Source organism: Aeromicrobium sp. SP1, from assembly GCF_055663785.1.
Window position 1 is genome coordinate 169,533 of record NZ_JBQVVK010000001.1, and the last position, 55,038, is coordinate 224,570.

Below are 55,038 nucleotides of genomic sequence, written 5' to 3' on the forward strand. Positions count from 1 at the left end.
CTCGCCGAGCTGGTCGTCGACCGGGCCACGTTCATCACCGAGCGGCCGCAGGCGCGCGCGGGCGCGATGCACTACGAGCGGGGCTCGGGCGAGCTCGGTCCCGTCGGCAACGAGGACTACGTCAACGCGCTCGTGCGCTTCGCCGACGGGTCCCGCGGGATCCTCGAGTCGAGCCGGGTCGCGGTCGGCGAGCAGAACAACTACGGCATCGAGGTGCACGGCACGACCGGCGCGGTCGCGTGGAACTTCCAGCGACTCGGCGAGCTGCGCACGTGCTTCGCCGAGGACTACCAGGACGCGCCGTGGCGGACGGAGTTCGTCACGCCCGCGTCCGGCGAGCTGGGCGCGTTCCAGCCCGGGGCCGCCAACCCGATGGGCTTCGACGACCTCAAGGTCATCGAGGCGCACCGGCTGGTGCAGACGATCGCCCTGCAGGACGAGGGCGGGGGCAAGCCGGTGGGCGCGACGATCCATGACGCCGTCGCGGCGGCACGAACACTCGACGCGATGGTCGCGTCGACCGAGAGCAGGGGATGGGTGACGTTGTGAGCAGGCTCAGGGTGGGTGTGGTCGGTGCCGGGGCGATGGGCGCCTCGCACGTCGGAACACTGGGGACCACGGTCCCGGCGGCCGAGTTGGTGTCGGTCTTCGACATGGACACCGAACGGGCGAAGTCCGTCGCGGCGCAGTTCGGTGCGACCGCCGCGGACTCGCCGGAGGCGCTGATCGCCGAGGTCGACGCGCTCGTCGTCGCCTCGCCGGACTTCACGCACGCCGACCTCGCGGTGGCGGCGATCGAGGCCGGCAAGCACGTCCTGTGCGAGAAGCCGCTCGCGGTCACGGCCGAGGACGCGCGCCGCGTCGTCGACGCCGAGGTGGCGGCCGGTCGCCGGTTCGTGCAGGTCGGGTTCAACCGCCGGTTCGACCCGGGCTTCCGCTCGCTCAAGGGCTCCATCGACGACGGGACGCTGGGTGACGTGCGCCTCGTGCACGGGATCCACCGCAACGCCTCGAACGCCACGAGCACCGACGATGCGGGGCTCGTGACCGGTTCGATGATCCACGAGTTCGACACGTTCCGGTGGCTGCTCGAGGACGACATCGTCGGCATCCGGGTTGAGTCGCCGATCACCGAGGGCTTCCGCGATCCGCAGCTCGCCACGATCTGGATGCGCGGCGGCCAGCTGATCACGGCCGAGGTGTTCGTCAACGCGGGCTACGGCTACGACGTGCGCGTCGAGGTCGTCGGCAGCGGCGGGTCCGCGTCGCTCGAGCCGCGCAACCCCGTGGTGGCTCGGGTCAACGGTGCCGCCGCGTCGTCGGTGGGCTCGGACTTCGTCGCCCACTTCATCGAGTCCTACCGGCTCGAGCTGTCGGCGTGGGCCGACGCCGCCCTGCGCGGCGAGGTCGTCGGAGCGAGCGCGTGGGACGGCTACGTCGCCAACCTCGTCGCCGAGGCCGGCGTCCGCGCTCTGCGCTCCGGTGAGCGGCAGTCGATCGACGTCCCCGACCGCCCCGACCTCTACGCCTGACCCGCGCGCGCCACTCGCGGGACGGTGTGCGCCACTCGCCGAAAGGAATCGCATGACCTTCACACTGGCCGTCTGCTCGGAGATGGTGTTCCTTGACGAGACACACCTCGACCGGGTCCGACGCATCCACGACGCCGGGTTCGCCAACGAGATCTGGGACTGGACCACGAAGGACGCCCGCGCGCTCAAGGCCACCGGCGCGACCTTCACCTCGATGACGGGCTACGTCACCGGCGACCTGATCACTCCCGAGGGCGCCGACGACCTGCTGCGCACCGCCGAGGAGTCGATTCCGTTCGCGCAGGCGATCGCGTGTCCGTCGCTCAACATCCACGGCACGGGCCTGGGGGAGGGCGGCCTGCCGGTGAAGCCGGTCGAGCACGTCACGGGCGGCATGTGGCTCGCCGCGCTGCGCACCCTCGAGCGTGTCGCCGACCTGGCCGAGCGCCACGGCGTCACGTACGTGATCGAGAACCTCAACACCGCGGTCGACCACCCCGGCACGCCGTTCGCCCGGGCCGAGGACACCCTCGCCCTCGTCCGCGCGGTCGGCAGTCCGCACCTGAAGCTGAACCTCGACCTCTACCACGCCCAGATCGGCGAGGGGAACCTCGTCGAGCTCATCCGGGCGTGCGCGCCGTACCTGGGCGAGGTCCAGGTCGCGGACGTCCCCGGCCGCTGCGAGCCCGGCACCGGCGAGGTCAACTGGCCCTTCGTCGCCCGCGCGCTGGCCGACGCCGGCTACGACGGAGTCGTGGCGATGGAGGCGTGGGCCAGCGGTGACAGCGACGTCGCACTCGAGCGCTTCCGCGAGGCCTTCACGGTCTGAACGAGCTCGGCTGGTTGTAGGGCGTGACGACCTGGACGTGCGAGGGCACGGTGCTCGGTACGCCCGGCAGGGCACGGTGCGCCTGCAGCACGAGACGGCACGCCCGGCGGGCGTCGGCGCGCAGGTCGTGGTGCAGGACCCAGCCGATCCGTCGCGTCCGCAACAGCACGGTGTTGTCGTCGTCGAGGTCGTGGGCGACGAACACGCGCGGTGTCGAGCCGGCGCGTCGGAACGCGTCCAGCGTCGCGACGTTCCCGCCGCCGACGGAGTAGACGGCGTCCACGTCGGGGCGAGTCGTCAGGGCGTCGGAGACCAGCTCGAACGTCGTCGCGTCGAGACCGTCGGTGCCCGTCAGGTCGACCACCGGGCGCCCCGGCTCCATCACCGCGAGCGCCTCGACGAACCCGGTCACCCGCTGCTCCTCGCCACGGAACTCGCGCCGGCTGAGGGTCACGAGGACCGGCGCCGTCGATCCCGGCGAGCCCTGCGAGACGAGGTACGCGGCCGTCGCGCCGGCGGCCCGGTTGTCGATGCCGACGTACGCGCGGCGAGCGCTCTCCGGCAGGTCGGTCACGAGGGTGATCACGGGGATCCCGGCCGCCGCGAGCGCCGCGACCTCGGCGACGACGTCGGGATGGTCGGGCGCCTTCAGCAGCACGCCGTGCGATCCCTTGGCGCGCACCCGCCTCAACGCGGTGACCATCGCGGCCGGATCGGCCTCCTCCCGGACGTGGAAGCGCACGCGCACCGCGGCGGGCCGCAGCCCCGGCAGCTCCGCCTCGACGGCGGCGCGGACGGCATCGCTGAACCGGTGCGGGGCCTGCATCACGAGGTCGATCAGGAAGGTCCGTCCGACGAGCCGCAACTGGGTGGACTGTCGGTCGAGCTCGGCGATGGCCCGCTCGACCTCGGCGACGGTGGCGGCCCGGACGCCGGGGCGCTCGTGCAGCACGCGGTCGACCGTGGCCTCGCTGAGCCCGCTCTGCTGGGCGATCTCGCGAACCTTGTGGCGGTGCGGCATCCGGACCTCCGGCGGCAGGTGACGCGGGTCACGATGAGGTGTTTTTGAGGGGTTCTGCCCCATCCGATCGTCTCATGGCGCTCCTAGCGTGGAGGTACGGAACCACCCACCCCGCAGGAGCACTCCCATGAGCCTCACCGCCACCACCCGACCGGGCCGCCTCACGCCCGAGGACGTCCGCCTGGCCGACTTCGTCGAGGTCGTCTCGACGGCGACCGACCCCGACGACTACCGCTACGCCGACCGCATCGAGCAGGGCGTCGTCGTCTACGACTCCGCCGAGCTGCGGGGCGCCACGTCCACGCCCGACGGCCTCGACGCGGTGCGGACCGAACTCGTCCACGCCCTCACCGAGGGCCCGGGCATCGTCGTCCTGAAGGGGGCATGGACCGACCCCACCGTCGTCGACCGCGCGTCGGCGACGTTCGAGCAGATCATCGCCGAGGAGAAGGCCGCCGGCGGCCAGCACGGCGACCACTTCGCGAAGCCCGGCGCCAACGACCGGATCTGGAACGCGCTCGAGAAGCTCGCCGTCGCCGATCCGCAGACGTTCGTCGACTACTACGCCAACGACATGCTCGAGCTCGTCTCGACCGCGTGGCTGGGCCCCGGCTACCAGGTCACGTCGCAGGTGAACGTGGTCCGTCCCGGCGGCGTCGCCCAGGACCCGCACCGCGACTACCACCTCGGATTCCTGTCCGACGAGGTCACCGCGCGGTACCCGGCGCACGTGCACGTGCTGTCGCCCGTGCTGACGCTGCAGGGCGCCGTCGCGCACGCCGACATGCCCGTCGAGAGCGGACCGACGCTCTACCTGCCGCACTCGCAGAAGTACGTCCCCGGCTACCTCGCGTGGCGCCGGCCGGAGTTCCGCGAGTACTTCGCCGAGCACCACGTCCAGCTGCCGCTGGCGAAGGGGGACGCCGTCTTCTTCAACCCTGCCCTGTTCCACGGCGCCGGGACCAACGTGTCGGCCGACATCCAGCGCGTCGCCAACCTGCTGCAGGTCTCCTCGGCGTTCGGTCGCGCCATGGAGGCCGTGGACCGTGCCCGCACGGCGTCGGTCGTCTATCCGGTCCTGCTGGAGCGCCAGGCGGCCGGCTGGTCCGATGCCGACCTGCACCGCGTCATCGCGGCGGCGGCGGAGGGCTATCCGTTCCCGACGAACCTCGACCTCGACCAGCCGGTCGACGGCCTCACGCCGCTCGCGCAGACCGAGCTGCTCACGCAGGCGCTCGCCGACCGCCTGACCCCCGACGAGGTCGCCTCGGCGTTGACGGACTACGCCGACCGGCGTCGGACGGAGTCCTGACGTGGCGCTGCTCGACGACCGAGTCGTCCTCGTCTCCGGTGGCACCCAGGGCGTCGGCCTGGCCATCGCCCGCGCTGCTCTCGCCGAGGGCGCGCGGGTGGTGGTCACGGGCCGGCGGTCCGACGTCGGCGAGCGTGCTGCCCGTGAGTTGTCCGCCGGCGGTGGCGACGCGCGCTTCGTCGCGTGCGACGTGGCCGACGTGGCGGCCTGCCGGACCGCCGTCGACACGACCGTGGCCGTGCACGGTCGGGTCGACGGCCTCGTCAACGCCGCCGGGTTCACGGAGCGGGGCTCGATGCTCGACACGACGCCGGAGATGTTCGAACGCCACGTCGCGGTCAACCTGCGTGGCCCGTTCTTCCTCATGCAGGGCGTGATCGCGGACCTGGTGGATCGCGGAGCGCCGGGCTCGATCGTCAACATCATCACGATGAGCTCGCACGGCGGCCAGCCCCACCTCGCGCCCTACGCGGCGACGAAGGCCGGGCTGGCGGGGCTCACGCGCAACGCCGCGCATGCGCATCGGTTCGACCGCATCCGGGTCAACGGCGTCAACATCGGCTGGACCGACTCCGCGGGGGAGGACGAGATCCAGCGTCGCTTCCACGCCGCCGGGGACGACTGGCGCGAGCGGGCGGCCGAGACGCTTCCCGCGGGCCGGCTCGCCACCCCGGAGGACGTCACGAGCCTGGTCGTGCTGCTGCTGAGCGACGCCAGCGGCGTCGTCACGGGCTCGGTGATCGACTGGGACCAGACCGTCCCGGGCGCCCACGACTGAGCGCCGGCCGGACACACGAAGGGCCCGGATCCGAGAGGATCCGGGCCTTCGCGTCACCCAGGAGGGAGGGAGGGTGATGTCAGAGGAGGCTCGTGAGGAACTCGAGCGAGGCGCGCACGTCGGCCTTCGGGCCCTCGCCGGTCGGCTGGGCCGCCAGCTTGAGGTCCTGCTCGAGGACGTACCAGCCGGCGTAGTCGGCGGCCTCCATGAGGCCGACGAGCTCGGCGATCGGGACATCGCCCTGGCCGAGCGGGCGGAACATCCCGGCGGCGACCGCGTCGCCGAACGGTCGGACGCCCGCGAGCACCTCGCCCGCCAGCGTCGCGTCGACGTCCTTGAGGTGCGCGTGGACGATGCGGTCCGGGTGGGCGCGCACGATCGCGACCGGGTCGGCGCCGCCGACCATGAGGTGTCCGGTGTCGACGCACAGGCCGATCGTCGACTCGGCGAGCACGCGCTCGACCTCGGCGGCGGTCTGCACCATCGTGCCGACGTGCGGATGGATCGAGGCGGTGACGCCGCGTGAGGCCGCGTGCTCGCCCAGCATGCTGAGGTGGTCGAGCATCGTCTTCCACTGGACCTCGTCGAGCGTGGGGCGCGTGTCATAGCCGTCGGAGCCGGTGGCGGCCGCGAGGACGACCGAGTCGCCGCCCGACGCGAGCAGGGCGTCGATGAAGCGATCGACCTCGGGTCGCGGATCGTGTGCCGGGTCGTGGAGCACGACGGGCAGGAAGCCGCCGACGGCACCCAGGTCGAAGGAGGCGAGCGTGTCGGCCTTGCCCTCGGGCGTGTCCGGGAGGAATCCGTCGGGGCCGAACTCCGTGGCCTGCACGCCGAGGTCGCGCATGTCGGCGAGGACCTGCTCGGGGGTGAGCTGGAATCCCCAGCCGGGGACCTCGCTGACCCCCCACGAGATCGGGGCGGCGGCGATGCGGGCGTGCGACATGGAGACCTCCGGTAGCTGTGACGTGCGTCTCCAGTGTCGCCAGCGGTTGACCTATTGTCAAGACATACGGACGAAGAGCTCCGACGGTCTACATCCCGCGGATCTGCACCCGCACGTCCTGGGTGCGGTACTCGCCCTGGACGCCGACGATGCGATCGAGGAGGACGGGGTAGTACGGCTGAAGCTCCTCGCGGAACCAGTCGCTGGGCCGGAGTTCGAATCGGCCGGAGCGCAGCCGGTCCACGGTGTAGCCGGCGGATATGGACGTGTAGGGATCGTAGAAGGAGGAATCGTCGAATCGGTCCAGGTACGTGATGCCCGGGAAGTCGTTCCAGACCGGTGCGTCGAGGCCCTGCGGCGTGACCAGTCGACCACGGGTGACGCCGCCGACTGGACCGAGCGTCGCGGACAGCGTCCGGTTCGAGGTGCCCATCCGTACGACCGTCGTCGCGGCCAGTCGGCCGTCTGGCCCGAGTGTGCGGAGGGTGTAGTCGCCGCTCGCGAGTTCGGTGAAGACTGCCTCGGTGACGCCGTCGTACGTGAAGCCCCGCAGGTCGAGGGCGCCGGAGGCGTTCCCCAGCCTGATCTCCGTGCCCGGCGGAGCCTTCACGGTGAGCCGCGCGTACCCGGCACGAGGGCTCAGCCGGCGGACCTTCCGCACGACGCCCTTGCGAACTTTCACCACGACCGTGTCCGTGCGGACCCGCTCGTAGTCCACGCCGCGTCGTTGCGCGGTGAGGCGGTACGTCCCGGGCTTCAGACCGGTCAGCCGGTAGCGCCCGGCCTTGTCCGGAACGACGCTCGCCATCGTCCGCCCGTCGCGCTTGAGGACGACGTGCACGAGCTTTGACCATCCGGCGACCCGCCGAAGATCGACCGATCCCGTGATGCCGCCGCGTTGGGCGGGACGCAGGGTGAAGCCGACCTTCACCGCTGCCGTCTCCGACGTGATCCGCACCCGCTTGGTCGTGATCGGCAGGTTCTGCACGCGGTTCGACAGACCTGTCGTGAGGACGTACGAGCGGTCGCGGGGGAGCCGAGCGAACGAGTATCTGCCCTTGCTGTCCGTCCTGGCATGACGCTCCTGCGTGGCGGACGAGTCCGTTCCCGGCTCCGTGAGGCGGACGGCCACGCCACCACGCGGTCGGCCGCCCTGGCGCACCACGCCGGACACGGAGTTGGCGCGGGCTGCCAGCGCCACGCGCGTCGTCGCTCCTGCCGAGACGCGCACGACGCGGGTCGACCATCCCCCGGTGAGTCGGTAGACCCCCGGCGCCAGGCCGCCGACGGTGAACCGGCCGTTCGTCACGGCGATCCGCGCGAGCAGCCCGGGGTCGATCCGTCGAGGGTCGTCGAGCGGCCTGGAGTCACTCAGGGTGACGCTACGCACGAGTGGCGCTGTCCCGCTGATCCGCCCCGGCGCGGCGAGTTTCACTTCGCCCAGGTCACGAGGTTCCCCGATGTCGGTGAAGGCGCGGGGTTGTTGGATCAGTCCGAAGGACGGGCCCGTGGGCCCCACGTACATCTTCAGCAGGCTCGCCGACGAGGCAGCACGGCAACGGCCGCCCGACTGTTGGCACAACTGGACCAGTCGCGGTCCGGAGGAATCCGGAACCGGAAGTGAGAAGCGACCGTCCGCGAGTGTGGTGGTCTGCGCGACGGTGGTGGGACGGCGCGATCCGTCGCTCAGGTCCAGCGCCGTGACCAGGAGCCCGGCCACCGGGCGGCCGTCGGGACCGAGAGCCCGCCCGTGAAACGACGTGTCGGACGCGAATGCCGGCGCGGTCAGGTTCGTGAGGAGGACGGCGACCGTCGCGAGAACAGCGCTACTGAGGGCCCCGAGACGTGACATGGCGAGAGCCTATCCGGCGCCGTGGCCCGTGTACGCCGATGGCGAACACGGGGCACTGTCACGTGTCTGCGTCCGATCCGCGGTCTATGGTCGGGGACGTGAACTCACCCATGAGCATGGCGGTCGAGGCGGGGCCCTCCGATCTCGACGGCCACATCTACAACCGCCTGCTGAAGGAACGCATCGTCTTCCTCGGCTCCGAGGTCCGCGACCAGAACGCGAACGCGATCTGCGCGCAGCTGCTGCTGCTCAACGCCGAGGACCCCGATGCCGACGTCTACTTCTACATCAACAGCCCCGGCGGTTCCGTCGACGCGGGCATGGCGATGTACGACACGATGCAGTTCATCTCCAACGATGTCGTCACCGTCGGCATGGGACTGGCCGCCTCGATGGGCCAGTTCCTGCTCGCCGCGGGCACGGCCGGCAAGCGCTTCGCGCTGCCGCACACCCGGATCATGATGCACCAGCCCTCGGGCGGCATCGGCGGCTCCGCCTCCGACGTCAAGATCCAGGCCGAGCAGTCCATCCTGCTGAAGCGGCAGCTCAACCAGCTGCAGGCCCAGCACACCGGTCAGAGCGTCGAGCAGATCGAGGCCGACGCCGATCGCGACCGCTGGTTCACCCCCGCTCAGGCCAAGGAATACGGACTGATCGACGAGATCGTCAAGTCGGCAGGAGACGTGCGATGAGCTACTACATTCCCCAGTGGGAAGAGCGGACCTCCTACGGCTTCCGTCGGATCGATCCCTACGCCAAGCTCTTCGAGGACCGGATCATCTTCCTCGGCACCCCGATCAGCGACGACGTCGCGAACGCGGTCACGGCCCAGCTGCTGTGCCTGCAGTCGATGGATCCCGATCGCGACATCAGCATCTACATCAACAGCCCCGGTGGCTCGTTCACGGCGCTGACCGCGATCTACGACACGATGCGCTACGTGAAGCCGGACGTGCAGACGTTCTGCCTCGGCCAGGCCGCCTCGGCCGCCGCGGTGCTGCTGGCCGCCGGCACGCCGGGCAAGCGCTTCGCCCTGCCGAACAGCCGGATCCTCATCCACCAGCCCTACACCGAGGGCACGGGCGGCCAGATCTCCGACCTGGAGATCCAGGCCAACGAGATCATCCGCATGCGTGAGCTGCTCGAGAAGATGATCGCCGAGGCGTCGAACAAGACGGCCGAGGAGGTCAGCCGCGACGTGGAGCGCGACAAGATCCTGACCGCCCCCGCGGCGGTCGAGTACGGGATCATCGACCAGGTCCTCGAGACGCTCAAGACTCCTCGCTGAGTCCGATTCGGGGCGACACGCCCGGAATCCACCCGGCATTCCCGGTCCCCCACGGTGCCCGATTGTGGCATCGTGGGGGAACCGCACGTAACGACAGGAACTCCGCATGGCACGCATTGGTGAGACCGCCGACCTGCTGAAGTGCTCCTTCTGTGGCAAGAGCCAGAAGCAGGTCAAGAAGTTGATCGCCGGACCCGGCGTCTACATCTGCGACGAGTGCATCGACCTGTGCAACGAGATCATCGAGGAGGAGCTCGCCGAGGGCGCCGAGGTCAGCCTCGGCGAACTGCCCAAGCCGGCCGAGATCTACGAGTTCCTCAACACGTACGTCGTGGGTCAGGAGGGCGCCAAGAAGTCGCTCGCCGTCGCGGTCTACAACCACTACAAGCGCGTGCAGGCGCAGGCCTCCGGCCGCATCAACAAGGAGGACACCGTCGAGCTGGCGAAGTCCAACATCCTGATGGTGGGCCCGACCGGCTGCGGCAAGACCTACCTGGCGCAGACCCTCGCGCGGATGCTGAACGTCCCGTTCGCGATCGCCGACGCGACGGCGCTGACCGAGGCCGGCTACGTCGGCGAGGACGTCGAGAACATCCTGCTCAAGCTCATCCAGGCCGCCGACTACGACGTCAAGAAGGCCGAGACGGGCATCATCTACATCGACGAGATCGACAAGATCAGTCGCAAGAGCGAGAACCCGTCGATCACTCGCGACGTCTCCGGTGAGGGCGTCCAGCAGGCGCTGCTGAAGATCCTCGAGGGCACCACCGCGTCGGTGCCGCCGCAGGGCGGTCGCAAGCACCCGCACCAGGAGTTCATCCAGATCGACACGACGAACGTGCTGTTCATCGTGGGCGGCGCCTTCGCCGGGCTCGACCAGATCATCGAGCAGCGCAGCGGCAAGAAGACGCTCGGCTTCAACTCCGACCTCGCGCCGCTCACCGACGAGGAGACCGCGCAGCACCTCTCGAAGGTCGTGCCGACCGATCTGCTCAAGTTCGGCCTGATCCCCGAGTTCATCGGGCGCCTGCCGGTCATCGCGGCGGTCAACAAGCTCGACAAGCGGGCCCTCGTGTCGATCCTCACCGAGCCCCGCAACGCCCTGACCAAGCAGTACATCCGGCTCTTCGCGATCGACGACGTCGAGCTGGAGTTCACCGACGACGCGTGCGAGGCGATGGCCGACCTGGCCCTCGAGCGCGACACCGGCGCCCGCGGCCTGCGCTCGATCGTCGAGGACGCGCTGCAGGACATCATGTACGAGATCCCCAGCCGCGACGACATCGCCAAGGTGGTTGTCACCGCCGATGCGGTCCGTGGCCAGTCGGGCCCGCGTCTGCTCACGCACGACGAGGTCAACCAGAAGGCCAGCTGACGGCCCTCCTGTCCGCTGTCACGCCGCTCGCGGGTAACGTCGTTCCATGGTCGACATCACGCTCTTCGGCGCCACCGGATTCACCGGCGGACTGACCGCCGACTATCTCGCCGTGCACCTGCCCGCGGACGCCACGTGGGCGATCGCCGGTCGGTCCCGCGCCCGGCTCGAGAAGGTGGCCGAGCGGATCGCCTCGACGGGCCGCACGGCTCCCGAGATCGTGCTCGCCGACCACACCGACGCCGCCTCGATGGCCGCGATGGCCGAGGACACGCGCGTCCTGATCAGCACCGTCGGGCCGTACCTCGAGTACGGCGAGCCCGCGGTCAGGGCGGCCACGGATGCCGGCATCGCCTACGTCGACCTCACCGGCGAGCCGCAGTTCGTCGACCAGATGTGGCTCAAGTACCACGAGGCGGCCGTCGCCTCGGGGGCTCGGCTCGTCCATGCCTGCGGCTTCGACTCCATCCCGTACGACCTCGGCGCGCTCTACACCGTCGACCAGCTGCCCGACGACGTGCCGATCAGCCTCAAGGGCTACATCCGCGCGAAGGCGAGCTTCTCCGGCGGCACGTACCACTCCGCGATCCAGCAGATGTCGCAGTTCCGGGCCTCGCAGGCCGCAGCGAAGCAGCGTCGCGCGAAGGAGGCCCGGCCGACGGGCCGCCGCGTGCGCGGGGGCGGCAAGATCGGGCGCGCCGTGCCTCCCGTGAAGGGATTCGGCGTGCCGCTGCCGACGATCGACCCGCAGATCGTGCTGCGCTCGGCGCGTGCCCTCGACGTCTACGGTCCGGACTTCACGTACGAGCACTTCGCCCACTTCAAGACCCGCCGCATGGTCGCGCTCGCCGCGCCGGTGCTGACCGCCGTCGCCGTCGGTGCCCAGTTGCCGCCGCTGAAGTCGCTGCTGCTCAAGATCAAGGACCCGGGGGAGGGGCCGTCCGAGGAGGAGCGCGCCTCGTCGTGGTTCACGCTGACGATGGTGGGTGAGGCCGCCGGCGAGCGCATCGTCACGACGGTCCGCGGCGGCGACCCGGGCTACACCGAGACGGCCAAGATGCTCGCGGAGTCGGCGATGAGCCTGGCCTTCGACGACCTGCCCGACGTCGCGGGTCAGACCACGACCGCCGTCGCGATGGGCTCGGCGCTGATCAACCGGCTGCAGAACTCCGGGATCGACTTTGCGACCCGAGCGGAGTGAGGGTCGCAGGTCGCGTAGCGGCGAGCGCAGCGAGACGCGTATCGAGACACCGGTCGGCTGATCGGTGCCGTCGCCCAGACGCGTCAGGCGATGACGACGTCGACGCCGGCCTCGGCGAGCATGTCCCGGTCTGCGGCGGTGATGCCGTCGTCGGTCACGACGGCGTCGATGTCCTTGAGGTCGGCGAACGAGAACACCTGGTGGGGACCGAACTTCGCCGAGTCCGCCAGCACGACGGCCGAGCGCGCCGATTCGATGAGGGCGCGCTTCACGGCGGCCTCCTCCGAGTCGGGCGTGCTGAAGCCGTGGTCGCGCGTGATGCCGTTCGTGCCGACGAAGGCGACGTCGACGCGGGTCGTGCGCAGGGCCTCGATCGTCGCCTGACCGACGGCGACGCCGGTCACCTCGCGGACGCGGCCGCCGATCGTGTGCAGGTCGATCTCGTGATGCTCCAGCAACTGACTGGCGATCGCGACGCTGTGCGTGAGCACCGTGAGGCGCCGGTCGGCCGGAAGCGTGTCGACGAGGTGGGCGACCGTGCTGCCGCCGTCGAGGATGATGCTGCCGCCGGTGTCCGGCAGGAAGCGGTGGGCGGCCGCCGCGATCCGCGCCTTGAGTTCGGGCCGCTCGCCGGTGCGCTGCGACAGGCTCGCCTCGATCCGCGAGAAGGCCGAGGAGACGACGGCGCCGCCGTGCACGCGCCGGGCGGTGCCGGCCCGCTCGAGGACCGCGAGGTCGCGCCGGATCGTCTCGGTGGAGACCGCGAGTTCGTCGGCCACCTCGTTCACGGCGATGCGCCCGTCGCGGACGAGGCGTTCGGTGAGCAACAACTGGCGCTCTGCGGCGTACACGTGACCTCCTGACGGCTCGCCTGTGGAACCGTGTGGTTTTACGTGGGAAAGTGTACGCCTGTCACGCCTCGGCGAGGGTCGCTTCGACGATCAACCCGTCCTGGTCGCCCGCGGAGGTGACGACGTCGCCGGTCACCCGGCCGGCGGCGCGCACGTCGGGGATCGCCCCGGCGAGCAGGTCGAGCGAGGCCTGCGGACCGGTGACCGACACGTGCGTGACCTCGGTCCGCTGGCTCACCTTGGCGGTCGACTTCGCGCCACGGATGCCGGCCAGGGCCTGCCCGGCGAGCGCGAGCAGCCCGGCATCGTGGGCCTGCGCCGCGAGGTCGTCGGCGGTGGGCCACGCCGCGTGGTGGATCGAACCCTCCTGCCACCACGACCAGACCTCCTCGGTCACGTAGGGCAGGAACGGCGCGAGCAGCCGCAGCTGGGCCGAGAGCGCGAGCACGAACGTCGCGCGGGCCGAGGTGGCGGCGGCGTCCTCACCGCGCGCGCGGTCCTTGACCAGCTCGAGGTAGTCGTCGCAGAAGTCCCAGAAGAACTTCTCCGTGACCTCGAGCGCCGAGGCGTAGTCGTAGGCCTCGAGGTGCGCGGTGGCCGTCTCGACGACGGCACGCAGCCCCGTGAGCAGGGCCCGGTCGAGCGGCTCGGTGACGAGCGAGCCGTCGAGCAGCGAGGCGTCGGCGCCCAGGCCGTACTGGTCGGCGGGGGCCAGCACGAACTTGCTGGCGTTGAGGACCTTCATCGCGAGCCGTCGGCCGACCTTCATCTGGCCCTCGTCGAACGGCGAGTCCGCGCCCGGACGGGCACCGGCGGCGCGCCAGCGCACGGCGTCGGCGCCGAACTTCTCCAGCACCTCGTCGGGCACGACGACGTTGCCCTTGGACTTGCTCATCTTCTTGCGATCGGGGTCGACGACGAAGCCCGAGAGCGCGGTGTGCGCCCACGGCACGCGACCGAACTCCTGGTTCGACCTCACGACGGACGAGAACAGCCAGGTCCGGATGATGTCGTGGCCCTGCGGGCGCAGGTCCATCGGGAAGGTGCGCTCGAACAGGTCGTGGTCGCGCTCCCAGCCACACACGAGCTGCGGGGTCAGCGACGACGTCGCCCACGTGTCCAGCACGTCCGGGTCGGCGATGAAGCCTCCGGGGACGCCGCGCTGCGCCTCGTCGAAGCCCGCGGGGGCCTGCGACGCGGGGTCGACGGGCAGGTCGGACTCGGCGGCGAGGATCGGGTTCTCGTGGTCGGGCTCGCCGTCGGCGTCGAGGCGGTACCAGACCGGGAACGGGATCCCGAAGAACCGCTGACGGCTCACGAGCCAGTCGCCGTTGAGGCCCTCGATCCAGTTCGTGTACCGCGACTGCATGTAGCCGGGGTGCCACGTGATGTCGTTGCCGAGCCCGACGAGACGCTCGCGCAGGTCGGCGTCGCGTCCGCCGTTCTTGATGTACCACTGGCGGGTCGAGACGATCTCGAGCGGCTTGTCGCCCTTCTCGTAGAAGTTCGCGACGCGGTCGGTGGCCTTCGGGTCGCCGTCGAGGTCACCGGAGGCCCGGAACGCCTCGACGATCGCCTCGCGGGCGCTGAACGTGGTCTTGCCGGCGAGCTCGGCGTACACCGCCTCGCCGGGGCCGCCGGCGATCCACTCGGGAGTCTCGCGCAGGATGCGGCCGTCGCGGCCGATCACGGTGCGGTTCGGCAGGTTGAACTCGCGCCACCACTGCACGTCGGTGAGGTCGCCGAAGGTGCAGCAGTGGACGATGCCCGAGCCCTTCTCGGGATCGGCGAGGGTGCTGGCGATCACGGGCACCTCGACGCCGAACACCGGCGAGGTCGCGGTGGTGCCGAACAGGTGCGCGTAGCGCTCGTCGTCCGGGTGGGCGATGAGGGCGACGGCGGCGGGGGTCAGCTCGGGACGCGTCGTCTCGACGTGGGCCGTCGTGCCGTCCGCGAGGTGGTAGGCGACGCGGTAGTAGTGGCCGGGGTAGTCGCGCGCCTCGAGCTCGGCCTGGGCGACCGCGGTCTGGAACGTGACGTCCCACATCGTGGGTGCGTCCTGGCTGTAGGCCTCGCCGCGGGCGAGGTTGCGCAGGAACGCGCGCTGGCTCGTGGCCTGCGCCTCGTGGCCGATCGTCGTGTAGGTCTGCGACCAGTCGACCGACAGGCCCAGCGTGCGCCACAGCCGCTCGAAGACCTTCTCGTCCTCGTGCACGAGCTCGTTGCACAGCTCGATGAAGTTGCGCCGGCTGATCGGGATCTGCTTCTTCGGGTCCGGCTTCTCCGGCGGCGTGAAGGCCGCGTCGTACGGCAGCGACGGATCGCAGCGCACGCCGTAGTAGTTCTGCACGCGCCGCTCGGTGGGCAGGCCGTTGTCGTCCCAGCCCATCGGGTAGAACACCTCGAACCCGCGCATGCGCTTGTAGCGCGCGATCAGGTCGGTGTGCGTGTAGCTGAAGACGTGGCCCACGTGCAGCGAGCCGGACACCGTCGGCGGGGGAGTGTCGATCGAGTAGATCTGCTCGCGCGTCTTGGTGCGGTCGAAGGCGTAGGTGCCCTGCTCGGCCCATACGCCGACCCACTTGTCCTCCAGACCTTCGAGGACGGGCTTCTCCGGGACACGGTTCTGGGCAGTCACAATCCTCGATTCTACCGGGCGCCGCCGGTGCGCCGCGCCGCCCACGAGGACGATCGGACGGGACCGGTAGCGTGACGGGCGACAGAGGGGGCAGTGTGACGGACGAGCCGACGGTCGACCGGCCGACGATCCACGTCGTCGCGGCGTTCACGACGGACGCCCGGGGGCGGATCCTCATGGTGCGCAAGGCCGGATCGCAGGTGTTCATGCAGCCGGGCGGCAAGCCCGAGGCGGGTGAGGTCGCGGCCGAGGCGCTCGTCCGCGAGCTGGCCGAGGAGCTGCTGGTCGACGTGTCACCGCACGACCTCGTCCCGTGGGGCCGGTTCGAGGCCGACGCCGCGAACGAGCCCGGGCACGCCCTCGTCGCCGAGGTCTTCGGACTGCATCTCGATACCGAGGTCACCGCGGCCGCCGAGATCGCCGAGGCCCGCTGGTTCACCCGCGACGAGGCGCTCGCCCTCGGTGACCGGCTCGCCCCGCTGGCCCGGCGGATGCTCGACCTGCCGCCCACCCGACAGCGTTTCCGGCCGTACCGGTTCACCGAGCCCATCGAGACCGAGCGGCTGCGCCTGCGCCCCATCACCGTGGACGACGTCGACGCGTTCCACGCCTACCAGTCCCGTGCGGACGTGGCGCAGTACATGCTCTTCGAGCCCCGCACGCGCCCCGAGATGGCCGCGCGGGTCGCCGAGTGGTCGGAGCACACCGAGCTCGTGCGCGACGGCGACTACCTCGAGATTCCCGTCGAGCGCAGGGACACCGGTGAGTTCATCGGTCACTCCTACGTGAGCCTGCGCAGTGTCGAGAACCTGACCGCGGAGATCGGCTGGGGCCTGCACCCCGACCACCAGGGCGAGGGCTTCGCCACGGAGGCCGCGCGGGCCCTGCTGCGGATCTGCTTCGACGAGCTGGGCCTGCACCGCGTGGTCGCCGAGCTCGACCCGCGCAACGCGGCCTCGGTCGCGCTGTGCCGTCGCCTCGGCATGCGCGAGGAGGCCCACTTCGTGCGCGACCTGTGGTTCAAGGGCGACTGGGCGGACACGGGCGTCTACGCGGTGCTCGCCGAGGAGTTCGGGCTCCTGCGGTGACCCCCGCAGGGCGCCGGCCGGTTCGACCGGCCGGCGTCCTACACCCTGGTGGCCTCCGGGCTCGCGGCCGGGACGCTCTCCTCGCGGGCTCCCCGAGCGAGCCGGCTGGGCCACCAGATCCGGTCGCCGATGTCGAGGTTGAGCGCCGTCACCATGACCGACCGCACGATGATCGTGTCCAGCAGGACGCCGACCGCGACGGCGAAGCCGAGCTCGGCGAGGAACACGATCGGCAGCGTGCCGAGCGTCGCGAACGTGCCGGCCAGCACGAGGCCCGCGGACGTGATGACGCCACCGGTGGCCGCCAGCGCGATGAGGGCGCCGCGGTGCGTGCCGTGCCTGATCGACTCCTCGCGGACCCGGGTCATCAGGAAGATGTTGTAGTCGATGCCGAGGGCGACGAGGAACACGAACGCGAACAGCGGGAACGACGAGTCCGCGCCGGCCCAGCCGAACAGGTACGTGAACGCCAGACCGCAGATGCCCATCGTGGCCGCGAACGAGAGCACGACCGTGAACAGCAGCATGACCGGCGCCGCGACCGACCGCAGCAGCAGGATCAGGACCAGCAGGACGACCAGGAGGATGATCGGGATGATCAGCCGGTTGTCGGCCGCCGAGGCCTGCTGGACGTCGTGGTTGAGCGCGGTGTTGCCGCCGACGATCGCGTCGGCACCGTCGACGTCGTGCACGGCGTCGCGCAACCGGTCGATCGTGTCCATCGCGGCGGACGAGTCGGCCGGGTCCTCGAGCGTCGCCTCGATGTAGGCCAGGTCGTCCTGGACCTGCGGCTTGGTGACGGTCGACGGCTCGATGCCCTCGGTCTCGGCCACGACGGCCTGCACCTCGTCGGCCTGCGCGGCGTTCGAGATGATCTGCACGGGATCGCCGGCTCCGGCGGGGAAGTGCTCGGCGATCTTCTCGTCGGCGATGATCGACGGCTGCTCCTGCGTGAACGACTCGGCGTTCGTGAGGCCCGTGGCGTCCAGCTTGACGATGCCGAACGACAACCCCACGAGCACGAGGGTCGTGACGACCCACACGGCCCGAGGAGCCTTCTCGATGCGGCGGCCCACCCGGCCCCACACGCCCTTCTCGGCCTTCTCCGGATCACCGAAGTGGGGGATGAACGGCCAGAAGACCCACCGGCCGAAGATCACCAGCAGGACGGGCAGCAGGACGAGCATGAGCAGCAGCGCGATCGCGATGCCGGCCGCGCCGACGGGGCCCAGGCCCGCGGTGGAGTTCATCTGCGCGAACAGCAGGCACAGCAGGCCAATGATGACGGTCGCGCCGCTCGCGAGGATCGCGGGTGCCGCGCGGTGCAGGGCGTGGGCCATCGCCTCGTGCCGGTCCTCGTACCGACGCAGCTCCTCGCGATAGCGGGCCACCAGCAGGAGCGCGTAGTCGATGCCCGCGCCGAGCACGAGCACGCTGAGGATGCCGGCACTCTGGCCGTTCACGGTCAGCCCCGCGTGCTTGGCCAGCAGGTAGACGACCCCCTGGGCCGCGAAGACGCTCATGAGGCCGCAGAACAGCGGAATCAGCCACAGGATCGGACTGCGGTACGTCAGCAGCAGCATGACGATGACGACGCCGACCGCCGCGACCAGCAGGACGCCGTCGATCCCGGCGAAGGCCTCGGCCTGGTCGGCGCCGACGGCGGCGGGACCGCCGATGTGGACGGTCAGGTCGGTGCCGGCGACGGCATCGTTCGTGGTGTCGGTGATCTCGTCGATCCAGTCGGGCAGGTCCTCCCAGCCCTCCTCGTCGAGGGTCAGCGGGACGATCAGCTGTGCCGCGAGACCGTCCTCGCTGGGGATCGGCCCGACGACCTCGCCGATCGGAATGTCGTCGATCGCGCCGAGATCGTCGGCGGCCTTCTGCGCGGCCGCGAGGTCCTCCGGCGTGAGCGCGGTCTCCGAGGTCAGCAGGACGACCGCAGGTGCGACGTCCTCGTCGTAGAACGCCCCGGCCTTCTCGATGACCTTCGTCGACTCCGCGTCGGACGGAAGCCACGACGCGATGTCATTGTCCTGCACGCTCGCGAGCTTGCCGCCGAAGGAGCCGAGCGCCCCCACGATCAGCAGCATCACGACGAGCACGACCCACTTGACCCAACGATGGGTGATCCACCCGGCGACCTGTCGATTCACGAGTACCAGTCTGCGGCCTACTCGTGGCTTGTGGGAATCCGGGATGCCCCCCATTTCGTGCCGGGGTCCTACGGTGGATCCATGACGACTCCTGCACCGCCCGACTCGCACGCCGATCTGCTCGAGCGTCCGCTGTTCGCCCACCTGGCCACGGTCCGACCCGACGGGGCACCGCAGAGCAGCGTGATGTGGTTCTCGTGGGACGGTGAGCTGCTGCGGTTCACGCACACGTCGACGCGGCAGAAGTACCGGAACATCCGTCACGAGCCGCGGGTCTCGGTGTCGATCGCCGACCCCGACGACGGCTACCGCTTCATCGAGGTGCGCGGCACGGTCGTCGACGTCTCGCCCGACGACGACGTCGCGTCGTTCTACCAAGGGCTGCAGCGTCGGTACGCAGAGCAGTACGAGATCACCGACGCCGAGGTGCGCGTCATCGTCTCGGTCCGCCCGGACAAGTACGTCATCGTCGGCGGTGGCTCCGTCATCGGCGACTGAGATACTGGATCCGATGAGGCCCACGTACCCCGAGGTCGAGCTCGCCCTGCTGGCGCGCTGGCCCGAGACCAGGCTCGAGCCGTCGCTCGACCGGATCCGCGCCGTCTGCGAGCTGATGGGCGATCCGCAGGACGCCCAGCCCGTGATCCAGCTGACCGGCACGAACGGCAAGACGTCCACGAGCCGGATGATCGACGCGCTGCTGCGCGCGCTCGACCTGCGCACCGGACGGTTCACGAGCCCGCACCTGCAGCGCATGAACGAGCGGATCTGCATCGACGGGGAGCCGCTGTCCGACGACCTGTTCGTCGACGCCTACTCCGACGTCGCGGTCTACGCCGACCTCGTCGACGCGCGCGGCGAGCACCGGCTGAGCTTCTTCGAGATGCTCGTCGCGATGGGCTACGCGGCCTTCGCCGATGCGCCGGTCGACGTCGCGGTCGTCGAGGTCGGGATGGGCGGTGCGTGGGATGCGACGAGCGTCGCCGACGCCGACGTCTCGGTCGTGACGACGATCGACGTCGACCACACCAAGTACCTGGGCGACACGCCCGCCGAGATCGCGATCGAGAAGGCCGGGATCATCAAGCCCGGCGGCCGGGCCGTGTTCGCCGAGCAGTCCGACGAGGTGCTCGAGGTGCTCGTGACCCGTGCGACCGAGGTCGGCGCGCCGTTCGTGATGGAGGGCCGGGACTTCCACATCGAGTCGCGGGTCGCCGCGGTCGGTGGCCAGCAGTTCGCGATCCAGGGCGTCAAGGGCCGGTACGAGGACATCCTGCTGCCGCTGCACGGCCCCTTCCAGGCGCGCAACGCCGCACTCGCGCTCGCGGCCGTCGAGGTGTTCACGGGCAACGCCGAGCTCGATCCCGAGCTCGTGCGGGCCGCCTTCGGCGCCGTGACGTCGCCCGGTCGCCTCGAGGTCGTCCGTCGCAGCCCCACGATCGTGCTCGACGCCGCCCACAACCCGCACGGGGTGCGGGCGATGGTCGAGTCGATCACCGAGGAGTTCTCGTTCAGTCCGCTCATCGGCGTCGTCGGGATCATGGCCGACAAGGACGCCGAGGAGATCCTGCGCGAGCTCGAGGGCGTCGTCGCGCACCTGATCTGCACGCAGAACAGCACGGAGCGCTCGCTGCCGGCCGGCGACCTCGGTGAGCTCGCGGCCGACGTGTTCGGCGCCGACCGCGTCACGGTCGTGCCGCGCCTCGACGACGCACTCGAGCACGCGATCCTGCTCGCCGATGCGTCTGAGGGGTACGAGGACGCGATCGGCTCGGGCGGCATCGTGGTCACCGGCTCGGTCGTCACGGTCGGTGAGGCGCGCACGCTGCTGCACCACGTCGGACGGGACCGGGAGTCGCCCTCATGAGGCACATGTGCGCCGCGATGCTCTCGCTGCAGGCGATCATCCTGGGCCTGTCGATCCCGGTCATGATCGCGGTCGAGGACGTCCCGGCGGGACTCGCGGCGGCGATCGGCGGTGGCCTGGCGATCCTGTGCCTGCTCACGGCGGGAATGCTGCGCCGTCCGTGGGCGTACTGGGTCGGTCACGCGATCCAGGTCGGCACGGTGCTGACCGGCTTCCTCGTCCCGATCATGTTCTTCATCGGCCTGATGTTCACGGCCCTGTGGCTCGGCGCCTTCTTCCTCGGCCGGCGGATCGAGGCCGACAAGGCCCGCTGGGCCGCCGCGGAGTCACATCCCACGATGTGAGCCACATCACCCCCCACCCGGTAGCGTGGCACCATGGCGCGTGTCCTCGTGGTGGCCGATGAGATCTCGCCGGCGATCCATGACGCCGGCGTCCGTCGACTGCGCCCCGACCTCGTCCTGGGTGCCGGCGACCTGCCGTGGGACTACCTCGAGTTCCTGTCCTCGATGCTCGACGTGCCGGTCGTCTTCGTGCCGGGCAACCATGATCCCGAGGTCGAGGCGCCACTGAGCGGATTCCGCGGCTGGCTGACCGGCAACGGGATGCCGGCCGACGATCCGCGTCCGCTGGGCTGCACGAACGCCGACGAGTCGGTCATCGACGTCGCGGGGATCCGCATCGCGGGACTCGGCGGCAGCATTCGCCACAACGAGGGCCCCAACCAGTACACGCAGGACGAGTTCGCCAAGCGTGCGCGCCGGCTCATGAAGGTCGTCGCGAAGCGCGGGGGAGGGGTCGACGTGCTGCTGACCCACTCGCCGCCGCGCGGCCTCGGCGACGGCGACGACGCCTGCCACGTCGGCTTCGACGTCCTCCACGAGGTCATCGAGACGCTCCGACCGACCTGGCACCTGCACGGGCACATCCACCCGTACGGCCAGCGCCAGCCCGACCGGATCGTGGGCGACACCACGATCCGCAACGTCGTGCCCCACCGGCTCATGGAGATCGCCCCGGTGCTCGACCCGGTCGGCGGTCATGGCTGACTCCGGTTCGCCCCGGATCGACGCCGAGAGCGACTTCCTTCGCGCGCGGCGACTGCACACCCTGTCCACCCTCGCGGCCCGGCTGCGCGGCGAGGGCGAGTCCAGCCGGGCGCTCTCGTTCGACGAGGTCGTCGAGGCGCTCGGCCGGCGCGGCGAGCGACGGCTCGGGCTGCAGCTGATCCCGCTCGACGCGATCGTCGGCTCGGTCGACAAGGTGCGCGACTTCGACCGGCGGTTCCGGCCCACGTCGGACAAGAGCCGGGCCCGGTGGGAGCGGCTCGCCCGGGCCAGCCGGCAGGGCGAGGAGATCCCGCCCATCGACGTCTACAAGCTGGGCGACCACTACTTCGTCCGCGACGGACACCACCGCGTCTCGGTCGCCCGCGCGTTGCGGCTCAGCCTCATCGAGGCCGAGGTCACCGAGGTGCAGACCCTGATCGAGCCCGGCGACATCGCCACCCGCGAGAAACGCGAGCTCAAGCTGTGGCGCAAGGTGTTCATCCAGCGGGTGCCGCTCGATCGCTCGGTCCGCGCCGAGGTCCGGGTCAGCACGCCGCACGCGTACGGCTGGCTCGCCGAGATGGTCGAGGCGTGGGCCACCCGCACGATGCAGGCCGAGGGCGAGTTCATGGACAAGCCCACGATGGCCCGTCGCTGGTTCGACGAGGAGTACCTGCCGGTGCTCGAGCTCATGGCCGAGGCGGGAGTGAAGGGCGACGACGAGCTCGACGCCGACGCCTACATGCGCGCCGCGGGCGAGCGCTACCGGCTGATCCGCGAGCACGAGTGGGACCGCGAGATCATGAAGCAGGTCCGCGCCGCGAAGGCGCGCCGGCGCCGCCCCCGCCGCCCGACGCCGCCGCACTGACTCGCGCTGCCGACACCGGCTCGCACCGCGAGCGACATGTGTAGCGGTATCCACCTGGTCCGGGCCGGTTCGGCTCGATCCTGGTGGATACCGCTACACATCTGGGGTGCGGAGGCGCCCCTCAGACCGCGATGTTCTGCCCGGTCTCCGCGTCGAACACCTGGATCTTGCTGGTGTCGACGTAGAGCTCGGAGTTTTGGCCGCCGCGGACGTGCGACTCGGCGCTCAGCCGGGCGTTGACCTGCGTGCCGTCGGAGGCGAAGTCCGCCCCCGCGTCGGCCGCGAGGTCGTCGAGCTCGGCACTCTTGGCCGTGTCCGCGACGGTGAAGTACGCGTACACGTCCGAGCCCATCTCCTCGACGATGTCGACGTCGACGTTCACCCGTGCCCCGGGGGCGTCCGACGCGACGAGGGAGCCGTCCTCGAAGTGCTCCGGCCGGATGCCGACAATGACCTCACGGCTCGCGCTGCCGGACTGGATCGCCGACCTCGCCGAGTCGGGCACCGGCAGGTTGCCGAGCGACGTCTTGAGCGAGTCGCCCTCGATCGTCGCGGGCAGGAAGTTCATCGACGGACTGCCGATGAACCCGGCCACGAAGAGGTTGTTCGGGTGGTCGTACAGCTCGGTCGGCGAGCCGACCTGCTGGATCTTGCCGGCACGCATGACGACGACCCGGTCGCCGAGCGTCATCGCCTCGGTCTGGTCGTGCGTGACGTACAGCGTCGTCGTGGCGAGGCTCTTCTGGATCCGCGCCACCTGCGTACGCATCTGCACGCGCAGCTTCGCGTCGAGGTTCGACAGTGGCTCGTCCATCAGGAACGCCTTGGGCGAGCGGACGATCGCGCGGCCCATCGCGACGCGCTGGCGCTGGCCGCCGGAGAGGTTCGCGGGCTTGCGGTCGAGGTGCTGCTCGAGCTCGAGCATCTTCGCCGCCTCGTCGACCTTCTTCTTGATCGTGCCCTTGTCGACGCCCGCCAGCACGAGCGGGAACGCCATGTTGTCGTACACCGTCATGTGCGGGTACAGCGCGTAGGACTGGAACACCATCGCGATGTCGCGGTCCTTCGGCGCCTTGTCGTTGACGATCGTGCCGTCGATCTTGAGGTCACCGGTCGTGATGTCCTCCAGGCCGGCGACCATGTTGAGGGTGGTCGACTTCCCGCAGCCCGACGGGCCGACGAGGATGATGAACTCGCCGTCGGCGATCTCGAGATTGAAGTCCTCGACGGCAAGTGCGCCGTCGGGGTACCGCTTGACCACGTGGTCCAGGACGATCTCAGCCATGGTGGATCCCTTCTGATGTACGGAGTCAGCCCTTGACGGCGCCGCTGGTGAGGCCGGCCACGATCCGGCGCTGGAAGAACAGGACGAAGATGACGATCGGGATCGTGATGACCACGGCGGCGGCCGCGATGGCCTGCGTGGGCTTCTCGAACGTCGTGGCGCCGGTGAAGTAGCTCAGGGCGGCCGGGACGGTGCGCGAGTTGGTGCTGGAGGTCAGCGAGATGGCGAACAGGAAGTCGTTCCAGCACGAGATGAACACGAGGATCGCCGTCGTGAAGACGCCCGGCATCGCGAGCGGGGCGATGACCTTGCGGAAGGCCTGGTACGGGGTCGCGCCGTCCATCTTGGCGGCCTTCTCCAGCTCCCACGGGATCTCGCGGAAGAACGCGCTGAGCGTGTAGATCGCGAGCGGCAGCGCGAACGTGATGTAGGGGATGATCAGGCCGAGCCACGTGTCGAACAGGCCGACCGAGGTCAGGATCTTGAACAGCGGCGTGACCAGGGCGATCTGGGGGAACATCGCGATGAGCAGCGAGGCTCCCACGACGATCCTCTTGCCCGGGAAGTCCAACCGCGCGACCGCGTAGGCGGCCATCGTGCCGACGATGATCGCCAGGAACGTCGAGATCAGGCAGATGCCGATCGAGTTGAACAGCGCCCGCGTGAAGTCGTCGTTCTTGAAGATGGCGGTGTAGTGCTCCCACGTGGTCTGCGTGGGCCAGAACTTGCCGTCGTTGAGGATGCCGTCCGGCTTGAGTGACAGCGAGATGATCCAGAAGACGGGGATGAACGCGTAGAGCAGGACGAGGGCGTTGATCGCCCACCAGGTCGCCTTGCGCTGCGGCGTCGCGATGGCGGTACTCATGTCAGCGCTTCCCTTCGTCCGCGCCCGGTGCCGCCGCACCGAACAACTTGATGAAGACGGCCGCGATGATCGCGATCGTGATGAAGATCAGGATCGACATCGCCGAGCCGATGCCGAGGTTGAGTCCCTTGATCAGGTTGTTGTAGGCCACGATCGACACGCTCGACGTGTCGTTGGCACCGTTCGTGAGCACGTAGATGTTGTCGAAGACGCGGAACGCGTCGAGCGTGCGGAACAGCACCGCGACCAGGATCGAGGGTTTGATCAGGGGCACGGTGATCTTCCAGAACCGCTGCCACGGGTTCGCGCCGTCCATCGACGCGGCCTTCAGCAGGTCCTCGGGCACGAGCGCGAGACCGGCCATCAGCAGCAGTGCCATGAACGGGATCGTCTTCCACACCTCGGCGAGCACGATGATCCAGAACGAGGACCAGTGCCCGGTCAGCGGCGCGTTGTCGCCCGCGAGCCAGCCCATGCCCTGCGTCCAGGCGAAGCGCCAGCTGAAGGCGGCGACGACCGTGACGATCGCGTACGGCACGAGCGCCGAGGTCCGGACCAGTCCGCGTCCGACGATCGTGCGGTGCATGACGATCGCCAGGGCCATGCCGAGCACGAGCTCGAAGATGACGCTGACGACGGTCAGCAGCAGTGTGAACCAGAACGCCTGCCACCAGATCGGACTCGTCAGCACGGTGACGTAGTTGTCGAGGCCGACGAACTCGTTCTGGTCGGGCGTGCGGAGGTCGGCTCGGAAGAGCGACAGCCACACGGCGTAGAGGATCGGATAGGCCGTGACGACCAGCATGATGATGACCGCGGGGGCCACCAGCATCAGCCCGAGGCGCCGCTCGGCCTTCTTGCCCTCGCTGAAGCGCTGCTTCGCGATCTGGACCGCTTCGTCATCGGTGGCCGTGTCGGGAGTCGCGGTGGTGCTCATGGCAGGATCCCCTTCCCCTCGATGGCGTCATTGATGGAGCTCTCCAGCTCGTTCGCGGTCTTCTTCGGGTTGATGTCCGACGGCGGCGACAGCGTGGAGGAGATGATCGTCGAGATGTTCTGGTAGACCGGCGAGATGGGTCGTGAGCTCGCCGACTCGAGCGACTCGCGCATGATCTCGCCCTGCGGGTACGCCTCCTTGAACTCCGGCTCGTCGAACACCGTGGTGTTGACCGGCGGGTCACCGGACTCGAGCGCGGTCTGCAATTGGTGCTCCGGCGACCGCAGGCACATGCCCGCGTCGAAGGTCTCCTTCGGATGCTTGCTGTAGGAACTGATCGCGTAGTTCATGCCGCCGACCGTGACCTTCGAGGGCTGACCCTCGACCGTCGCCGGGAAGCGCGCGTAGCCGAGGTCGTCGGCGACCTCCTTGCTCTGCGGGTCGGTCTCACCGGCCGTCCGCATCGCCGGGAGGACGTAGGGCCAGTTCAGGGCGAACGCCGAGACGCCCGACTGCAACTGGGCGAAGACCTCGGGCTCCTGGGAGTTCGACAGCGACTTGCTCGCCAGTCCGGAGGTCGCGAACTTGTGCAGCAGGTTGAGCGCATCGATCGTCTTGTCGTCGATCGTGGTCTTGGTGCTGTCGTCGTTCACGATCGTGCCGCCGTACGAGGACAGGATCGTGTTGAAGCCGACGACGAGGCCCTCGTAGCGGGCGCCGGTGAAGCCGATCTCGTAGGGATCACCGTCGTCCTTGAGCTGCTGGGCCATCTCCATCATTTCTTCCCAGGTCTTCGGCGCCTCCTTCGCGCCGATCTTCTCCAGCAGCGACTTGCGGTACCAGAGGATCTGGGCGTTGGTGTGCTTCGGGATGCCGTAGAGGGTGTCCTTCCAGGTGGCCGTCTTGACGGGCACCTCCAAGGTGTCCTTCGTCGCCTCGGTGGCCTGGGAGTCGGTGAGCGGCATGATCCAGCCGGCCTCCGCGAACTCCGCGGTCCAGACGACGTCCATGCCGATCAGGTCCATGCCGTCGTCCTTGGCGGCCAGGCGGCGGACGAGCTGCTCGCGCTGGCCGTCCGCGTCGCTGGGCAGCAGGTTGCCGACGATCTTGTACTCGCCGTTCGACTGCTTGTTGCAGTCGGCGATGATCTTGTCGAATCCGGCTGCCGCCGCACCGCCGAAGAGATTGATGACGGGGACGCCCCCGTCGTCACCGCCGCCGCATGCGGCCGTGACCGAGCCGACGAGCGTGACCGCAGCCGTCAGTCCCAGAATCCTGCGCCACTTCACCTGCACCACCCGACCTTCCCCCGAGAGATCGGCGTCACCGCGTGTTCGATGTGACGTCGCTCACACGACGCTATGGCGACGGAGCGGTACGTGCAACCTCAGTGGAGGCAGAGTGGTCAGCCGGGGGCGATCCAGGCTGCGGTGTCGGCCGGAAGCCGGTGCCCGTCGAGGGGTCCGCTCACCACCAGGATCTCGCCGTGGGGGACGTCGATCGGCGTGGCGCCGAAGTTCGTGACGACCTGGATCCGCCGTCCGCCGTTCGCCGTGACCGTGAAGGCGAGCACGTCCTCGCCGAGGTCGTGCCACTGCAGCGAGCCCTGGCCTAGGCGGTACTTGCGGCGCACTGCGAGCAGTCGCCGGTAGAGCTCGAGCGTGCTTCCCGCGACGCCGTCCTGGCGGTTGGGGGCGAGGTCTCCGTAGACCTCCGGCTGGGGCAGCCATGTGGCCCCCGTCGGGCTGAATCCGAAACCCGGCTTGTCGGCGTGCCACGGCACGGGAACGCGGCAGCCGTCGCGACCGATGTCGGCGCCTGCGGTGCGCAGGAAGGACGGGTCCTGGCGCACGTCGGCGGGCAGGGTCGTGGCCTCGGGCAGGCCGAGCTCCTCACCCTGGTAGAGGTATGCCGACCCGGGCAGGGCGAGCATCACCGACGTCGCGGAGCGGGCGCGACGCAGGCCCAGCTCGGCGTTCGGCTGCGGGTCGTCCGGGCCGATGCCCGTCACGCGGGTGGCCCGGTCGAGGTCGTACGCGAGCCGGGTGGCGTGCCGCGGCACGTCGTGGTTCGACAGCACCCACGTCTGCGGGGCGCCGACGGCCTCAGTCGCGGCGAGCGCACGCGTGATCGAGTCGCGCTGCGCGTCGGCCGTCCACGGCGTCATGAGGTACGCGAAGTTGAAGGACTGGTGCAGCTCGTCGGGCCGGACGTAGCGGGCGAGCGCGTCGTCGGGGATCACCCACGCCTCGGCGACCAGGATCCGGTCGGCGTCCTCGCCGATGATCCGGTACTCCTCGACCAGACGGCGCCAGTCGCGGTAGACCTCGTGGACCGCCGGCTTGTCCCACATGGGGCGCCCGGCCGTCGGGTCGTTGGCGATGTCGTAGTCGAGCGGCGCGTCGGGCAGGCCCTCCTCCTTGTGCAGGGCGTGCGCGACGTCGATGCGGAAGCCGTCGACGCCGCGGTCGAGCCAGAAGCGCAGGATCGAGCGGAACTCCTCGGCGACCTCGGGGTTGGTCCACTCGAAGTCGGGCTGGGTCGGGTCGAACAGGTGCAGGTACCACTGGCCGGGGGTGCCGTCGGGGTTCGTCGTGCGGGTCCACGCCGGCCCGCCGAACTCGCTCAGCCAGTTGTTCGGCGGCAGTTCGCCGTTCTCGCCGCGCCCGTCACGGAAGATGTAGCGGCCGCGCTCGGGGCTGCCGGGCTCGCTCGCGAGGGCCGCCTGGAACCAGACGTGGTCGCTCGACGAGTGGTTCGGGACGAGGTCGACGATGACCCGCAGGCCCACGTCGTGGGCGCGGGTCGCGAGGGTGTCGAAGTCGGCGAGGGTGCCGAACAGGGGATCGACGTCGCGGTAGTCGGCGACGTCGTAGCCCGCGTCGTTCTGCGGGCTCGTGTAGAACGGCGACAGCCAGATCGCGTCGACGCCAAGCGAGACGAGGTGGTCCAGGTGCGACGTGATGCCGGGCAGGTCGCCGATGCCGTCGCCGTCTGCGTCGGCCCACGAGCGGGGATACACCTGGTAAATGACGGCGTCGCGCCACCACGGTGTCGCATGGGTTGTCGTCGTGGGGCTGTCGACCATCGGTGTCTCCGATCCGCGCGGCAGATAGGTTGTCATCATGACGCAGCGCACGCTTGTCCTCATCAAACCCGATGCCGTCCGTCGGGGCCTCGTCGGGGCGGTGCTCTCGCGGTTCGAGTCGAAGGGTCTGACGATCGCGGCGATGCAGCTGCGCACGATCGACGGCGCGATGGCCGATGCCCACTACCGCGACCACGTCGAGCAGCCCTGGTACCCGCCGTTGCGCGAGTTCGCGACGTCCGGACCGCTCGTCGCACTCGTGCTCGAGGGCGACGAGGCGATCGCGGTCGTCCGGTCGATCAACGGCGCCACCGACGGCCGCAAGGCCGATCCGGGCACGATCCGCGGCGACTTCTCGCTGTCCAACCGCGAGAACCTCGTCCACGCCTCGGATTCGGAGGAATCGGCGGCTCGCGAGATCGCGCTCTGGTTCGAAGGCTCGTGACCTCATGGGCGGGCCGACTCTGATCCAGGCCTGCCTCAACGGCGCACGCCCCCCGGCCGCCCATCCGGCCCTTCCGGTGACGCCCGCCGCGATCGCCGACGACGTGCTGGCGGTGGTGGCCGCCGGTGCCGGTGGCGTCCACGTCCACGCCAAGGACGCCGTCGGACTCGACACCCTCGACCCCGACTCCGTCGACGCCGTGCTGACCTCGATCCGCGTCGCGGCGCCCGCCGTCCAGGTGAGCGTCACGACGGGTGCCTGGGCGATGCCCGATCCCGCGGAACGCCTCGCCGCCGTGCGCGCGTGGAGCGTGCTGCCGGACCTCGCCTCGGTGAACTGGCACGAGGACGGCTCACTGCGGCTCGCGGCCACCCTGCTCGAACGCGGCATCGAGGTCGAGGCGGGCCTGTGGTCGATCGACGACGTCAGCGCCTGGGTGGCGTCGCCCGTGCGTGACGACGTGACGCGCGTGCTGCTGGAGCTGCAGGGCGGCATCGGCGGCCGCCAGTTGGTGGCCCTCGCGCAGGCGATGGTCGGGGGAGTGCGGGCGGTCGCGCCCGACGTCCCGATCCTGCTGCACGGCGAGGGGACGTCCGCCTGGTCGGCCGTGCGTCACGCCGTCCGGCTCGGCCTGGACACCCGCATGGGCCTCGAGGACACCCTGCTGATGCCCGACGACTCCGTCGCCCCCGACAACGCCGCCCTCGTCACCGCCGCCCTCCGCCTGACATGACGGACCCGCTGGGCGTGACGTTCGAGGGGTGTTTTCGCCCGATTCACCCCTCGAACGTCACTCCCAGCGGGTCCGGCGCGCGTCGAGCCAGCAGCGTCGCGTCGCCGATCTCCACGGTCTTGCCGTCGCGTTCGACGATCCGCGGACGCTCCTCGACCACGAGCACCTCGAAGTCCTCGGGCAGGACCGGGACCAGGTCCTCGGCGTGCCACATCGCGCGGTGCTGGTGGGCGCTGAGCTGGGCGAACACCTCCGACGGGGCGTGCCCGACGACGAGCAGGTGCCCACCCGGCGCGACGGCTGCGGTGAGTCGACGCACGACGTCGATCATCGGGCCGCCGGGGTGCAGGAAGTGGGTCGTGACGAGATCGAACCGGCGACCGTCCGCGTCGAACGTGCGGGCGTCGATCTGCCACCAGTCGGTGCGGTCGGCCACGCCGGCCTGCTGCGCGTGCTCGGCGGCACGGGCCAGTCCCTCGGTCGAGAAGTCGGCGCCGGTGACGGTCCACCCCTGCTGCGCGAGCCAGATGACGTCGCCGCCCTCTCCGCAGCCCAGGTCCAGCGCGGTGCCGGGCGTCAGCGCAGTCACCTCGGCGACGAGCTGCGGGTTCGGATTGCCGCTCCAGACCTTCTCGGACTGGGAGTACCGGGCGTCCCAGCCGGGCTGTTCGAAGTAGTCCGGGGCGTCCTGCTGGTGGTCGGCGTGATCGTGGGTCTCGGTCATGTCTCCAGCGTGGAGCCTGCGCCCGCTGAGAGCAAACTTCTTTGCCGGTACGGCAAGATGGACACATGGCCGACCATCTCGATGACACGAGTCGCGTCCTCGACGGCGTCGGGCCGCGGTTGCGGGCCCTGCGCTCGGCTCGCGGCGCGACCCTCGCGGACCTCTCCGCGGACACGGGGATCTCGGTGAGCACCCTCTCGCGCCTGGAGTCCGGGCAGCGACGGCCGACCCTCGAGCTCCTGCTGCCGCTGTCGCGCGTCCACCAGGTGCCGCTCGACGAGCTCGTCGACGCGCCCGAGACGGGCGACCCCCGAGTGCGCGCGAAGCCCGTCGTCCGTCACGGCCGGACGTTCATCCCGTTGACGCGTCGGCCGGGTGGGGTGCAGGCCTTCAAGATCATCCTTCCCCCGCACGACCCGCCCGAGCCGTACCAACCGCGGACCCACGAGGGCTACGAGTGGATCTACGTCCTCTCCGGTCGGCTGCACCTCGTCCTGGACGAACGCGCGATCGACCTCGGGCCCGGCGAGGTCGTGGAGTTCGACACCCGCACGCCCCACGTCGTCGCGAATCGCGGGGACGTCCCGGCCGAGATCCTCGGCCTGTTCGGGCCCCAGGGCGAACGCATGCACGTCCGCTCCGGACAGTGAGCGACCGGGCGGGCCTGTGACCCGTCGATGCCCTTGTCCACAAGGTGGATGCCGGGGCTTGCCGGTGTAACTGGGAGTTCGGGATGATCGGCGGACTGTTCGTGGCTTTCGGGGGGAAGCATGGAGATCCTGGCCGACCGCGTGCGCGCCCTGGTCCGTGAGCGACGGATCGATCCGCGCACCGATGTCGATGCCGTGCGCCGGGCCGCCGCCGACGCCGTCGCCGAGCACGAGCAGCGCAGCCTGACCGGTGTCGTCCGAGCCCTCGACGAGCCCGATCGCGTCGTCGGACAACTCGTGGCCGACCTGTCCGGGTTCGGGCCGCTCCAGCAGTTCCTCGATGATCCCGAGGTCGAGGAAGTGTGGATCAACGAGCCGGAGCGGGTGTTCGTCGCGCGTTCCGGCCGTCACGAACTCACGTCGGTCATGCTCACGGCGACGCAGGTGCGCGAACTGGTCGAGCGGATGCTGTCGACCAGCGGTCGTCGGCTCGACATCAGCCAGCCGTTCGTCGACGCGATGCTGCCGGGTGGGCACCGACTGCACGTCGTGCTCGACGGCATCAGTCGTGGCTTCGCTGCGGTGAACATCAGGAAGTTCGTCGCGAGGGCCACCACGGTCGACGATCTCGTCGCGCTCGGCTCCCTCGACCAGCCCGCGGCCGACTTCCTGAGGTCCTGCGTCAGGGCGGGCCTGAACATCGTCGTGTCCGGGGGAACGCAGGCCGGGAAGACGACGCTCCTCAACTGCCTCGCCGGGTCGATCCCCGGCAGCCAGCGCCTCATCTCGGTCGAGGAGGTCTTCGAACTGCGCACCAACCATCCCGACTGGGTCGCGCTGCAGACCCGGCAGGCCGGGCTCGAGGGCACGGGGGAGATCACGTTGCGCATGCTCGTCAAGGAGGCGCTGCGCATGCGCCCCAACCGCATCGTGGTCGGCGAGGTCCGTGCCGAGGAGGCACTCGACCTGCTCCTCGCGCTCAACGCGGGACTGCCCGGCATGGCCTCGATCCACGCGAACTCGGCCAAACAGGCCCTCGTGAAGCTGTGCACGCTGCCGTTGCTCGCCGGCGAGAACGTCTCGGCGGGGTTCGTCGTGCCGACGGTGGCCACCGCGGTCGACATCGTCGTGCACACGGGGATCGACGTCTCGGGCCACCGCACCGTGCGCGAGATCGTCGCGACGACCGGGCGGACGGAGGCCGGCATCGTCGAGGCCGAGACGGTCTTCGTCCGCCGGTCGGGCCGGCTCGAACGAGGCCCGGGCAACCCCCGGCGGGTCGAGGAGTCGTCGTGGGCACGCTGATCGGCCTGCTGTTCGGACTCGGCGTGCTCCTCGTGGTCGATGGCTGGACGCGTCCGGAGCCGCCGGCGCCCGTGCGGCACCGGCGTCGTCGCCTTGGCGACCTGCTCGATCGTGCTGGGCTCTCGTCCGTACCGCCGCGCGCGATCGTGACGACCTCCTCGCTGTTCGCCTTCGTGGCCGGGGTCGCGGCGGCGAGTGCGACGGGCGTCCTCGCGGTGGGACTGCTCGCCGCCTTCGCGGCCGGATGGGCACCCGTGGCGGTGTTGCGCGCTCGGGCGGCGAGGCGCCAGCGCGAGCACGCCGAGGCGTGGCCGGACGCCGTCGACCACCTCGCCTCGGCCGTGCGGGCCGGCTTGTCCTTGCCGGAGGCGCTCATCCAACTCGGCAACCGTGGCCCCGAGGAACTGCGCGAGCCGTTCCGGCAGTTCGCGCGTGACTACGGCTCGACGGGCCGGTTCACCGAGAGCCTCGACCTGCTCAAGTCCCGTCTCGCCGATCCCGTCGGCGACCGCGTCGTCGAGGCCCTGAGGATCGCGCGCGAGGTCGGCGGCGGCGACCTCGGGCGGCTGCTGAGATCGCTCTCGGGTTTCCTGCGCGACGACCTGCGCACCCGCGGTGAGCTCGAGTCGCGCCAGTCCTGGACGGTGGGCGCGGCGCGTCTCGCGGTGGCCGCCCCGTGGCTCGTCCTGCTCATGATGAGCCTGCAGCGGGACGTGATCGATCGCTTCGCGACGCCGAGCGGGGTCCTGCTCCTCATCGGCGGCGCCGTGACCTGCGTCGTCGCGTACCGCCTCATGATGCGGCTGGGCCGACTGCCGACCGAGCGGCGGATCCTCGCGTGATCGGCGCCGTCGCCGCCGGCTGCCTGACGGCCGGGATCCTGCTGGTCGTCCTGGCCGCACGTCGTTCCCGTCGGCCCGCCCTCGCCGATCGCGTCCTGCCGTACGTGCGCGACGTCCACCCGTCGGCCACCCCGGCGCCCGTGGGATCGGCAGTCGCCCAGTTGCTCGGCCCCTCGTGGCGGCAGGCCACCCGGGTGATCGGTGAGTCTTTCGGCAGCTCCGCGGCGATTGCCCGGCGACTGCGCCGGCTCGGATCGACCGACGACGTCGAGGACTTCCGGATGGCGCAGGCGACGTGGGGCGCGGCCGGACTCGCGGCCGCGATGGCGATCTCCCTCGTGGCGTGGTCGACCCACCGGACGTCCGTCGTCGCGCTGCTCCTCTTCTGCGCGGTCGGGCTCGTGGGCGGCTGCCTGGCCTGCGACCAGCGGCTGTCGGCGCGCGTCCGCGCGCACGAGGCCGAGCTGAGGTTGGAGTTCCCGACGATCGCCGAACTGCTCGCGCTCTCGGTCGCTGCCGGCGAGAGCCCCACCGCCTCGATCGAGCGGATCGTCCGCGTCGGCCGCGGGGCGCTCTCGCAGGAACTCGGTCGCGTGCTGGCGGACGTCCGGGCGGGCGGCACCGTGGTGGCCGCCCTCGACGACCTGGCGACGCGCACGGGTGTCACGAGCGTCGCGCGCTTCGCCGAGTCGATGGCGGTCGCCGTCGACCGCGGGACCCCGCTCATCGACGTGCTGCACGCCCAGGCCGCCGATGTGCGCGACGCCGCCCGTCGCGAACTGATCGAGACCGGTGGTCGGCGCGAGATCGCGATGATGGTGCCGGTGGTCTTCCTGATCCTGCCCGTCACGATCGCGTTCGCGTTCTATCCGGGTCTGGCCGGACTGCACCTGTCATCGGGTGGATGACGAGAGGAGAACCATGAAGGTCACGAGGATCAGGACGAGAGGCCAGTGGGTCCGGGACCTGCGGCGGCGAGAGCGCGGCGACGTCCCCGGCTGGGTCATGATCACGCTCATGACGGCTGGCGTCGTCGCCGCGCTGACGGCGATCGCCGGACCTCGGCTGACGTCGATGCTCAATCAGGCGTTGATGTCCGTGGGCGGATGAGCCGACCCCGAGATGAATGTGGCGCGGCGGTTCCCGAGTTCGTGCTCGTCCTGGTCGTGCTCGTGCCGCTCGTCCTAGGGATCGCCCAGGTCGCGCTCGTCCTCCACGTGCGCAACACCGTGACGGCGGCGGCCTCCGACGGTGCGCGCGCGGCCGCGGCCCTCGGCGCGGGTCCCGAGGTCGCACGGGCTCGCGCTCGCGACGTCGTCCGCACGACGCTCGCAGACCGGTTCGCCGACGGCGTGGCGGCGCGCGAGTCGACCATCGACGGCGTTCCCGTCGTCGAGGTCTCGATCCGTGCCGAGGTGCCGCCGCTCGGCCTGTGGGGACCGTCGGTACCGATCGAGGTCGTCGGTCACGCCGTCCGCCAGGAGGCGCCGTGAGTCGATCCGACCGCGGCAGCGCCACCGTGGAGTTCACGTGGCTGACACTGCTTCTGCTCGTGCCGCTGGTCTACGTCGTCCTCGCGGTCTTCCAGACCCAGCGCACGGCGTACGGTGTCTCGGCCGCGAGCGAGGCCGCGGCTCGTGCCTTCATCCAGTCACCCGATGCCGAGTCGGCGTCGGCGCGGGCGCGGGCGGCGGCCCGGCTCGTGCTGGCCGACCACGAGGTCACCGGCGCGAGGGTCGTGACGCGGTGTGAGCCGGCGTGCTTCGAGCCGGGCTCGACGGTGGTCGTGGTGGTGCGGGCGGCCCAGCGGCTGCCGCTCGCGCCCGACGTCCTGGGCGACCCGATCGCCTCCTTCGCCGTCGACTCGACGCACACCGAGCCGTTCGGCCGCTACCGGGCGGCGTCGTGACCCGGCCCGAGCGCGGCAACGTCACGGTGCTGACGGTCGGCTTCCTGGCGGTGCTGGGGATGCTCGTCGTCGCGGTGGTCGACGCGTCGGCGGCGTTCCTGGAGCGACGTGAGCTGATGAACCTCGCCGACCGGGTGGCCCTGCACGCCGCGGACGGGCTTGACCGCGACGAGGTCTATGCGGGCGGCCTGACGGACGAGGCCGTCCTCGACGCCGCGGACGCGCGCGACCTCGTCGCGTCGATCGTGCCGCGGGACGTCGCGATGACGCTGCGGACCTCGGGCGACCGGGTCGAGGTGCACCTGACGCGGCGGGTCACCCTGCCGCTCGTGCCGCCGGGATTCCCGGACACCGCGACGATCCGCGCCGACGCGATCGGTCAACTGCGGATGGGCCAATGAGGGCCATCCTCAGTCGGAGGTGTCGGTGTCGGAGTCGCGGTCGTCGATCTTCCACTGGCCGTTCTCCTTGGTCAGTTCGTAGGTCGTGATGACCGATCTGCCCGCCGTGGTCTCCTCGACCAGCAGGACACCGCCGTCGAAGTCAGCGCAACCGATCGGTGTCGCTGGGGCCTTCGAGAGTCCTGAGGTCGGGAGGTCTGGATCCACGAGCCGGAGTGGGTGTTCGTCGCGCGCGCCGGCCGTCACGAGCTCACGTCGGTCATGCTCACGGCGACGCAGGTGCGCGAACTGGTTCAGCGATGCTGTCGACCAGCGGGCGTCGACTCGACATCAGCCAGTCGTTCGTCGACGCGATGCTGCCGGGTGGGCATCAGCTGCACTGCCATCCGGCAAACGGGAAGCATGAGAGGGACGCCTTGACACGAGGACTAGCGGCGCCGCACGCGGACGAGGTCGGTCTTCACCGTGCCGTCCTGGTAGCGAACGACTGCCGTCACCGCAAGGGTGTGGCGCTTCGGTGCCTTCATGACACGACTCCACGAGGAAGCCGCAGGAAGACGGCGCCCGATGGGAGCATCCACCAGGCGACAAGCTCCACTCACGCGACGCGTGAACTTCAGCCTGCCGTTCGGCTTCACCCAGGCACAACGACGTGCCGTCGACTTGGTGATGTCACGCACCACCAAGTAGCTGGACCGCACCTGACTGGCCATGCCAGTCCGACCGGACACCTGCACCCGCAGCGCACCGAGCTTCTTCACCCGAGTGATGTCGACCCGCTTGGTCGGCTTGCACGGCAGCGCCGGCAGCGTCTGCATCTGAGAGTCGTAATAGCCGTAGACCTCCATCCGAGAGGTCACGCCGCACTTGGCGAACTTGACGCGCACCGGGTCATCACCGAACCAGAAGCTGGTGCCGTCACCCGGCAGTGCGCCCTTGTAGTCCTCCCAGCTGAGCAAGCCGTAGTTGTCCTTCTTAACCGTCCAGAAGTAGACGTAGCCATCTGAAGAGATGTGATACTTCACACCGTTCATCTGGTGCGCCCATCCCTGCGCCTCCGGGTACTTCGAGTCCGGAGGCGCAGTCGGAGTTGCGGTCTCCGTCGGCGTCGGGGTACCCGTGGGGGTCTCCGTCGGCGCAACGGTAGGCGACGTCGAGTCGGTGGGACTCGTCGACGTCGTGGTAGCAGTGCTGGACGACGTAGCGGCAACGCCGCCATGTGCGAAGGCGTCGTCGGCCGAAGCCAGACTCAGCAGCCCAACCATCAGGGCAACGATGGCAGCCACGGCCACCGTCACCCACGTAGAACGACACGCCTTCGTTCCGATTGAGCCACCCATAACAGGTACTCCTCTCTCCAGGCGAGCGCCGAAATCGCCATCACTGCCACAGCAGACACGTCCGAATCCGAATCGATAGTAGTGACCTCACCGGGTGTTCGTGCCTGAAACGGCGCAGCAGTGGGCCGATGCTGCCGCCTGGAGGTCTAGACGGCTGCACGTCGTGCTCGACGGCATCAGTCGTGGGTTCGCGGCGGTGAACATCAGGAAGTTCGTCGCACGGGCCACCACGGTCGACGACCTTGTCGCGCTCGGCTCCCTCGACCAGCCCGCGGCCGACTTCCTCAGGTCGTGCCTCCGGGCAGGCCTCAACATCGTCGCGTCCGGGGGAACGCAGGCCGGGATGACGACGCTCCTCAATTGCCTCGCCGGGTCGATCTCCGGCAGCCAGCGCCTCATCTCGGTCGAGGAGGTCTTCGAGTTGCGCACCAACCACCCGAAGTTCGCATAGGGACTATGCAGGCGGGCCTGGGTTGATGAGTGCTCTCTTTGCGCCGCTTAGCACGACCGCTGGGCAGGGGACTGCCGATCTCGTCGATCCACGCAGGTTCGCGCACAGCCTCGCCGCGGCGACGGGCCGCCAACTCATGGACAAGCTCGTCCTGCACGTCCTGCACGTCCTGCACGTCCTGCACGTCCTGCACGTCCTGCACGTCCTGCACGTCCTGCACGTCCTGCACGTCCTGCACGTCCTGCACGTCCTGCACGTCCTGCACGTCCTGGGAGTCCGAGCCCGAGCACGGCGTCGAGGACGTCAGCGGAACGGTCATGTCGGCCATTCTGCGTGCGGAGAAACTAGGCGAGCGGGAATAGGCGCCGAGTTGAGTTCTGTGTCCGTGAGAAGTTGATTAGCTGTCTCTGTCTTGCGGCGAACGCACGCTGAGTTCTTCCCATGCGCCAGGGGCCCATAGCCGGAAAAGAGCACGCCCCCGCCCCTGCCGTTCGTTTCTCAGAGCGGTCGACCGATCCCGCACAATCCACGGTGCTCCTTCTGGTCCGCGGTCGTTCGCGTGCTGCACGAAATGATCCATGTATGGATAGATCCGGTGATGCAGCTTTCGGGGCTTGTCGGAGGTGGGCATCTCCTCCGTCATCTCGGCATCTGACACCTTCGGCACCCCAAGGGGGAACAGACTCGGGAAATCCGGCGCCCAGGTCAAGGTCACACCATGATCAGCGCAAATATTCACCCAATCGGCGTCGACCGGTTCACGCTCAACTGCCAGAACACCCCGGACTTCATGGGCACCGCGCCAGTTGAGTTTGTATATGTAGCTGAGGACTTGTCCCAGACCTAGTCGAAGTTGGGATACCTCGTTCTCCGCAGTCAAACTCTTGACCTCGCAAACAACTACCGAAGAACCTTCGCGCCAAGCCAGGTCGAACTGCGGATCGCCGCCGAGCGGCTGGAGCGGCGCGAGCCCGCGACTTTGAACGAAGTCGCTGAGGAGATCTTGGATGTCCATGTGCGCAACCGTCCCCCGATCGATTAGGTCCGGGTTGTGCGAGAACACCGTCGCCTCATCTTGTGGAGCGGACTGGCGTTCCTCACGTCGATACGGAGCGCCGCCGACGTCACCGAGCGTTAAACCATGCGCGTCCGCAGAGCCGACGTCCACAGGAACATCGTCGGTCGCCGGGTCCCCAGACGCGGGTGGCATCGCGCTGGCAACCCATTCCCAACCGGGATGAGCCGCAAGCGCCGCCAACTCGTGCGCGTCGTGGGCCGCCAACGCCCGCGCGAGGTCGCGGCGGATGTGGCCCGCGCTGTCAAGGCCCAACGGGATCTTGTTCGCCCATCGGGTCCTGCTGCCCCAAGTGGCGCCTGGGGTCCACGGGATCCAAGCCGCGTGTCGGACGACGGCGACGTGAGGGGGCACGATGAGCGCGCCATCCTTGACCGTGGCAGCGCCAATGCGCGACGCGGCGGCAAAGGGCAAGCGTTGTTCGATGTAGTCAAGGTGCTGTTGGTTGGCGTCCACACCAGCCCGAGCCGCGTACGGCGAGCCCTCATCGGGTCCGATCATCGCGGCGGGCGCCGCAGCTCCAACGTCCGTCGGAGTCGAACCTTCAGGAATGCCGAGATACCCACTAAGCGCCTCGGCGAACTCCCGATAGCCACGCCCGTCACGCGAAGCCGCATAGGCATGGGCCCGCACCATCGCCTGGCGGACGGTGATGCCCTCGCGCGGCAACCCCAATGCGTGAAAGGCGGAACGCCCCACCGCGCTCGTGCCATCGTAGATGACGAAGTCCTTGTCCAGACGCGAGTTGTGACTGAGGTGCTCCATTCCCTTGACGAGGTCGACATCCCCAGTCACTTGAGCCAGATCGATCAACCGCCGGTAGGCTGGATCCGCCCCCAGGCCTTTGGAACTTGCCATGTCGGCATGCTAGCCCGCACCTCCGACGACTTAGTTGGCGACGGCCGACGACGTTCGGACGGCGGCAGCGGACGCATTCTCGGAACTGGCCCTGAAGTTCGGTGATCCAAACTGAGCGAAGACTCTACGCAGCCGCTGAGACGCCGGTGAGGGCTCTTGGTCGGATGCAGCCTCCTTGGAACCCATTGTGATCGCGATGTCGAGTTGATGCATCGCGAGGGTTCGCGAGCGGTCCCAGCCGCGGCAGATTCATCGTGTCAACTGCCGTTGGTGAGACGACGACCAAGGACACGATGATGGACAGGAAGACCTATGCGCTGATTCAACGGAGGTTACTCCTCTCTCTCGACCTCGCAGGCCGATGAATGAATCGTCGCCCACCGACCGCGCCGATTGCGATCCATCACTCTGGCACCTTGATTGGGGCTTGCATGGCAGATGCCAAGGTACTACCCTGGAACTTACAAGGCACCTTCCATGGATATACTAGGAGGACGACATGACCTCAGGAACCTACGGAGTCGACACGCTCATCAAGGCAGCTCGGGCCGCCGCCGAGGCCTTCCTCGCGGCGCTCGACGAGGCCGAGGGCATCGTCGCCCCCAAGCCGCCCGCCGACGAGGACCGCGCCGAGGAGCTCGCCGAGTACGACCCGCTCCACGACAGCCCCCCGTTCGTGCCGAACCCGGGGAAGGGCGCACCACTGGCTCAGCAGCAATTGGCGTGGATCACTTACCTGGGTGCGATTGGCCGGTTGAACGCCGAGGAGGGCCGCGGCGCGGTGAGCAAGGAGATCTCCGAGCTTGCGAGGAAGGCCGGCTACTCAGGCGGGGCCGCCGTCAACGGCTGGAACTCGCGGGAGGGCAGCCCGCGCGCGATCGAGATCGCGGACGGGGCGCGCTTCCTGAACTCCGCCGCGCTGGACTGGATCACGAAGGACGCCGCAAAGCTCGGCATCAAGCTCGTGGGCGAGTTCGCGACGGTGCCGCAGCCCGAGTGACCGAGCGCCTCGAACGGCCGGCCCGAAAGGATGGGCATGCCCCGGTCGGACGATGCGGGAGACCGCCGAGACGGGCTTCGACCTGATGTGAAGGCACGAGCTTGCGCTCGGAATTCTTCCGAGCCGAGCACGGCGAGGGCGTCCCCGATCGTGGTAACGGGGTGCTCGGTTGATCCGTGATGCCGGTTGCGCAACCCTCGCTGCGACAGCGACTGAAGCGCCAGCGACAATCGGCTACAGAGAACCGAGAAGTTTCGACCTGAGTTCATTGAACTCTGCTTCGGATACGAGGCCCTCCTCGTGGAGGGACTGCAGTTCTCGGAGCCGTTCCGGCACGCTCAAGCTGCCAGCGCGGGTACTGGTCTCCGTCGGGCGACCCTCCAACTGCTCGCCCTCAGCACGCAATGGTCCCGTCGACCGAGGCATATCAGCCGAGGCCGCCCTGATCGCGGCGTTCCCGGCGGCTTCTAACTTCTTGACCGCCCGCAGGTTCCCGGCCGTCGGCGGGTCTTCGTGTAAGGCATAGGTCTTTCGATCGGTGACGATGGTCAGGTAAACGTCACCGCGTTTGTTCGAGCTCATGAGGCTGTAGCCGGCGGTGACGGCGGCACCCCGACCAAGGCCGGTCTTCTTCTGCACGTCGGCGGACGCCTCGATAGAGATCAGGCGTTCGAGCGGTGCTTGGACGTCGCTAGTAGCCCGATGCGCGCGTAGCCCTTCTCGTAGATCTTGATGGTCTTGAAGCCGAACGTCTCGTCCGCCACCATCTGGCCCGCCAACCTCAATTCAGCCGCCTCGCGCTCGGCGCGCGCTTGAGCCTTCTGCTCGCGCATCTGATCCTTGTTTGCGCGACGCTCGGCCTGTTGTTTGGCGCGCAGCGCGGTCTTGGCCTGTTTCGCTTCCTGCTTGGCCGCCTGCTGCTCCTGCGCCGTGAGCACTCGCTGCATCGGCCGGCGATGATCGGTCCACTGGCTGCCGTCCCAGTAGCGCTGGTGGGACGCGTCCTCGGGGTCGGCGTACCAGCCTTCAGGGGGTGTTTCGCAGTCACCCTCCTGGCGGGGGTTTCCACGGCGCTGTCTGGTGGTGAGTCGTCGGTCGCGGCCACGTCCGACTGGGTCGCGCTGCAGACCCGGTAGGCCGGGCTCGACCGCGACGAGGTCTATGCGGGAGGCCTGACCGACGAGGCCGTCCTCGACGCCGCGGACGCGCGCGACCTCGTCGCGTCGATCGTGCCCCGCGACGTTGCGATGATGCTGCGGACCTCGGGCGTCCGGGTCGAGGTGCACCTGACCCGGCGTGTCACCCTGCCGCTGGTGCCGCCCGGGTTCCCCGACACCGCGACGATCCGCGCCGACGCGACCGGTCAACTGCGGATGGGCCAGTGAGGGCCAACCTCAGTCGGACGTGTCGGTGTCGGAGTCGCGGTCGTCGATCTTCCACTGGCCGTTCTCCTTGGTCAGCTCGTAGGTCGTGATGACCGAGCTGCCCGCCGTGGTCTCCTCGACCAGCAGGACTCCGCCGTCGACGACGCGGATGCCCCAGATGACCTCGCCCGACCAGTCCGTGTCCTGGACCTGCGCGAGCCACGCCTCACACGTGAACGGCTCGGTCGCCACGAGGTCGTCGCGGAAGTCCTGCGTCGTGACCGCCTCGAGCGCCGAGCAGTCGCCCGTCTGCGCGGCGATCTGGAACTTGCGGTAGCTGTCCTTGAGCGGGGCGGGATCGGCGACCTGCCACGCCGCGACCGCGGCCAGCGCGCCGATCAGGGCTGCCACCAGCAGCACGATCGGCAGGATCCAGACCAGCTTGGACCTCTTGACCTTGACCAGGTTCCGCTCCTGCTCGTAGGTCAGGGCAGCGTGCTGGGCCGGGACCGGCTGGGGCTGCACCGGCTGGACCGGCTGCACCGGCTGGGCCGGCTGCTGTCCGGGGAGCGGGGCCGTGTGGGTGGTCCACTGCGACCCGTCCCACCAGCGCAGGCTTCCGTGACCGTCGTCGTACCAACCGGGCGGCGTGATCTGGGAGTCCATGGGTTCATCATGCCGTGGCGGCGTCGCAGTGACGACGACGACGAAAGATTCCGCGAGCGTCGCGGCGCGTTCGCCCACGGTTCATCCCGGCGCGGTCCCGTTGAGACATGAACCGACACTCGCGTCGCACCGCGGCGCGCGCAGCCCTGGTGGCCGCGTGCGTGGGCTTCTTCGCGACGATCACCGTCATCGGCCAGGTCTCGGACGGCAACCCCGTGCCCGACCCGCCAGCCCTGCTGCTCGACGTCCAGCGCTGACCCCCGCGTATCACCGCGCGGTCCGCCGGGCTCCCGGGGAGCATGAACACTCTCTCCGACTCCGCCCGGGCCCTCATGGCTGCCGTCCTCCTCGCCGTCGCGATCGGCTTCGGTGCCGCCGGCGCCCTCGCGTCGACCTCGTCGAGTTCCAGCACCGACGACGCGGCGCGCCCCTTCGTCTACTACCGCTGCTACGTCCAGGGCTACGGCTGGATGTACTGCACCGACCCCGCGCACGCCTGAACGAGCAGCGGCCGGCTTCGCGGAGTCGACTGCAGGGTTTCGCTCGCGGTTCTCCGGCAGTTCACCGGGCTCCGATGACCTGAGGTCATGACGAAACTTCGCAACAGCACCCGCAGCGCGCTCGTCCTCGGCGCGGCCGGCCTCCTCCTCGGGGGAGCGGTCGTCGGTTCGGTCGCGAGCGGCGAACGCGACCTCAGCACGCAGGGCGGCGCCGCCCGCCTGTCCGGCGACCAGACGAAGGCGGTGAAGAAGGCCATCGACGGCAGCCGTCCCGACAACGTGATCCTGCTGATCGGCGACGGCATGGGCGACTCGGAGATCACGAGCGCCCGCAACTACGTGCACGGTGCCGCCGGCCGCTTCCCTGGCCTGGACGCCCTGCCGCTGACCGGTCAGTACACGACCTACTCGATCACCAAGGACGGCAAGCCGGACTACGTCCCCGACTCGGCCGCCACCGGCTCGGCCTGGTCGACGGGCACCAAGACGTACGACAACGCGGTCAGCGTCGACATCCACGGCACTCCGCAGGCGACCCTGCTGGAGCTGGCCAAGAAGGCCGGCTACAAGACCGGTGACGTCTCGACCGCCGAGTTGCAGGACGCCACACCCGCCGTCCAGGTCGCGCACGTCACCGCCCGCAGCTGCTACGGCCCGACCGCCACGACCAAGACCTGCCCGACGAACGCCAAGGAGAACGGCGGCGCCGGCAGCATCACCGAGCAGCTGCTCGACACGCGTCCCGACGTGACCCTCGGCGGTGGCGCCACGACCTTCGCCGAGACCGCGACCGCGGGCACGTGGAAGGGGCTCACGCTGCGGCAGCAGGCCGAGAACCGCGGGTACCGGCTCGTCGACGATCTCGACTCGCTGAACGCCGTGAAGAAGGCCGACCAGAAGCAGCCGCTGCTGGGCCTGTTCACCCCGGGGAACTTCCCGGTCCGCTGGACCGGCCCGGCCGCGACCGCCGACGGCGGAACGAAGGCGCCCGCCGAGTGCACCGCGAACCCGGCTCGGACGTCGAGTTTGCCGGACCTCGCGGCCCTGACGAAGAAGTCGATCCAGTTGCTCGACCAGGGCAGCGACAAGGGCTTCTTCCTTCAGGTCGAGGGTGCGAGCATCGACAAGCAGGACCACGCGGCCGACGCGTGCGGCCAGATCGGCGAGACGCTCGACCTCGATGAGGCCGTCAAGGTCGCGCTCGACTTCGCCAAGAAGGACAAGCACACCCTCGTGATCGTCACGGCCGACCACGCCCACACGAGCCAGATCGTGGAGGCCGGCTCGACCACGCCGGGCAAGACCGTCAACCTGCTGACGCATGACGGCCAGCCGATGACGATCAACTACGCGACGTCGGCCGCTGGGTCGCAGCAGCACACCGGCACGCAGCTGCGGATCGCGGCCTACGGTCCGCGGGCGGCGAACGTCGTGGGGCTGACCGATCAGACGGACGTGTTCTTCACGGTGCGCGCCGCGCTCAGGCTGAAGAAGTAGCCCGACGAGGCACGGCGGCGGATCCTCCCTCAGGCGATCCGCCGCCGTGCCCCGACGCTCAGGCGGACCCGAGCAGCTCCTCGAGCGCGGTGTCCCAGCACGGATCGAGCTCGAGCAGTCGTTCGGGCTCGGAGAATCGTCGCGCGACCATGGCGGACGCAACGGCGATCACGGTGGTCGACGCGACGAGCGCGACGGCCGACATCATCGTCCCGAGCGCGGCGGCATGGGGTGCCACCACGAACACGGCGACGGCGAGTGCGACACCTGCAGCGGTGTGGTGGATGCTCTCACGCGTCATCATCACGGCTCCGAATCTCCCTCAAACGGTGACCAGTGAGATCGATGATGCACCTGTGACGGGAGTCACGTGGCCGAATCAGGCCGAATACCGTGAGTTTCTGACGAGGTGGAAGATCGCGATCACGCGGTCCGTGCGGCGCTCGTACTCGCCGAAGCCGGGGGCGGCCTGCTTGAACAGGTCCCACGCGCTGTCGCGCAGCGGGCCCTTGAGCTCGCGAGCGACGACCTTGACCTCGACGATGCCGCGATCCGAGTCGGCGTCGGCGGGCGCCGGAGCCTCCACCAGGATCTCCGGATGGGCCCGCAGATTGTGCGCCCACGCCGGCTCGTCGGGCGCTCCGGCCTTCGACGCGGCCACGTACCAGCCGTCCTGCGCGGCCAGGCCCATCACCGGGTTGACCCGCTTCGTGCCGGTGCGCGCGCCGATCGTGTGCAGCAGGACGAGCCGGTCGCCGAAGCCGTTCGTCGTGACGTTGCCGGCGTTCTCGCGGAACTCGGCGATGATCTGGTCGTTCCAGTTGCTCATGCCACCAGAACACCACTCCGCCCGGGTTTCTGCTCGAGCGGTAACCTCGACAAGTGGCCACCGTCGATCTCTCCGACCGGATCAAGCAACTCGACGCGACGTTGACGTCGATCGAGAAGGTGCTCGATCTCCCCAAGATGAACGCCGAGATCGCCGACCTGCAGGAGCAGGTGGGCGCCCCGGACCTGTGGGACGACCAGGCCAACGCGCAGCGCGTCACCGGTCGGCTGTCGGTACTGCAGTCCGAGGTCGAGCGCGTCGCGAGCCTGCGCCAGCGCCTCGAGGACGTCGAAGTGCTGATCGAGCTGGCCGGCGAGGAGTCCGACGCCGACTCCCTGGCCGAGGCCGAGACCGAGATCGGCCGGCTCAGCACCGCGATCGAGAGCCTCGAGGTGCGCACCCTGCTGTCGGGCGAGTACGACGAGCGCGAGGCCCTCGTGACGATCCGGTCCGGCGCCGGTGGCGTCGACGCGGCCGACTTCGCCGAGATGCTGCAGCGCATGTACGTGCGGTGGGCCGAGCGCCACAAGTACCCCATCGAGATCTACGACACCTCCTACGCGGAGGAGGCGGGACTCAAGTCCACGACCTTCGCGATCAAGGCGCCCTACGCCTACGGCACGCTCTCGGTCGAGGCGGGCACGCACCGGCTCGTGCGGATCAGCCCCTTCGACAACCAGGGCCGCCGCCAGACGTCGTTCGCCGCGGTCGAGGTCGTTCCGGTGCTCGAGGCCACCGACGAGGTCGACATCCCCGAGGACGAGGTCCGCGTCGACGTCTACCGCTCGAGCGGGCCCGGCGGGCAGAGCGTCAACACGACCGACTCGGCCGTTCGCCTGACCCACATCCCCACCGGCGTGGTCGTCAGCTGCCAGAACGAGAAGTCTCAGCTGCAGAACAAGGCCAGCGCGATGGTGATCCTCAAGGCCAAGCTGCTCGCCCTGAAGAAGGCCGAGGAGCGCGCCCACCTCGACGAGCTGCGCGGCGACGTCGCGGCCAGCTGGGGTGACCAGATGCGCAACTACGTGCTCAACCCGTACCAGCTGGTCAAGGACCTGCGCACAGAGCAGGAGACGGGCAACACCCAGGCCGTCCTCGACGGCGAGATCGACGACTTCATCGAGGCCGGCATCCGCTGGCGCCGGAACCACCCCGCCGCCTGATGCTCACGGTTGCCGGCGTGCCGGGGCTGCCCGAGGTGCGACCCGGTGACGACCTCGTCGCGCTGATCGGCGCTGCGCTCGACGCTGCCGCACTCACGCTCGAGGACGGCGACATCGTCGTCGTGACCTCCAAGATCGTCTCGAAGGCCGAGGACCGCCTCGTCGTGGCGGCCGACCGCGACGCCGCCGTGGAGGCCGAGACGGTCCGCGTCGTCGCCGAGCGCGGGCCCGTGCGGATCGTCGAGAACCGACTCGGCATCGTGGCCGCGGCGGCGGGCGTCGACGCGTCCAACGTGCCCGAGGGGCACGTGCTGCTGCTGCCCGTGGACCCGGATGCCTCGGCGCGAGCCCTCGCGGTCGGCCTCCGCCGCCGTGCCCGCGTCGGCGTGCTCGTCTCGGACACGCTGGGTCGCGCGTGGCGGCTGGGCCAGACCGATGCCGCGATCGGCGCAGCCGGAGTCCAGCTGTTCGAGCGGCCCCAGAAGGACGCCGACGGCCGACCGCTCGCCGTCACGATGCCGTGCGTCGCGGACGAGCTGTGCGCTGCGGCTGAGCTGGTCAAGCCCAAGGACGGCCACGTGCCCGTCGCGGTCGTGCGCGGGCGGGCCGACCTCGTCGGTGACCTCGACCTGCCGGGTGCCCGCACGATCCTGCGGCCGTCCGGGGACGACCTGTTCCGGTCCGGCGGCTGACGTGAGGATCACCGTCCTGGCCGGCGGCGTCGGCGGTGCCCGGTTCGTCCGCGGACTGCGGGCGGCCGTGCCGGAGGCCGACATCACGGTCGTCGTCAACACCGGAGACGACCTGTGGCTCTCGGGTGTCCGACTGCAGCCTGACGTCGACTCGATCCTCTACGCGCTGGCCGGCGTCAACGACGAGGAGCGCGGCTGGGGTCGCGCGGGCGAGACCGAGCGGGTCAGCGCCGAGCTCCAGGCGTGGGGTGGCGGTTGGCCGTGGTTCACCCTCGGCGACCTCGACCTGGGCACCCACCTGGCCCGCACGGGCTGGCTGCGCGACGGTCTCACCCCCACGCAGGTCATCGAGCGGCTGAGTGCCCGTTGGCCGCTCGGCGTCCGGTTGCTGCCGATGACCGACAGCGAGGTCGACACGCAGGTCGTCGTCGAGGGCGGGGCGCGGCTGCACTTCCAGGAGTGGTGGACCCGTCACCGCGCCACGTGGCCTGCGACGGCATTCGAGAACCCGGGCATCGCCTCCGCGGTGCCGGCGCCGGGCGTGGTCGAGGCGATCACGGACGCCGACGCCGTGCTGTTCGCGCCGTCGAACCCGGTGGTCTCGATCGGCCCGATCCTCGCGGTGCCCGGTGTCCGTGCCGCCGTCCTCAACGCGCGTCGCGTGGTCGGCGTGTCACCGATCATCGGCGGTCGGGTCGTGCGCGGCATGGCCGATGCGTGCCTCGCGACGATCGGGGTCGAGACCGCCGCCGACGCCGTGGCCCGCCACTACGGCCGGCGCGGCGACGCCGGACTGATCGACACGTGGCTGATCGCCGAGGAGGACGCGGCCCTCGCGCCCGCCCTCACGGCGGAGGGTTGGGACGTGCGCGTCGTGCCCCTGTGGATGACCGACGTCGAGAAGTCAGCCGCTCTCGCCCGCGTCGCCCTGGCCTAACTCACCACCCATCACCCGCCGCTCGCCCGCCGACACTCGCCGGTCGTCTGCGAGGGGGTCAGAGGACGCGGGACAGGACGGCGGAGGTGCGGGGGCCGAGCAGGCCCGTGAGGTGGTCGGGGGTGTCGACGTCGCGGCGCAGGGTCGACCACGTCGGCACCGGGAGCTCGAGGAAGCCGAGACCGAGATGGCGGCGCCAGGAGCCCTCGCCGAACGCGGCCGGCAGGTCGCCCTCGCGAGCCGTCACGAGGGTCGTGCCGTGGCGCTCCTCGTCGGGCACGGCGCCGAGCCGGGTCCCCTCGGCGAGATCGAGCGCCTGGGCGAGGTCACCGGGCTGGAGGCCGGGCAGGTCGCCGAGCAGGACGGCCCGGTGGTCGCGGGGGCTCGCCGCGAGTCCCGCCGAGACGGCCACGTCGATCCCGCGGGGTGCGTCCTCGACGACGATCTCGACGCCGGCCGGCGCGATCGACGGGTCGGCGGTCACGACGACCACGCGCGCCACCTCCGCCGCCGCCTCGATCGTGTCGAGGGCGATCGCGCGGGCGAGTACGGATCGATCCACCCCCGGCAGGTCGAGCCGGGACTTGCCCAGCTCGGGGGGCTTGACCGGCACGACGACCGTCCACGGCCGTCGCCGCCGGTCACCCACCGAACGGCTCCGGCTCGAAGTGGCCGAACCGGTCCCTGAACTCCTGGGCCTTGCCCGGCCAGAGCAGCACCTGCCGGCCGGAGCGCTCGTCGACGTACCAGTTGTGGCAGCCGGAGGTCCACACACCGCTGCGGCTCGCGATCTCGTCGACGTAGGCCTGTTCGGCGTCGGCCGACACCTCGAGCGGGCCGCGCTGGGTCCACGGCAGGGCGGAGGCGACGTAGTCGGCCTGGGCCTCGATCATGAGCACCGCCGAATTGTGGGCGAGCGTCGCGTTCGGTCCGTCGAGCACGAACAGGTTCGGGAATCCGTGGACGGCCGTCGACGCATACGCGCGCATGCCCTGCGACCAGTACTGGTCCAGCCCGATCCCGCCGCGGCCGTGCACGAGCTCGGCGTAGGGCTGGCGGGTCGTGTGGAAGCCCGTCGCGGTGACCACGACGTCGACCTCGTGGCGCGAGCCGTCGGCGGCCACGACCGCGCCGGGCTCGTAGCCGGTGAGCGCCTCGGGCACGAGGCGCACGTGCGGCAGTCGCAGCGTCGCGTAGTAGTCGTCGCTGAACAGGACCCGCTTGCAGCCGAACTCGTGGTCGGGGGTGAGCGCGGCGCGCAGCACCGGATCGGGGACGTGGGCGGCGAGGTGGCCCAGCGCCCGGTCCCGCGCTCGCGCCCGGCCGTCGCCGGCCCGCTCGTCGAACACCGCCTCCGTCTCGTGGAAGAGCTCATCGCGCAGGTCGGTGAGCCGCTCGGGCTCGTTCTCGAAGACGGCGATCTCGGCGTCCGCGTACGCGCGGTCGCCCTTCGGCAGGATGAACGGGGCGCTGCGCTGCAGCACGACCACCGAGGCGGCGCGCCGCGCGATCTCCGGCACGAGCTGGATCCCCGACGCGCCCGTGCCCACGACGGCCACCCGAGCGCCGTCGAGCGGGACGGCGTCGTCCCAGCGCGCGGTGTGCATCACGGGGCCGGCGAACTCGCCGGGGACGTCGGGCAGCCGCGGGTCCGTGAGCCGGCCGGCGGCCATCACGAGGACGTCGGCCCTGACGGGTCCGCGGGACGTCGTGAGCTGCCACCGGGAGCCGTCCCAGTCGGCACCATCGAGGCGCGTCGACAGCATGATCCGGTCGGCGACGGGTCCGGCGGCGTCCTCGAGATAGCCGCGGATCTCCTCGCCGGGCGCGAAGACCCGGCTGAAGCCCGGGTGCGGGATGTCGGAGTAGCCGTACAGGTGGGCCGGCACGTCGCAGGCGACACCGGGGTAGCGGTTCTCGTACCACGTGCCGCCGATGCCTGGCCGGCGCTCGAGCACGACGAACGACTCACCCGCGGCGGCCAGTCGCCTCGCCATCGCGATGCCGGCGAACCCCGCGCCGACGACCGCCACGCGCACGTCGGTCATGCCGGCACTCCGTAGGTCGTGGTGCGCAGCCGCAGCTGGCGACCCAGGCCCTTGGCGATCGACCTCGCCGTGTCGAGGGTCAGCTCGTGGCCGAACTCGACGCCCGCCTCGGGGGCGACGCGGCCGTCGTAGAGGGTGCCGCCGAGGTCGTCGGCGCCCGAGCGCAGGACCACGCCGGCCCCGTCGACGCCGAGCCTCGTCCAGGCGGCCTGCACGTGGCTGATGCTGCCGTGCAGCATCAGGCGGGCGACGGCGTGCACGGCGCGATGCCGGTCCTCGGAGTGGTCGCCGCCGGGGAAGGCCATCGGGACGAGCTCGTTGAACCCGCCGGTGTCCGTCTGGATCTCGCGGAGTCGGCGGAGGTGCCGCACGACCTGGTCCGGCGTCTCGCCGTGGCCGTAGAACAGCACCGAGGTGGAGCGCAGGCCGAGTCCGTGCGCGGCGCGGATCGCGGCCTCCCACTGGTCGACGGGCAGGTCGTCGGGGAACCGCTCGGCGCGGTACGCCTCGTCAATCACCTTGACGCCCGTCCCGGGGACGGTGTCGACGCCGGCGGCGGCCAGTGCGGCGTACTGCTCGGCCACCGTACGTCCCGTGCGCCGGGCGCCGTCGACGACGTCGGCGGGACGGAAGGCGTGCAGGTGCAGGCCGGGGGCGGCCTGCCGGACGGCGCGGGCGACCTGCTCGTAGACGTCGTCGGGGGTGTCGGCGGGCGCCGTGCCCTGGATGCACAGCTCGGTCGCGCCGAGGTCGACGGCATCGGCGGCCACCCGCGCGACGAGCTCGGGATCGGTGACGCGGTCGGAGCCGAGGTTGCGGTTCACCACGAGGGAGACGGTCGCGCCGACGACGGACCGGCGCAGCTCGTCGGCGAGGTGCGCGAGCCGGTCGAGGTCGTCGCCGCTCGCCCCCAGCAACTGCGCGTACTCCGCGTCGGCCAGCCCCGCCGGATCATCGGCGGCGCGGGCGAGCAGGGACCGCTGGGAGTGACGTTCGGGGGCACTTTCCCCCGAAAAGTGCCCTCGAACGTCACTGCCAGCGAGACCGTCGGGGTCGGCGAGGGCGAGGACGGCGTCGTGCAGGCCCGGGTCGATCCAGGTGTCGCGGTCGCGGACGTAGTGCGGGTGGATCGTGAGTCGCTCGCGCAGGTCGTACCCGGCCGCGCGGGTGGCGGCGGCGAGCTGGTCGACCTCCGGCCACGGCCGCTCGGGGTTGACGTGGTCGGCCGTGAGCGGGCTGACGCCGCCCCAGTCGTCGATGCCCGCGGCGACCAGCCGGGCCAGCTCGGCCGGGTCGGACAGGTTCGGCGGCGCCTGGATCCGGGCGTCGGGGCCCAGCACGATCCGCGCGGTCGCGACGGCCGCGACGAACGCATCGGTCTCGGCGTCGTCGACGGCCTGCATCGCCGTCGCCGGCTTGGCGCGGAAGTTCTGGATGATGATCTCCTGCACGTGCCCGTGCCGCTCGGCGACGTCGCGCAGCGCGAGGATCGAGTCGAACCGCTCCTGGGCGGTCTCGCCGATCCCGATCAGCAGGCCCGTCGTGAAGGGGATGCGCAGCCGGCCCGCGTCCTCGAGCACCTGCAGCCGCAGGGCGGGGTCCTTGTCCGGGGAGCCGAAGTGCGCCTCTCCAGGCTCGGTGAACAGTCGCGACGACATCGTCTCGAGCATCATCCCCATCGAGGGGGCGGTCGGCCTCAGCCGGACCAGCTCGTCGTACGTCATGACGCCCGGGTTGAGATGCGCCAGCAGCCCGGTCTCGGCGGTGATCCGGCGGGCGAGGTGGCCGATGTAGTCCAGGGTCGAGGCGAATCCGTGGTCGTCGAGCCACTCGCGGGCCACGGCCCAACGGTCCTCCGGTCGGTCGCCGAGGGTGAGCAGCGCCTCCTTGCAGCCCAGCGCGGCACCCTGGTGCGCGATCGCGAGCACCTGCTCCTCGGAGAGGTACGGCGCGATCCCCTTGCGCTCGAGCTTCGCGGGAGTGTCGACGAAGACGCAGTAGTGGCAGCGGTCGCGGCACAGGGTCGTGACCGGCACGAACACCTTGCGCGACCACGTCACGACTCCCGGGCGGCCGGCGCGGCGCAGACCCTCGTCGCGGATTTCCCCTGCCTCGCGGACGAGGTCTTCGAGAGCGTCGCCACGTGCGAGCAGCATCGACGCGTCGCGCAGGTCGGACGGCATGCGGTCAGCGTAGTCGGGCACAGGTGACCGGCTGACTGCCCGTCACCGGCCGACGGGCGGGCGCGGGTGACGATCATGATGTGATCCAGGTCTCGCCAATACTGTAAACGTGAGTTAGCGTTGGCCGGGTGCACGAGCAGACGAGCAAGGGTGTCCCCATCACCGGCGTCAGTGTGATCGTCCCGGTCTTCAACGAGGCGCCGAACGTCGCCGAGCTGGTCCGCCGGGTGGCCGCGACGCTGTCCGACGTCGAGGCGGAGATCGTCTTCGTCGACGACAGCACCGACGACACGCCCGACGTGATCCGGTCGGTCGCGGCGACGGCGCCAGTACCGGTCCGACTGATCCACCGCGAGCCGGGCGAGGCCGAGGGCGGCCTCGGCGGCGCGGTCGTCGAGGGCGTCAGGGCCGCGGTCCACGACGTGTGCGTCGTGATGGACGGCGACCTGCAGCACCCGCCGGAGAAGATCCCCGAGCTGCTCGCCAAGGCCGAGCGCACCGGCAACGACGTCGTCGTGGCCTCGCGCTACGTCGGCGACGGCACGAACGATGGGCTGTCGGGTCGCGTGCGGGTGCTGGTCTCGCGGGCCTCGACGCTCGTCACGAAGGCGATGTTCCCGGTGCGGCTGCGCGCCGTGACCGACCCGATGACCGGCTTCTTCCTGCTGCGTCGCGACCGGATCGACTTCGCCGACCTGAAGCCGCGCGGCTTCAAGATCCTGCTCGAGATCCTCGCGCGGCAGCGCCTGGCCGTCTCGGAGGTGCCCTTCCACTTCGCCGAGCGGTTCGCGGGCGAGTCGAAGGCCTCGCTGCTGCAGGGCGTGCGCTTCCTGCTCCAGCTGACGCACCTGCGGTTCGGCCGGATGTCGGGCTTCGCCATGATCGGCGCGCTCGGCGCGGTCGCCAACATCGCGATCGTCTGGCTCCTGACGATGATGGGAGTCGGCTACCTGGCCGCGGCGATCGTCGCCGCCGAGCTCACGATCATCGGCAACTTCCTGCTCATCGAGCGCTTCGTGTTCGGCGACCTGCGGGTCAATGCCGGGGTCGTGTGGGGCCGCTTCGCGAAGTCGTTCTCGTTCAACAACGTCGAGGCGGCGATCCGGATCCCGATCCTCGCGGTCATGGTCAACACGTGGCACGTCTCGGCCGTCGTGGCCACGGCGATCACGCTCGCCGTCGCGTTCGTCGTGCGGTTCGTGTTCCACTCGCTCGTCGTCTACGCGCCCCGCACGGTCTCCGACGGCGACCTGCGGCACCTGGTCGAGGAGCTGGACGAGCAGATCACCGCACCCGGCGAGCTCTGACCCACTCAGCCATCGCCGGCCCGGGAAGCCTCGGCGAGCCGGCCGGCGACGTGGTCGAACCGGTCCGACAGCACGCCCACGGTCACCCGGACGTGCGGGCCGCCGGACCATCCTGACGCCAGGAACGGAGTGCCGCCGGCGACGCGGATGCCCGCGGCCGCCAGGTGCAGCAGGGCCGCGCGCTCGTCGGCGACGGGCACCCACAGGTTGATCCCGTCGTGCTTGGGCACCTCGACGCCGGACTCGCGCAGCCCGCGCCGGATCGCGGCCATGCGTGCGGCGTAGATGCGGCGGGCGTCGGCGACCTGCTCGATCGACGAGACCGAGGTGAGCAGGTCCAACGCGATCCGCTGCACCATGCGCGAGGTCCAGCCCGGACCGAGCATGCGCCGCGCGACGACCCGGTCGACGAGGTCCGCCGGCCCGCTCATCCCGGCGATCCGCAGGTCCGGCCCCAGGGACTTGGAGTAGCTGCGGACGTGCACGACGCGCTCGGGCAGCAGGTGGGCGAGGGTGACGTCCGGCGAGGCGGCGATCTGCGACGAGTGGTCGTCCTCGACGATCACGGTGTCGCGCGCCTCGGGCAGGTCGGTGATGATCCGGGCGAGGTCCTCCGCGCGGCGCGCGGTCAGCGACACCCCGGTCGGATTGTGGGCGCGGGGCTGGAGCACGACGGCTCGTGGGCGCCGGCGCAGGACCCGTGCCAGCTCGTCGGGGCGGACACCCTCGCGGTCGAGCGCCATCGGAGCGGCCTGGGCGCCGAGCTGGTCGACCAGGTCGTGGAACGGCGGGAACCCGGGGCTCTCGAGGGCGACGACGTCGCCGAAGCGCACGACCTGCTCGAGCACGCGCGCGATCGCGTCGAGCGCGCCGTCCGTCACGGTCAGCCGCGGTGCGGGCGCCGGCCAGTCCTGCTGGAGGAACTCGGCGAGTTCCGGCACGACGGGTGACTCCTGGTAGATCCCGGTGCCCGCGCGCGGCGAGATCCGTGACAGCGCGGGCTCCAGTGCGGGGAGGAGAGTGGGGTCGGGGGTGCCGCGCGAGAGGTCGAGGGGCTGGTCGCCCAGATCGCCGACCAGACCCATGACGCGCGGGCTGAGCCAGGCGGTCACGGGCTCGTCGCGCACGAAGCTGCCGGCCCGCCCACGTGAGGTGACCATCCCCGTCCGGCGCAGTGCCTGCCACGCGCCGCTCACGGTGGCGGGGGACACGCCGAGGGCGGCGGCGACGTCCCGCACCGTGGGCAGCCGGTCGCCCGGAGCCAGCTCGCCGCTCGTGATGAGCCGCGCGACG

The 55,038-nt window shown here is 70.2% G+C and carries 59 protein-coding genes (2 of these 59 running past the window's edge); 35 read left to right on the forward strand and 24 right to left on the reverse strand.

The genetic code is table 11. The features are described from left to right. The 3 genes in view from ACT26F_RS00780 to ACT26F_RS00790 are tightly spaced (at most 52 nt apart) and all read left to right on the forward strand, a layout consistent with a single transcriptional unit that may run on beyond the window. Positions 1 to 549, forward strand: partial view of a Gfo/Idh/MocA family protein gene (locus ACT26F_RS00780; protein WP_471668564.1) — the final stretch only. It extends 624 nt beyond the left edge of the window; only the last 549 of its 1,173 coding nucleotides appear in the window; its start codon lies off the left edge, out of view; the stop codon is at positions 547 to 549. Next, a complete protein-coding gene (locus tag ACT26F_RS00785) occupies positions 546 to 1,532 on the forward strand; it encodes a Gfo/Idh/MocA family oxidoreductase (RefSeq protein WP_471668565.1) in 987 nt (328 codons plus the stop codon). The genes ACT26F_RS00780 and ACT26F_RS00785 overlap by 4 nt, the downstream gene beginning before the upstream one ends. A gap of 52 nt (positions 1,533 to 1,584) precedes the next feature. Next, the gene (locus tag ACT26F_RS00790) at positions 1,585 to 2,361 is read left to right on the forward strand and encodes a TIM barrel protein (RefSeq protein ID WP_471668566.1); all 777 of its coding nucleotides are present in this window, start codon (positions 1,585 to 1,587) and stop codon (positions 2,359 to 2,361) included. Here ACT26F_RS00790 and ACT26F_RS00795 read toward each other — a convergent pair. Beyond that, positions 2,351 to 3,382: a LacI family DNA-binding transcriptional regulator gene (locus ACT26F_RS00795; protein ID WP_471668567.1), complete on the reverse strand. Its 1,032-nt coding sequence runs from the start codon at positions 3,380 to 3,382 to the stop codon at positions 2,351 to 2,353. The genes ACT26F_RS00790 and ACT26F_RS00795 overlap by 11 nt on opposite strands. Before the next feature lie 127 nt (positions 3,383 to 3,509). Between ACT26F_RS00795 and ACT26F_RS00800 the strand changes: the two genes are divergently transcribed. Further along, positions 3,510 to 4,694 (forward strand): phytanoyl-CoA dioxygenase family protein, encoded by a 1,185-nt coding sequence (locus ACT26F_RS00800; RefSeq protein ID WP_471668568.1) that lies wholly within the window; start codon positions 3,510 to 3,512, stop codon positions 4,692 to 4,694. 1 nt (position 4,695) lies between these two features. Further along, on the forward strand, positions 4,696 to 5,472 hold the full coding sequence (locus ACT26F_RS00805; protein WP_471668569.1) for an SDR family oxidoreductase: 777 nt from the start codon (positions 4,696 to 4,698) through the stop codon (positions 5,470 to 5,472). Positions 5,473 to 5,551: 79 nt separating this feature from the next. Here ACT26F_RS00805 and ACT26F_RS00810 read toward each other — a convergent pair whose 3' ends face one another. Then, positions 5,552 to 6,418, reverse strand: coding sequence for a sugar phosphate isomerase/epimerase family protein (locus tag ACT26F_RS00810; RefSeq protein ID WP_471668570.1), 867 nt, complete (start codon positions 6,416 to 6,418; stop codon positions 5,552 to 5,554). 88 nt (positions 6,419 to 6,506) lie between these two features. Further along, positions 6,507 to 7,808, reverse strand: coding sequence for an MSCRAMM family protein (locus ACT26F_RS00815; protein WP_471668571.1), 1,302 nt, complete (start codon positions 7,806 to 7,808; stop codon positions 6,507 to 6,509). Between the two features lie 578 nt (positions 7,809 to 8,386). On the opposite strand from ACT26F_RS00815, the gene ACT26F_RS00820 reads away from it, so the two are divergent. From ACT26F_RS00820 to ACT26F_RS00835, 4 genes are all read left to right on the forward strand, one after another. Further along, positions 8,387 to 8,962, forward strand: a complete 576-nt coding sequence (locus ACT26F_RS00820; protein ID WP_471671642.1) for an ATP-dependent Clp protease proteolytic subunit — start codon at positions 8,387 to 8,389, stop codon at positions 8,960 to 8,962. Beyond that, a complete protein-coding gene (locus tag ACT26F_RS00825; protein ID WP_471668572.1) occupies positions 8,959 to 9,558 on the forward strand; it encodes an ATP-dependent Clp protease proteolytic subunit in 600 nt (199 codons plus the stop codon). Before ACT26F_RS00820 ends, ACT26F_RS00825 begins: the two co-directional genes overlap by 4 nt. A 106-nt stretch (positions 9,559 to 9,664) precedes the next feature. Further along, positions 9,665 to 10,933: an ATP-dependent Clp protease ATP-binding subunit ClpX gene (clpX, locus tag ACT26F_RS00830; protein ID WP_471668573.1), complete on the forward strand. Its 1,269-nt coding sequence runs from the start codon at positions 9,665 to 9,667 to the stop codon at positions 10,931 to 10,933. 46 nt (positions 10,934 to 10,979) lie between these two features. Next, on the forward strand, positions 10,980 to 12,134 hold the full coding sequence (locus tag ACT26F_RS00835) for a saccharopine dehydrogenase family protein (RefSeq protein WP_471668574.1): 1,155 nt from the start codon (positions 10,980 to 10,982) through the stop codon (positions 12,132 to 12,134). A gap of 83 nt (positions 12,135 to 12,217) precedes the next feature. On the opposite strand, the gene ACT26F_RS00840 is transcribed toward ACT26F_RS00835, so the two are convergent. Then, positions 12,218 to 12,985, reverse strand: a complete 768-nt coding sequence (locus ACT26F_RS00840; protein ID WP_471668575.1) for a DeoR/GlpR family DNA-binding transcription regulator — start codon at positions 12,983 to 12,985, stop codon at positions 12,218 to 12,220. Positions 12,986 to 13,046: 61 nt separating this feature from the next. Next, positions 13,047 to 15,623 carry a valine--tRNA ligase gene (gene valS, locus ACT26F_RS00845; protein WP_471668576.1) on the reverse strand — a complete coding sequence of 859 codons (2,577 nt, stop codon included), beginning with the start codon at positions 15,621 to 15,623 and terminating at the stop codon, positions 13,047 to 13,049. A 95-nt stretch (positions 15,624 to 15,718) separates the two neighbouring features. Between valS and ACT26F_RS00850 the strand changes: the two genes are divergently transcribed. Then, entirely contained in the window at positions 15,719 to 16,711 is a 993-nt protein-coding gene (locus ACT26F_RS00850) for a GNAT family N-acetyltransferase (RefSeq protein WP_471668577.1), read from the forward strand. A 38-nt stretch (positions 16,712 to 16,749) separates the two neighbouring features. Here ACT26F_RS00850 and ACT26F_RS00855 read toward each other — a convergent pair whose 3' ends face one another. Then, positions 16,750 to 18,867, reverse strand: a complete 2,118-nt coding sequence (locus tag ACT26F_RS00855) for an MMPL family transporter (RefSeq protein WP_471668578.1) — start codon at positions 18,865 to 18,867, stop codon at positions 16,750 to 16,752. An 81-nt stretch (positions 18,868 to 18,948) separates the two neighbouring features. Between ACT26F_RS00855 and ACT26F_RS00860 the strand changes: the two genes are divergently transcribed. From ACT26F_RS00860 to ACT26F_RS00880, 5 genes are read left to right on the forward strand one after another with little or no spacing between them, the layout of a single operon-like run. Next, a complete protein-coding gene (locus tag ACT26F_RS00860; RefSeq protein WP_471668579.1) occupies positions 18,949 to 19,365 on the forward strand; it encodes a PPOX class F420-dependent oxidoreductase in 417 nt (138 codons plus the stop codon). 13 nt (positions 19,366 to 19,378) lie between these two features. After that, a complete protein-coding gene (locus ACT26F_RS00865) occupies positions 19,379 to 20,734 on the forward strand; it encodes a bifunctional folylpolyglutamate synthase/dihydrofolate synthase (RefSeq protein WP_471668580.1) in 1,356 nt (451 codons plus the stop codon). Then, positions 20,731 to 21,078, forward strand: a complete 348-nt coding sequence (locus tag ACT26F_RS00870) for a DUF4233 domain-containing protein (RefSeq protein ID WP_471668581.1) — start codon at positions 20,731 to 20,733, stop codon at positions 21,076 to 21,078. Before ACT26F_RS00865 ends, ACT26F_RS00870 begins: the two co-directional genes overlap by 4 nt. 33 nt (positions 21,079 to 21,111) lie before the next feature. Then, positions 21,112 to 21,783 (forward strand): metallophosphoesterase family protein, encoded by a 672-nt coding sequence (locus ACT26F_RS00875; RefSeq protein WP_471668582.1) that lies wholly within the window; start codon positions 21,112 to 21,114, stop codon positions 21,781 to 21,783. Beyond that, a complete protein-coding gene (locus ACT26F_RS00880) occupies positions 21,776 to 22,651 on the forward strand; it encodes a ParB N-terminal domain-containing protein (RefSeq protein WP_471668583.1) in 876 nt (291 codons plus the stop codon). Before ACT26F_RS00875 ends, ACT26F_RS00880 begins: the two co-directional genes overlap by 8 nt. A 121-nt stretch (positions 22,652 to 22,772) precedes the next feature. On the opposite strand, the gene ACT26F_RS00885 is transcribed toward ACT26F_RS00880, so the two are convergent. The 5 genes from ACT26F_RS00885 to ACT26F_RS00905 all read right to left on the reverse strand — a co-directional run bounded on the left by ACT26F_RS00885 (position 22,773) and on the right by ACT26F_RS00905 (position 28,826). Then, the gene (locus ACT26F_RS00885; protein WP_471668584.1) at positions 22,773 to 23,936 is read right to left on the reverse strand and encodes an ABC transporter ATP-binding protein; all 1,164 of its coding nucleotides are present in this window, start codon (positions 23,934 to 23,936) and stop codon (positions 22,773 to 22,775) included. Positions 23,937 to 23,961: 25 nt separating this feature from the next. Further along, positions 23,962 to 24,801, reverse strand: coding sequence for a carbohydrate ABC transporter permease (locus ACT26F_RS00890; protein WP_471668585.1), 840 nt, complete (start codon positions 24,799 to 24,801; stop codon positions 23,962 to 23,964). A gap of 1 nt (position 24,802) precedes the next feature. Next, positions 24,803 to 25,738, reverse strand: a complete 936-nt coding sequence (locus ACT26F_RS00895) for a carbohydrate ABC transporter permease (RefSeq protein ID WP_471668586.1) — start codon at positions 25,736 to 25,738, stop codon at positions 24,803 to 24,805. Then, positions 25,735 to 27,027, reverse strand: coding sequence for an ABC transporter substrate-binding protein (locus ACT26F_RS00900; RefSeq protein ID WP_471668587.1), 1,293 nt, complete (start codon positions 27,025 to 27,027; stop codon positions 25,735 to 25,737). The genes ACT26F_RS00895 and ACT26F_RS00900 overlap by 4 nt, the downstream gene beginning before the upstream one ends. 116 nt (positions 27,028 to 27,143) lie before the next feature. Next, positions 27,144 to 28,826 (reverse strand): glycoside hydrolase family 13 protein, encoded by a 1,683-nt coding sequence (locus tag ACT26F_RS00905; protein WP_471668588.1) that lies wholly within the window; start codon positions 28,824 to 28,826, stop codon positions 27,144 to 27,146. A gap of 37 nt (positions 28,827 to 28,863) precedes the next feature. Between ACT26F_RS00905 and ndk the strand changes: the two genes are divergently transcribed. Further along, positions 28,864 to 29,271, forward strand: coding sequence for a nucleoside-diphosphate kinase (gene ndk / locus ACT26F_RS00910; RefSeq protein ID WP_471668589.1), 408 nt, complete (start codon positions 28,864 to 28,866; stop codon positions 29,269 to 29,271). Between the two features lie 4 nt (positions 29,272 to 29,275). Then, entirely contained in the window at positions 29,276 to 30,004 is a 729-nt protein-coding gene (locus tag ACT26F_RS00915; protein WP_471668590.1) for a 3-keto-5-aminohexanoate cleavage protein, read from the forward strand. 43 nt (positions 30,005 to 30,047) lie between these two features. On the opposite strand, the gene ACT26F_RS00920 is transcribed toward ACT26F_RS00915, so the two are convergent. Continuing rightward, entirely contained in the window at positions 30,048 to 30,728 is a 681-nt protein-coding gene (locus tag ACT26F_RS00920) for a class I SAM-dependent methyltransferase (RefSeq protein WP_471668591.1), read from the reverse strand. A gap of 65 nt (positions 30,729 to 30,793) precedes the next feature. Here ACT26F_RS00920 and ACT26F_RS00925 point away from each other — a divergent pair, with 65 nt between their 5' ends. From ACT26F_RS00925 to ACT26F_RS00960, 8 genes are all read left to right on the forward strand, one after another. Next, positions 30,794 to 31,378 (forward strand): helix-turn-helix domain-containing protein, encoded by a 585-nt coding sequence (locus ACT26F_RS00925; protein ID WP_471668592.1) that lies wholly within the window; start codon positions 30,794 to 30,796, stop codon positions 31,376 to 31,378. A gap of 120 nt (positions 31,379 to 31,498) precedes the next feature. After that, positions 31,499 to 32,683, forward strand: coding sequence for a CpaF family protein (locus tag ACT26F_RS00930; RefSeq protein WP_471668593.1), 1,185 nt, complete (start codon positions 31,499 to 31,501; stop codon positions 32,681 to 32,683). Next, the gene (locus ACT26F_RS00935) at positions 32,671 to 33,525 is read left to right on the forward strand and encodes a type II secretion system F family protein (protein ID WP_471668594.1); all 855 of its coding nucleotides are present in this window, start codon (positions 32,671 to 32,673) and stop codon (positions 33,523 to 33,525) included. Before ACT26F_RS00930 ends, ACT26F_RS00935 begins: the two co-directional genes overlap by 13 nt. Further along, entirely contained in the window at positions 33,522 to 34,433 is a 912-nt protein-coding gene (locus tag ACT26F_RS00940) for a type II secretion system F family protein (RefSeq protein ID WP_471668595.1), read from the forward strand. Before ACT26F_RS00935 ends, ACT26F_RS00940 begins: the two co-directional genes overlap by 4 nt. Before the next feature lie 13 nt (positions 34,434 to 34,446). After that, on the forward strand, positions 34,447 to 34,635 hold the full coding sequence (locus tag ACT26F_RS00945; RefSeq protein ID WP_471668596.1) for a hypothetical protein: 189 nt from the start codon (positions 34,447 to 34,449) through the stop codon (positions 34,633 to 34,635). Further along, positions 34,632 to 35,018, forward strand: a complete 387-nt coding sequence (locus tag ACT26F_RS00950) for a TadE/TadG family type IV pilus assembly protein (RefSeq protein ID WP_471668597.1) — start codon at positions 34,632 to 34,634, stop codon at positions 35,016 to 35,018. Before ACT26F_RS00945 ends, ACT26F_RS00950 begins: the two co-directional genes overlap by 4 nt. Then, positions 35,015 to 35,434, forward strand: a complete 420-nt coding sequence (locus ACT26F_RS00955; protein WP_471668598.1) for a hypothetical protein — start codon at positions 35,015 to 35,017, stop codon at positions 35,432 to 35,434. The genes ACT26F_RS00950 and ACT26F_RS00955 overlap by 4 nt, the downstream gene beginning before the upstream one ends. Next, positions 35,431 to 35,835: a pilus assembly protein TadG-related protein gene (locus ACT26F_RS00960; protein ID WP_471668599.1), complete on the forward strand. Its 405-nt coding sequence runs from the start codon at positions 35,431 to 35,433 to the stop codon at positions 35,833 to 35,835. Before ACT26F_RS00955 ends, ACT26F_RS00960 begins: the two co-directional genes overlap by 4 nt. Before the next feature lie 9 nt (positions 35,836 to 35,844). Here the strand turns inward: ACT26F_RS00960 and ACT26F_RS00965 are convergent, their stop codons facing one another. Continuing rightward, a complete protein-coding gene (locus tag ACT26F_RS00965) occupies positions 35,845 to 36,042 on the reverse strand; it encodes a hypothetical protein (protein ID WP_471668600.1) in 198 nt (65 codons plus the stop codon). 221 nt (positions 36,043 to 36,263) lie between these two features. Next, positions 36,264 to 36,869 carry a hypothetical protein gene (locus ACT26F_RS00970; protein WP_471668601.1) on the reverse strand — a complete coding sequence of 202 codons (606 nt, stop codon included), beginning with the start codon at positions 36,867 to 36,869 and terminating at the stop codon, positions 36,264 to 36,266. A 400-nt stretch (positions 36,870 to 37,269) separates the two neighbouring features. Between ACT26F_RS00970 and ACT26F_RS00975 the strand changes: the two genes are divergently transcribed. Further along, on the forward strand, positions 37,270 to 37,626 hold the full coding sequence (locus ACT26F_RS00975) for an ATPase, T2SS/T4P/T4SS family (protein ID WP_471668602.1): 357 nt from the start codon (positions 37,270 to 37,272) through the stop codon (positions 37,624 to 37,626). 136 nt (positions 37,627 to 37,762) lie between these two features. Beyond that, a complete protein-coding gene (locus tag ACT26F_RS00980; RefSeq protein WP_471668603.1) occupies positions 37,763 to 38,023 on the forward strand; it encodes a hypothetical protein in 261 nt (86 codons plus the stop codon). On the opposite strand, the gene ACT26F_RS00985 is transcribed toward ACT26F_RS00980, so the two are convergent. Beyond that, positions 38,024 to 39,559, reverse strand: coding sequence for a hypothetical protein (locus ACT26F_RS00985; RefSeq protein WP_471668604.1), 1,536 nt, complete (start codon positions 39,557 to 39,559; stop codon positions 38,024 to 38,026). Positions 39,560 to 40,058: 499 nt separating this feature from the next. Between ACT26F_RS00985 and ACT26F_RS00990 the strand changes: the two genes are divergently transcribed. Continuing rightward, positions 40,059 to 40,559, forward strand: a complete 501-nt coding sequence (locus ACT26F_RS00990; protein ID WP_471668605.1) for a hypothetical protein — start codon at positions 40,059 to 40,061, stop codon at positions 40,557 to 40,559. A 234-nt stretch (positions 40,560 to 40,793) separates the two neighbouring features. Here the strand turns inward: ACT26F_RS00990 and ACT26F_RS00995 are convergent, their stop codons facing one another. The 3 genes from ACT26F_RS00995 to ACT26F_RS01005 all read right to left on the reverse strand — a co-directional run bounded on the left by ACT26F_RS00995 (position 40,794) and on the right by ACT26F_RS01005 (position 42,589). Further along, the gene (locus tag ACT26F_RS00995; RefSeq protein ID WP_471668606.1) at positions 40,794 to 41,198 is read right to left on the reverse strand and encodes an SHOCT domain-containing protein; all 405 of its coding nucleotides are present in this window, start codon (positions 41,196 to 41,198) and stop codon (positions 40,794 to 40,796) included. A gap of 23 nt (positions 41,199 to 41,221) precedes the next feature. Beyond that, positions 41,222 to 41,845, reverse strand: a complete 624-nt coding sequence (locus ACT26F_RS01000; RefSeq protein ID WP_471668607.1) for a DUF2510 domain-containing protein — start codon at positions 41,843 to 41,845, stop codon at positions 41,222 to 41,224. A gap of 108 nt (positions 41,846 to 41,953) precedes the next feature. Continuing rightward, positions 41,954 to 42,589 carry a DUF2510 domain-containing protein gene (locus ACT26F_RS01005; RefSeq protein ID WP_471668608.1) on the reverse strand — a complete coding sequence of 212 codons (636 nt, stop codon included), beginning with the start codon at positions 42,587 to 42,589 and terminating at the stop codon, positions 41,954 to 41,956. Positions 42,590 to 42,696: 107 nt separating this feature from the next. Here ACT26F_RS01005 and ACT26F_RS01010 point away from each other — a divergent pair, with 107 nt between their 5' ends. The 3 genes from ACT26F_RS01010 to phoA all read left to right on the forward strand — a co-directional run bounded on the left by ACT26F_RS01010 (position 42,697) and on the right by phoA (position 44,586). Further along, positions 42,697 to 42,846, forward strand: a complete 150-nt coding sequence (locus ACT26F_RS01010; protein ID WP_471668609.1) for a hypothetical protein — start codon at positions 42,697 to 42,699, stop codon at positions 42,844 to 42,846. 42 nt (positions 42,847 to 42,888) lie between these two features. Next, positions 42,889 to 43,089 (forward strand): hypothetical protein, encoded by a 201-nt coding sequence (locus tag ACT26F_RS01015; RefSeq protein ID WP_471668610.1) that lies wholly within the window; start codon positions 42,889 to 42,891, stop codon positions 43,087 to 43,089. Positions 43,090 to 43,176: 87 nt separating this feature from the next. Further along, on the forward strand, positions 43,177 to 44,586 hold the full coding sequence (gene phoA, locus ACT26F_RS01020) for an alkaline phosphatase (protein WP_471668611.1): 1,410 nt from the start codon (positions 43,177 to 43,179) through the stop codon (positions 44,584 to 44,586). A 58-nt stretch (positions 44,587 to 44,644) separates the two neighbouring features. On the opposite strand, the gene ACT26F_RS01025 is transcribed toward phoA, so the two are convergent. After that, a complete protein-coding gene (locus tag ACT26F_RS01025) occupies positions 44,645 to 44,890 on the reverse strand; it encodes a hypothetical protein (protein WP_471668612.1) in 246 nt (81 codons plus the stop codon). A gap of 75 nt (positions 44,891 to 44,965) precedes the next feature. Further along, positions 44,966 to 45,415 carry a nitroreductase/quinone reductase family protein gene (locus tag ACT26F_RS01030; protein ID WP_471668613.1) on the reverse strand — a complete coding sequence of 150 codons (450 nt, stop codon included), beginning with the start codon at positions 45,413 to 45,415 and terminating at the stop codon, positions 44,966 to 44,968. A gap of 53 nt (positions 45,416 to 45,468) precedes the next feature. On the opposite strand from ACT26F_RS01030, the gene prfB reads away from it, so the two are divergent. Genes prfB through cofD form a run of 3 tightly spaced genes read left to right on the forward strand, consistent with a single transcriptional unit; the run spans position 45,469 to position 48,207 of the window. After that, complete coding sequence (gene prfB / locus ACT26F_RS01035; protein WP_471668614.1) at positions 45,469 to 46,578, forward strand: peptide chain release factor 2; 1,110 nt, start codon at positions 45,469 to 45,471, stop codon at positions 46,576 to 46,578. A gap of 17 nt (positions 46,579 to 46,595) precedes the next feature. Continuing rightward, complete coding sequence (gene cofE / locus ACT26F_RS01040) at positions 46,596 to 47,270, forward strand: coenzyme F420-0:L-glutamate ligase (RefSeq protein WP_471668615.1); 675 nt, start codon at positions 46,596 to 46,598, stop codon at positions 47,268 to 47,270. 1 nt (position 47,271) lies between these two features. After that, on the forward strand, positions 47,272 to 48,207 hold the full coding sequence (gene cofD, locus ACT26F_RS01045; protein ID WP_471668616.1) for a 2-phospho-L-lactate transferase: 936 nt from the start codon (positions 47,272 to 47,274) through the stop codon (positions 48,205 to 48,207). A gap of 58 nt (positions 48,208 to 48,265) precedes the next feature. Here the strand turns inward: cofD and ACT26F_RS01050 are convergent, their stop codons facing one another. The 3 genes from ACT26F_RS01050 to cofG are packed head-to-tail and all read right to left on the reverse strand — an operon-like array spanning position 48,266 to position 52,438. Beyond that, complete coding sequence (locus ACT26F_RS01050) at positions 48,266 to 48,820, reverse strand: NTP transferase domain-containing protein (RefSeq protein ID WP_471668617.1); 555 nt, start codon at positions 48,818 to 48,820, stop codon at positions 48,266 to 48,268. Between the two features lie 28 nt (positions 48,821 to 48,848). Continuing rightward, a complete protein-coding gene (locus ACT26F_RS01055) occupies positions 48,849 to 50,255 on the reverse strand; it encodes a flavin-containing monooxygenase (RefSeq protein ID WP_471668618.1) in 1,407 nt (468 codons plus the stop codon). Then, positions 50,252 to 52,438: a 7,8-didemethyl-8-hydroxy-5-deazariboflavin synthase CofG gene (gene cofG, locus ACT26F_RS01060; RefSeq protein ID WP_471668619.1), complete on the reverse strand. Its 2,187-nt coding sequence runs from the start codon at positions 52,436 to 52,438 to the stop codon at positions 50,252 to 50,254. Before cofG ends, ACT26F_RS01055 begins: the two co-directional genes overlap by 4 nt. 128 nt (positions 52,439 to 52,566) lie before the next feature. Here cofG and ACT26F_RS01065 point away from each other — a divergent pair, with 128 nt between their 5' ends. Next, on the forward strand, positions 52,567 to 53,745 hold the full coding sequence (locus ACT26F_RS01065) for a glycosyltransferase (RefSeq protein WP_471668620.1): 1,179 nt from the start codon (positions 52,567 to 52,569) through the stop codon (positions 53,743 to 53,745). Between the two features lie 5 nt (positions 53,746 to 53,750). Here ACT26F_RS01065 and ACT26F_RS01070 read toward each other — a convergent pair whose 3' ends face one another. Beyond that, positions 53,751 to 55,038: the 3' portion of an aminotransferase-like domain-containing protein gene (locus tag ACT26F_RS01070; RefSeq protein ID WP_471668621.1), read on the reverse strand. It continues 77 nt past the right edge of the window; only the last 1,288 of its 1,365 coding nucleotides appear in the window; its start codon lies off the right edge, out of view — the gene reads right to left on this strand; its stop codon occupies positions 53,751 to 53,753.

Bases quoted from the DNA above. Each gene is read 5' to 3' on its own strand.
- ACT26F_RS00790 (WP_471668566.1), top strand. From the start codon at position 1,585: ATGACCTTCACACTGGCCGTCTGCTCGGAGATGGTGTTCCTTGACGAG.
- ACT26F_RS00795 (WP_471668567.1), bottom strand. From the start codon at position 3,382: ATGCCGCACCGCCACAAGGTTCGCGAGATCGCCCAGCAGAGCGGGCTC.
- ACT26F_RS00800 (WP_471668568.1), top strand. From the start codon at position 3,510: ATGAGCCTCACCGCCACCACCCGACCGGGCCGCCTCACGCCCGAGGAC.
- ACT26F_RS00810 (WP_471668570.1), bottom strand. From the start codon at position 6,418: ATGTCGCACGCCCGCATCGCCGCCGCCCCGATCTCGTGGGGGGTCAGC.
- ACT26F_RS00820 (WP_471671642.1), top strand. From the start codon at position 8,387: ATGGCGGTCGAGGCGGGGCCCTCCGATCTCGACGGCCACATCTACAAC.
- ACT26F_RS00825 (WP_471668572.1), top strand. From the start codon at position 8,959: ATGAGCTACTACATTCCCCAGTGGGAAGAGCGGACCTCCTACGGCTTC.
- clpX (WP_471668573.1), top strand. From the start codon at position 9,665: ATGGCACGCATTGGTGAGACCGCCGACCTGCTGAAGTGCTCCTTCTGT.
- ACT26F_RS00835 (WP_471668574.1), top strand. From the start codon at position 10,980: ATGGTCGACATCACGCTCTTCGGCGCCACCGGATTCACCGGCGGACTG.
- ACT26F_RS00860 (WP_471668579.1), top strand. From the start codon at position 18,949: ATGACGACTCCTGCACCGCCCGACTCGCACGCCGATCTGCTCGAGCGT.
- ACT26F_RS00865 (WP_471668580.1), top strand. From the start codon at position 19,379: ATGAGGCCCACGTACCCCGAGGTCGAGCTCGCCCTGCTGGCGCGCTGG.
- ACT26F_RS00870 (WP_471668581.1), top strand. From the start codon at position 20,731: ATGAGGCACATGTGCGCCGCGATGCTCTCGCTGCAGGCGATCATCCTG.
- ACT26F_RS00875 (WP_471668582.1), top strand. From the start codon at position 21,112: ATGGCGCGTGTCCTCGTGGTGGCCGATGAGATCTCGCCGGCGATCCAT.
- ACT26F_RS00880 (WP_471668583.1), top strand. From the start codon at position 21,776: ATGGCTGACTCCGGTTCGCCCCGGATCGACGCCGAGAGCGACTTCCTT.
- ACT26F_RS00885 (WP_471668584.1), bottom strand. From the start codon at position 23,936: ATGGCTGAGATCGTCCTGGACCACGTGGTCAAGCGGTACCCCGACGGC.
- ACT26F_RS00890 (WP_471668585.1), bottom strand. From the start codon at position 24,801: ATGAGTACCGCCATCGCGACGCCGCAGCGCAAGGCGACCTGGTGGGCG.
- ACT26F_RS00895 (WP_471668586.1), bottom strand. From the start codon at position 25,738: ATGAGCACCACCGCGACTCCCGACACGGCCACCGATGACGAAGCGGTC.
- ACT26F_RS00905 (WP_471668588.1), bottom strand. From the start codon at position 28,826: ATGGTCGACAGCCCCACGACGACAACCCATGCGACACCGTGGTGGCGC.
- ndk (WP_471668589.1), top strand. From the start codon at position 28,864: ATGACGCAGCGCACGCTTGTCCTCATCAAACCCGATGCCGTCCGTCGG.
- ACT26F_RS00915 (WP_471668590.1), top strand. From the start codon at position 29,276: ATGGGCGGGCCGACTCTGATCCAGGCCTGCCTCAACGGCGCACGCCCC.
- ACT26F_RS00920 (WP_471668591.1), bottom strand. From the start codon at position 30,728: ATGACCGAGACCCACGATCACGCCGACCACCAGCAGGACGCCCCGGAC.
- ACT26F_RS00925 (WP_471668592.1), top strand. From the start codon at position 30,794: ATGGCCGACCATCTCGATGACACGAGTCGCGTCCTCGACGGCGTCGGG.
- ACT26F_RS00930 (WP_471668593.1), top strand. From the start codon at position 31,499: ATGGAGATCCTGGCCGACCGCGTGCGCGCCCTGGTCCGTGAGCGACGG.
- ACT26F_RS00945 (WP_471668596.1), top strand. From the start codon at position 34,447: ATGAAGGTCACGAGGATCAGGACGAGAGGCCAGTGGGTCCGGGACCTG.
- ACT26F_RS00950 (WP_471668597.1), top strand. From the start codon at position 34,632: ATGAGCCGACCCCGAGATGAATGTGGCGCGGCGGTTCCCGAGTTCGTG.
- ACT26F_RS00970 (WP_471668601.1), bottom strand. From the start codon at position 36,869: ATGAACGGTGTGAAGTATCACATCTCTTCAGATGGCTACGTCTACTTC.
- ACT26F_RS00980 (WP_471668603.1), top strand. From the start codon at position 37,763: ATGGACAAGCTCGTCCTGCACGTCCTGCACGTCCTGCACGTCCTGCAC.
- ACT26F_RS00985 (WP_471668604.1), bottom strand. From the start codon at position 39,559: ATGGCAAGTTCCAAAGGCCTGGGGGCGGATCCAGCCTACCGGCGGTTG.
- ACT26F_RS00990 (WP_471668605.1), top strand. From the start codon at position 40,059: ATGACCTCAGGAACCTACGGAGTCGACACGCTCATCAAGGCAGCTCGG.
- ACT26F_RS01005 (WP_471668608.1), bottom strand. From the start codon at position 42,589: ATGGACTCCCAGATCACGCCGCCCGGTTGGTACGACGACGGTCACGGA.
- ACT26F_RS01010 (WP_471668609.1), top strand. From the start codon at position 42,697: ATGAACCGACACTCGCGTCGCACCGCGGCGCGCGCAGCCCTGGTGGCC.
- ACT26F_RS01015 (WP_471668610.1), top strand. From the start codon at position 42,889: ATGAACACTCTCTCCGACTCCGCCCGGGCCCTCATGGCTGCCGTCCTC.
- phoA (WP_471668611.1), top strand. From the start codon at position 43,177: ATGACGAAACTTCGCAACAGCACCCGCAGCGCGCTCGTCCTCGGCGCG.
- ACT26F_RS01025 (WP_471668612.1), bottom strand. From the start codon at position 44,890: ATGATGACGCGTGAGAGCATCCACCACACCGCTGCAGGTGTCGCACTC.
- ACT26F_RS01030 (WP_471668613.1), bottom strand. From the start codon at position 45,415: ATGAGCAACTGGAACGACCAGATCATCGCCGAGTTCCGCGAGAACGCC.
- ACT26F_RS01055 (WP_471668618.1), bottom strand. From the start codon at position 50,255: ATGACCGACGTGCGCGTGGCGGTCGTCGGCGCGGGGTTCGCCGGCATC.
- cofG (WP_471668619.1), bottom strand. From the start codon at position 52,438: ATGCCGTCCGACCTGCGCGACGCGTCGATGCTGCTCGCACGTGGCGAC.